This is a genomic window from Patescibacteria group bacterium, assembly GCA_041649475.1.
GTDB lineage: Bacteria > Patescibacteriota > Patescibacteriia > Magasanikbacterales > GWA2-37-8 > JBAZNA01.
In genome coordinates, this window is the sequence record JBAZNA010000001.1 from 461,373 (window position 1) to 519,043 (window position 57,671).

At 44.4% G+C, this 57,671-nt stretch carries 55 protein-coding genes, 1 tRNA gene and 1 other RNA gene (2 of these 57 cut by a window edge); 39 read left to right on the top strand and 18 right to left on the bottom strand.

Going from position 1 to position 57,671, the window contains the following annotated elements; all coding sequences use genetic code 11:
* From ppsA to WC526_02255, 3 genes are all read left to right on the top strand, one after another.
* A protein-coding gene (gene ppsA / locus WC526_02245; GenBank protein MFA5061940.1) for a phosphoenolpyruvate synthase crosses the window boundary here: on the top strand, positions 1-1,210 show its final stretch. It extends 1,727 nt beyond the left edge of the window; only the last 1,210 of its 2,937 coding nucleotides appear in the window; the start codon falls outside the window, past its left edge; it ends in the stop codon at positions 1,208-1,210.
* Positions 1,211-1,276: 66 nt separating this feature from the next.
* Positions 1,277-1,549, top strand: coding sequence for a hypothetical protein (locus tag WC526_02250; GenBank protein MFA5061941.1), 273 nt, complete (start codon positions 1,277-1,279; stop codon positions 1,547-1,549).
* A 76-nt stretch (positions 1,550-1,625) separates the two neighbouring features.
* Positions 1,626-1,700: transfer RNA gene (locus WC526_02255), tRNA-Asp, on the top strand.
* Between the two features lie 1,630 nt (positions 1,701-3,330).
* Here WC526_02255 and WC526_02260 read toward each other — a convergent pair.
* The 6 genes from WC526_02260 to WC526_02285 all read right to left on the bottom strand — a co-directional run bounded on the left by WC526_02260 (position 3,331) and on the right by WC526_02285 (position 8,795).
* Positions 3,331-3,720, bottom strand: a complete 390-nt coding sequence (locus tag WC526_02260) for a hypothetical protein (protein MFA5061942.1) — start codon at positions 3,718-3,720, stop codon at positions 3,331-3,333.
* Positions 3,721-3,851: 131 nt separating this feature from the next.
* Positions 3,852-4,022: a hypothetical protein gene (locus WC526_02265; protein MFA5061943.1), complete on the bottom strand. Its 171-nt coding sequence runs from the start codon at positions 4,020-4,022 to the stop codon at positions 3,852-3,854.
* Positions 4,023-4,133: 111 nt separating this feature from the next.
* Entirely contained in the window at positions 4,134-5,540 is a 1,407-nt protein-coding gene (locus WC526_02270) for a phage/plasmid primase, P4 family (protein MFA5061944.1), read from the bottom strand.
* Positions 5,541-5,987: 447 nt separating this feature from the next.
* Positions 5,988-6,872: a hypothetical protein gene (locus WC526_02275; GenBank protein MFA5061945.1), complete on the bottom strand. Its 885-nt coding sequence runs from the start codon at positions 6,870-6,872 to the stop codon at positions 5,988-5,990.
* 153 nt (positions 6,873-7,025) lie between these two features.
* A complete protein-coding gene (locus WC526_02280; protein MFA5061946.1) occupies positions 7,026-7,697 on the bottom strand; it encodes a hypothetical protein in 672 nt (223 codons plus the stop codon).
* Positions 7,698-7,928: 231 nt separating this feature from the next.
* Complete coding sequence (locus WC526_02285; GenBank protein ID MFA5061947.1) at positions 7,929-8,795, bottom strand: hypothetical protein; 867 nt, start codon at positions 8,793-8,795, stop codon at positions 7,929-7,931.
* Between the two features lie 355 nt (positions 8,796-9,150).
* Between WC526_02285 and WC526_02290 the strand changes: the two genes are divergently transcribed.
* The 16 genes from WC526_02290 to WC526_02365 all read left to right on the top strand — a co-directional run bounded on the left by WC526_02290 (position 9,151) and on the right by WC526_02365 (position 26,754).
* On the top strand, positions 9,151-9,441 hold the full coding sequence (locus WC526_02290) for a hypothetical protein (protein MFA5061948.1): 291 nt from the start codon (positions 9,151-9,153) through the stop codon (positions 9,439-9,441).
* Positions 9,442-9,673: 232 nt separating this feature from the next.
* Entirely contained in the window at positions 9,674-9,955 is a 282-nt protein-coding gene (locus WC526_02295; protein MFA5061949.1) for a hypothetical protein, read from the top strand.
* Entirely contained in the window at positions 9,906-10,655 is a 750-nt protein-coding gene (locus tag WC526_02300; protein MFA5061950.1) for a hypothetical protein, read from the top strand. Before WC526_02295 ends, WC526_02300 begins: the two co-directional genes overlap by 50 nt.
* Before the next feature lie 63 nt (positions 10,656-10,718).
* Positions 10,719-11,072: a hypothetical protein gene (locus WC526_02305; GenBank protein ID MFA5061951.1), complete on the top strand. Its 354-nt coding sequence runs from the start codon at positions 10,719-10,721 to the stop codon at positions 11,070-11,072.
* Between the two features lie 451 nt (positions 11,073-11,523).
* Entirely contained in the window at positions 11,524-12,771 is a 1,248-nt protein-coding gene (locus WC526_02310) for a hypothetical protein (GenBank protein MFA5061952.1), read from the top strand.
* Between the two features lie 14 nt (positions 12,772-12,785).
* Positions 12,786-13,016: a DUF4190 domain-containing protein gene (locus WC526_02315; protein ID MFA5061953.1), complete on the top strand. Its 231-nt coding sequence runs from the start codon at positions 12,786-12,788 to the stop codon at positions 13,014-13,016.
* Positions 13,017-13,026: 10 nt separating this feature from the next.
* The gene (locus tag WC526_02320) at positions 13,027-14,010 is read left to right on the top strand and encodes a hypothetical protein (protein MFA5061954.1); all 984 of its coding nucleotides are present in this window, start codon (positions 13,027-13,029) and stop codon (positions 14,008-14,010) included.
* Between the two features lie 10 nt (positions 14,011-14,020).
* Complete coding sequence (locus tag WC526_02325; GenBank protein ID MFA5061955.1) at positions 14,021-14,944, top strand: hypothetical protein; 924 nt, start codon at positions 14,021-14,023, stop codon at positions 14,942-14,944.
* Between the two features lie 238 nt (positions 14,945-15,182).
* Entirely contained in the window at positions 15,183-19,952 is a 4,770-nt protein-coding gene (locus tag WC526_02330) for an AAA domain-containing protein (GenBank protein MFA5061956.1), read from the top strand.
* A gap of 149 nt (positions 19,953-20,101) precedes the next feature.
* A complete protein-coding gene (locus WC526_02335; protein MFA5061957.1) occupies positions 20,102-20,644 on the top strand; it encodes a WYL domain-containing protein in 543 nt (180 codons plus the stop codon).
* A 46-nt stretch (positions 20,645-20,690) separates the two neighbouring features.
* On the top strand, positions 20,691-23,999 hold the full coding sequence (locus tag WC526_02340) for an ATP-dependent DNA helicase (protein ID MFA5061958.1): 3,309 nt from the start codon (positions 20,691-20,693) through the stop codon (positions 23,997-23,999).
* A 17-nt stretch (positions 24,000-24,016) separates the two neighbouring features.
* Positions 24,017-24,472: a DUF559 domain-containing protein gene (locus WC526_02345; protein MFA5061959.1), complete on the top strand. Its 456-nt coding sequence runs from the start codon at positions 24,017-24,019 to the stop codon at positions 24,470-24,472.
* The gene (locus WC526_02350) at positions 24,459-25,040 is read left to right on the top strand and encodes a hypothetical protein (protein MFA5061960.1); all 582 of its coding nucleotides are present in this window, start codon (positions 24,459-24,461) and stop codon (positions 25,038-25,040) included. Before WC526_02345 ends, WC526_02350 begins: the two co-directional genes overlap by 14 nt.
* Before the next feature lie 29 nt (positions 25,041-25,069).
* Entirely contained in the window at positions 25,070-25,570 is a 501-nt protein-coding gene (locus tag WC526_02355; protein MFA5061961.1) for a macro domain-containing protein, read from the top strand.
* A 2-nt stretch (positions 25,571-25,572) separates the two neighbouring features.
* Positions 25,573-25,983 carry a DUF5317 family protein gene (locus WC526_02360; GenBank protein ID MFA5061962.1) on the top strand — a complete coding sequence of 137 codons (411 nt, stop codon included), beginning with the start codon at positions 25,573-25,575 and terminating at the stop codon, positions 25,981-25,983.
* A gap of 15 nt (positions 25,984-25,998) precedes the next feature.
* A complete protein-coding gene (locus WC526_02365; GenBank protein MFA5061963.1) occupies positions 25,999-26,754 on the top strand; it encodes a hypothetical protein in 756 nt (251 codons plus the stop codon).
* A 279-nt stretch (positions 26,755-27,033) separates the two neighbouring features.
* Here WC526_02365 and WC526_02370 read toward each other — a convergent pair whose 3' ends face one another.
* Both WC526_02370 and WC526_02375 read right to left on the bottom strand, forming a co-directional pair.
* Positions 27,034-27,492 carry a hypothetical protein gene (locus WC526_02370; GenBank protein MFA5061964.1) on the bottom strand — a complete coding sequence of 153 codons (459 nt, stop codon included), beginning with the start codon at positions 27,490-27,492 and terminating at the stop codon, positions 27,034-27,036.
* A 156-nt stretch (positions 27,493-27,648) separates the two neighbouring features.
* Positions 27,649-28,458, bottom strand: a complete 810-nt coding sequence (locus WC526_02375) for a hypothetical protein (GenBank protein MFA5061965.1) — start codon at positions 28,456-28,458, stop codon at positions 27,649-27,651.
* 200 nt (positions 28,459-28,658) lie between these two features.
* On the opposite strand from WC526_02375, the gene WC526_02380 reads away from it, so the two are divergent.
* Positions 28,659-29,255 (top strand): hypothetical protein, encoded by a 597-nt coding sequence (locus tag WC526_02380; protein ID MFA5061966.1) that lies wholly within the window; start codon positions 28,659-28,661, stop codon positions 29,253-29,255.
* A gap of 81 nt (positions 29,256-29,336) precedes the next feature.
* On the opposite strand, the gene WC526_02385 is transcribed toward WC526_02380, so the two are convergent.
* Positions 29,337-29,729 carry a hypothetical protein gene (locus WC526_02385; GenBank protein MFA5061967.1) on the bottom strand — a complete coding sequence of 131 codons (393 nt, stop codon included), beginning with the start codon at positions 29,727-29,729 and terminating at the stop codon, positions 29,337-29,339.
* A 175-nt stretch (positions 29,730-29,904) separates the two neighbouring features.
* Here WC526_02385 and WC526_02390 point away from each other — a divergent pair, with 175 nt between their 5' ends.
* Entirely contained in the window at positions 29,905-30,453 is a 549-nt protein-coding gene (locus tag WC526_02390; protein MFA5061968.1) for a hypothetical protein, read from the top strand.
* 85 nt (positions 30,454-30,538) lie between these two features.
* Here the strand turns inward: WC526_02390 and WC526_02395 are convergent, their stop codons facing one another.
* Entirely contained in the window at positions 30,539-30,775 is a 237-nt protein-coding gene (locus WC526_02395; GenBank protein MFA5061969.1) for a thioredoxin family protein, read from the bottom strand.
* A gap of 91 nt (positions 30,776-30,866) precedes the next feature.
* Between WC526_02395 and WC526_02400 the strand changes: the two genes are divergently transcribed.
* Both WC526_02400 and WC526_02405 read left to right on the top strand, forming a co-directional pair.
* The gene (locus tag WC526_02400) at positions 30,867-31,265 is read left to right on the top strand and encodes a hypothetical protein (protein MFA5061970.1); all 399 of its coding nucleotides are present in this window, start codon (positions 30,867-30,869) and stop codon (positions 31,263-31,265) included.
* Between the two features lie 10 nt (positions 31,266-31,275).
* On the top strand, positions 31,276-31,815 hold the full coding sequence (locus tag WC526_02405; protein ID MFA5061971.1) for a hypothetical protein: 540 nt from the start codon (positions 31,276-31,278) through the stop codon (positions 31,813-31,815).
* A gap of 254 nt (positions 31,816-32,069) precedes the next feature.
* Here the strand turns inward: WC526_02405 and rplT are convergent, their stop codons facing one another.
* From rplT to smpB, 5 genes are all read right to left on the bottom strand, one after another.
* Positions 32,070-32,414, bottom strand: a complete 345-nt coding sequence (gene rplT, locus WC526_02410) for a 50S ribosomal protein L20 (protein ID MFA5061972.1) — start codon at positions 32,412-32,414, stop codon at positions 32,070-32,072.
* A 31-nt stretch (positions 32,415-32,445) separates the two neighbouring features.
* Positions 32,446-32,640 carry a 50S ribosomal protein L35 gene (rpmI, locus tag WC526_02415; protein ID MFA5061973.1) on the bottom strand — a complete coding sequence of 65 codons (195 nt, stop codon included), beginning with the start codon at positions 32,638-32,640 and terminating at the stop codon, positions 32,446-32,448.
* A gap of 1 nt (position 32,641) precedes the next feature.
* Positions 32,642-33,187, bottom strand: coding sequence for a translation initiation factor IF-3 (gene infC / locus WC526_02420; GenBank protein MFA5061974.1), 546 nt, complete (start codon positions 33,185-33,187; stop codon positions 32,642-32,644).
* 4 nt (positions 33,188-33,191) lie between these two features.
* Positions 33,192-33,586, bottom strand: a transfer-messenger RNA (tmRNA) gene (gene ssrA / locus WC526_02425).
* Positions 33,569-34,021: an SsrA-binding protein SmpB gene (gene smpB, locus WC526_02430; GenBank protein MFA5061975.1), complete on the bottom strand. Its 453-nt coding sequence runs from the start codon at positions 34,019-34,021 to the stop codon at positions 33,569-33,571. The genes ssrA and smpB overlap by 18 nt, the downstream gene beginning before the upstream one ends.
* Before the next feature lie 76 nt (positions 34,022-34,097).
* Here smpB and WC526_02435 point away from each other — a divergent pair, with 76 nt between their 5' ends.
* From WC526_02435 to WC526_02495, 13 genes are all read left to right on the top strand, one after another.
* Positions 34,098-34,889 (top strand): hypothetical protein, encoded by a 792-nt coding sequence (locus tag WC526_02435; protein MFA5061976.1) that lies wholly within the window; start codon positions 34,098-34,100, stop codon positions 34,887-34,889.
* A gap of 3 nt (positions 34,890-34,892) precedes the next feature.
* Positions 34,893-35,939, top strand: coding sequence for a hypothetical protein (locus WC526_02440; protein MFA5061977.1), 1,047 nt, complete (start codon positions 34,893-34,895; stop codon positions 35,937-35,939).
* Positions 35,940-35,947: 8 nt separating this feature from the next.
* Positions 35,948-36,556, top strand: coding sequence for a Wzz/FepE/Etk N-terminal domain-containing protein (locus WC526_02445; protein MFA5061978.1), 609 nt, complete (start codon positions 35,948-35,950; stop codon positions 36,554-36,556).
* A 9-nt stretch (positions 36,557-36,565) separates the two neighbouring features.
* Positions 36,566-36,892: a hypothetical protein gene (locus WC526_02450; GenBank protein MFA5061979.1), complete on the top strand. Its 327-nt coding sequence runs from the start codon at positions 36,566-36,568 to the stop codon at positions 36,890-36,892.
* 4 nt (positions 36,893-36,896) lie between these two features.
* Positions 36,897-37,076 (top strand): hypothetical protein, encoded by a 180-nt coding sequence (locus WC526_02455; protein ID MFA5061980.1) that lies wholly within the window; start codon positions 36,897-36,899, stop codon positions 37,074-37,076.
* A 6-nt stretch (positions 37,077-37,082) separates the two neighbouring features.
* Positions 37,083-40,868 (top strand): hypothetical protein, encoded by a 3,786-nt coding sequence (locus tag WC526_02460; GenBank protein ID MFA5061981.1) that lies wholly within the window; start codon positions 37,083-37,085, stop codon positions 40,866-40,868.
* A 593-nt stretch (positions 40,869-41,461) separates the two neighbouring features.
* Positions 41,462-42,079, top strand: a complete 618-nt coding sequence (locus tag WC526_02465; protein MFA5061982.1) for a hypothetical protein — start codon at positions 41,462-41,464, stop codon at positions 42,077-42,079.
* A gap of 249 nt (positions 42,080-42,328) precedes the next feature.
* A complete protein-coding gene (locus tag WC526_02470) occupies positions 42,329-43,087 on the top strand; it encodes a hypothetical protein (protein ID MFA5061983.1) in 759 nt (252 codons plus the stop codon).
* Between the two features lie 220 nt (positions 43,088-43,307).
* Positions 43,308-44,459, top strand: coding sequence for a hypothetical protein (locus WC526_02475; GenBank protein ID MFA5061984.1), 1,152 nt, complete (start codon positions 43,308-43,310; stop codon positions 44,457-44,459).
* A gap of 444 nt (positions 44,460-44,903) precedes the next feature.
* The gene (locus WC526_02480; GenBank protein ID MFA5061985.1) at positions 44,904-45,968 is read left to right on the top strand and encodes a hypothetical protein; all 1,065 of its coding nucleotides are present in this window, start codon (positions 44,904-44,906) and stop codon (positions 45,966-45,968) included.
* A gap of 170 nt (positions 45,969-46,138) precedes the next feature.
* Entirely contained in the window at positions 46,139-47,383 is a 1,245-nt protein-coding gene (locus WC526_02485; GenBank protein MFA5061986.1) for a hypothetical protein, read from the top strand.
* A gap of 334 nt (positions 47,384-47,717) precedes the next feature.
* Positions 47,718-50,669 carry a hypothetical protein gene (locus tag WC526_02490; protein MFA5061987.1) on the top strand — a complete coding sequence of 984 codons (2,952 nt, stop codon included), beginning with the start codon at positions 47,718-47,720 and terminating at the stop codon, positions 50,667-50,669.
* A gap of 203 nt (positions 50,670-50,872) precedes the next feature.
* Positions 50,873-51,484, top strand: a complete 612-nt coding sequence (locus WC526_02495; GenBank protein MFA5061988.1) for a hypothetical protein — start codon at positions 50,873-50,875, stop codon at positions 51,482-51,484.
* Between the two features lie 210 nt (positions 51,485-51,694).
* Here WC526_02495 and WC526_02500 read toward each other — a convergent pair whose 3' ends face one another.
* The gene (locus tag WC526_02500) at positions 51,695-53,062 is read right to left on the bottom strand and encodes an O-antigen ligase family protein (GenBank protein ID MFA5061989.1); all 1,368 of its coding nucleotides are present in this window, start codon (positions 53,060-53,062) and stop codon (positions 51,695-51,697) included.
* 68 nt (positions 53,063-53,130) lie between these two features.
* Here WC526_02500 and WC526_02505 point away from each other — a divergent pair, with 68 nt between their 5' ends.
* Both WC526_02505 and WC526_02510 read left to right on the top strand, forming a co-directional pair.
* Positions 53,131-54,201 carry a radical SAM protein gene (locus WC526_02505; protein MFA5061990.1) on the top strand — a complete coding sequence of 357 codons (1,071 nt, stop codon included), beginning with the start codon at positions 53,131-53,133 and terminating at the stop codon, positions 54,199-54,201.
* Positions 54,177-56,192, top strand: coding sequence for a putative glycoside hydrolase (locus WC526_02510; GenBank protein ID MFA5061991.1), 2,016 nt, complete (start codon positions 54,177-54,179; stop codon positions 56,190-56,192). Before WC526_02505 ends, WC526_02510 begins: the two co-directional genes overlap by 25 nt.
* Here the strand turns inward: WC526_02510 and WC526_02515 are convergent, their stop codons facing one another.
* Positions 56,193-57,083 carry a PLP-dependent lyase/thiolase gene (locus WC526_02515; GenBank protein ID MFA5061992.1) on the bottom strand — a complete coding sequence of 297 codons (891 nt, stop codon included), beginning with the start codon at positions 57,081-57,083 and terminating at the stop codon, positions 56,193-56,195.
* A 73-nt stretch (positions 57,084-57,156) separates the two neighbouring features.
* Here WC526_02515 and WC526_02520 point away from each other — a divergent pair, with 73 nt between their 5' ends.
* Complete coding sequence (locus WC526_02520) at positions 57,157-57,324, top strand: hypothetical protein (protein MFA5061993.1); 168 nt, start codon at positions 57,157-57,159, stop codon at positions 57,322-57,324.
* Here the strand turns inward: WC526_02520 and WC526_02525 are convergent.
* Positions 57,293-57,671 carry the 3' end of a Mur ligase family protein gene (locus tag WC526_02525; GenBank protein MFA5061994.1) on the bottom strand. 1,031 nt of this gene lie beyond the right edge of the window, so 379 of the gene's 1,410 nt are visible here — the last part of the coding sequence; its start codon lies off the right edge, out of view — the gene reads right to left on this strand; it ends in the stop codon at positions 57,293-57,295. The two genes, WC526_02520 and WC526_02525, sit on opposite strands and share 32 nt — an antisense overlap.

A 57,671-nucleotide genomic window follows, 5' to 3' on the forward strand; every position in this document is an offset into this window, starting at 1 on the left:
TAAAACCAATGAGTATGCGTCTTTAATCGGTGGCACTGATTATGAACCGAAGGAAGAAAATCCGATGATTGGCTGGCGTGGCGCTTCGCGGTATTATGATCCAAAATATAAACCCGGGTTTAAACTGGAATGCGAGGCCATTAAAAAAATTCGTGAAGAGTGGGGGATGAAAAATGTGATTGTGATGGTGCCTTTCTGCCGGACAGTTAAGGAAGGCAAACAGGTTTTAAAAACAATGAAAGAGTTCGGGTTGGAGCGCGGCAAAAATGGTTTGAAGGTCTATGTGATGTGCGAGATCCCATCCAATGTAATTTTAGCCAAAGAATATTGTGAAATTTTTGACGGGTTTAGCATCGGCTCCAATGATTTGACCCAGCTGACTTTGGGCGTGGACAGGGACTCGGCCCTGGTGAGCCATGTCTATGATGAAAAAAATGCGGCCGTGAAGAAATTGATCAGAGATGTCATTCAAACCGCGCATTTATATAAACGAAAAGTGGGAATTTGCGGTCAGGCGCCGAGTGATTATCCGGAGTTTGCCGAATTTTTGGTGCAAGAGGGGATTGATAGTATTTCTTTAAATCCGGATACGGTTTTAAAAACCCGTGAACGCATCGCGTCCATGGAGCGTAAAGTGCCGGTCAAGGCGCCGAGTTTTAGGGTTGCGATGGCCACAAAACTGCTTTTGATTTTTGGTGTGGCCGGGTTGATGACAATTTTGGGCGGTTATACCTGTCAGAACATAAATAGCGGTATGTATGAAAATCCAAGTTATACAAGCAACGAACTTGATGCGGCCCGAGCCAAAGCCAAGCAGGAGGCATTAAAGCAGGCGCAGGAAGCGCAGGCGCAGAAGAAAATTGTTTATAAAGAAGATAGTTTTGTAAAATTCAGTTTGTCTTATCCGGCCAATTGGCTGATCAGTCACGGAGCGGATTCAATAAAATTTTATTCGCCGGACCAAAAAAATTGGTTTACTATTGCGCAAGGCACGGCCGCAAATATTGCCGATGACAAAGTGGTAAAATTGGATTGGCAAAATTATCCGGCAAAATCTTACACTCTTTCAGCCGATGTTACGCCCGTTTATAAATTTATGGAAGTTTATCCAAAAAGCTACGGAAATACGAATATTATTGTGTTGAAAGGGAACGGTGAAAGCTTTGACGACATTTTGGCAGGATTTGATAATTTCTTTATCCAGAATTGATCTAGGTAGGAGTATAATATTTTGACCCGTAAAGGTCGAGGTATTTATCTCCTAAGCTTTTTGTTTATGCAAGAAGTTATTAAAAAACTTAACGAGCATGATAAGCGGTTTGATGAGCATGATGACCAGCTTGATTTTATAGCCCGAACAGTAGCAGATCACACGGTGCGACTTGAGCGGATTGAAAAGAGATTGGATACAATTGAAAAGGATGTGTCTGCCATCAAGGCAGATATTCGAGAACTTTCAATTAGATTTGATGAACTTTCACTCAAGTTTGATAAAATTTTGGCGTTGTTTACAAAGAGAGGTCCGGAGTTTGCCGGTTCTTGGGTATGATTGAAAAGCAAAATTGAATTGTTGACATTTTGTCAGATTTACTATATAATTTTCTTACGTTTCAACAATTTAATTTGGGTCGGTAGATCAACTTGGTTAGATCGCTTCCCTGTCACGGAAGAGGTTGCGGGTTCGAGTCCCGTCCGACCCGCATAACGGAACAAACAGCGTCAGCATACGCTGTTTTTGTTTTGCCTAGCGAAGAATTGGCGGTTGTAGTGAGAGTAATTTCGTTTTTTAGGTCAATAATGAATTGGTACCGTTTTTTGTCTGTGTTAAGCACTAATTTCTGTTTTAACACCGGGTTGTAGTAGAAAAATTGGAATACCTCGCGTTTCTTCTGTGGGGACAATGCGGGGTACTTAGTTTGTAGGTTACAAGTAAAATTAAAATACTCAACACACTTGTTGTGCCATTGGAGTTTCCCTTGTTCTGTATCGGCTCGCTTCTGCTGTAATAATTTACGTTCAGCCAGTAGTTCTTTTTGTTTTTTGGCATAAGCTTCGTCGTTCATCAATGACCCATCCGCATTTGTTGGGGATATCTTGAGTTTTAATAAATTATCCAGCTGTATGTCACAGTTTTGAAGTGTCCGGTCTTGCTGTAGCCGTACAGCGTCGTATAACCCTGTTTCCTGAACGTTTGCCTTATTAAGCTCTTCGATAGTTAAGCGTAAAAAATCTTCATCAATAGCCAGTTTACCAATCTCTGACAGTATTTGTTTTTCTATAACATCCTCGCGCGTATACCCTATGCCTTTACAACGAACACAGCGGTAATAACTGGATCCTTTCGCAGTCATACCTGATATTATGCCTTGGCACAAATCACAACGTATAAAATTGCTATATGGGTAAAAAGTTGCAGCGCCTACTGGATGGCTGAAACTACCCAGTACTTCTTGATTACGTCGGAATAGTTCGCGGCTGATAATCGGACTGTGACGGAATTCATCCGGTAACTCCTCGGGATCTAGAATAACTCCCATCCAACGGATAGCGCCGTAATAAAAAGGATTTTTTAGGATACGTTCCATTGTGGCCTTACTCAGCATGGTTTTAGAACGAGTGCCGTGTAAACCCCATCCAAAAGAAGTTTTACACAGATTAACCAGTGTATATTGTCCTGTAGCATTTAGTTCATAAAGTTTGGATATCATGGGCGCTAAAATAGGATCTGGCTCTATTCGTTTAAGGTGTTGTGTGGATTTTTCTAGTAGCCCCTGTTTTTCGAGGATATATTGTTTTCCCGCGATCTTCCCATCTTTGTCAATATTTAAGTAACCTATGGGTGCAAAATCTGGATATTCACCTTTGCGGAGCTTGGCTTGGATATCGCGTAGCACAAAATCACTTGTATCATCTGAACTTTTTTTAGCCATCGCAAAATGTATTTGCATCATGAATTTATCATCGGTGGTGTTGGTCCATAATTTTTCTGGCGTTCTGATTGCTTTAATGATTCCATGATCCATTAAATAGACGATCTTGCCGCCATCTAAGCTATTACGAGCTAGGCGAGTTAAGTGGTATGTAAGGATGCTATTAGCCTTTCCAGTTTCAATAAGGGCAATCATCTTGTTAAATTCTTCACGGCCAACTGTATAGGCGCTTTTAGACTCAAAAAGAACAGGGGAGGGTACACTCAGATGTTCGCGATCAACAATATCACCCAATGCTTTTTTCTGGGAATCAATTGATAACATTTGCCTGTCTTCGGCTTCTGAAGATTTCCGGCAATATGGTATGAAAGTTAAATTATTTTGTGACATATATTTTATTTTACCGCTGATCACCGTAATATGCAATCTTGACGATATTGATTAGATTAAAGAAGGCATCAAACGCTTCTTGGCGCTCCAACCGTTGTCCATATTTATTTTCATATAGCGCAATAAATTTTTTAAGTCCTTCTTCGGAAATGGTGTTATTATTATGGGGATCAGCGACTACTTTGGGTGGTTGTGGTGGTTTTGTTTTTGTTAATGCTTCATCGCTGTCACTGTCCCCGTCATCATCTCCGCTCTTTGTATCCTTTTTTTGCGGCTGCGCATCAGTTTTATTTTTTCTGTTACCGGTTAAGCATGTCCTTGGTTTTTGCACGGTGATTTTCTTCTTACTCAATTTATTTTTCTTAAATGAGTCTAATATTTCTTTTGGAATTTGTCCCATATCATTTTTTTAATAAGTAAATTTATATCTATCTCCGCCATACCCCCGTGTTATGCGCCTACAAAACCATCAATATAGAACAGTTTGGTAGGCGCAATTGAATCCAATATCTGAATTACAATTAATTCAGTCTAAGTTTCTATGATGATAGTATGGCATCCATCGCAAACAGCAGTCTGACCTTCCCTAATACTGTCCTCGGTTACAGGTTCCCTTTCCCCGTTGTGTTTTTCTGCACAGTCTAGGCAATACATTAGGCCGTGTATTACGAAGGCAATAATTTCTTCATTATCAAATATCATATTATAAAATTAGTAAATTAACTTGAACCAACAATTATAATTGTTAAGGAGGGTGTATGAAGAACAAGAAATGTAATTTTTTCATAACTTATAAATTTATTCGGAATTTTTTTATCTTACATCCGGAAAATAATCACCACACCAGCGCATCTCAGTTTCCCCTTTCATATCTAGATGCCGACCTTTTACAGTTGTTTTACCACCATTCTCTTTATTGTCTCGTCCGGTAAAACTTTTAATTTTTAAATGACTCAATTCATCAATGAAGGTGTTCTTTCCAAAAGGTTTTTTACCACTGCGTTTACACCATATGGTATACAATTGGAATAATCTATTAAGCGAGATAAATTCAGCATCAGGATCATTGGCATGTTCAAAATTTTCTTCTATAAACATAGCTACGGATGATACGTTATTCTGGTAATCAATCATTGACTCTTCAGTGGCCCGGCACGGAGAAAATGTATAGTCTTTATTGATTAGCCGTCGGGCGCCCTCCATTGCCCAGCTGATAATAGCCGGCAGCTCTGGGAAAAACTTAGAATCGCGAAAATCCAAGGTTTTAAGTGTTTTATCGGTTTCGTGCGGAAGAAACTTACGTTTAAATGGTATGATTTTTATCCTTCTCTTGAGCCCATAATCAATTGAATCGAAAGATGGAATGCGATTAGTTGCAAAGATGTGTTTGGTTTTTGGCTTGAAGGAAATTGGATCGACAAATTTTATGTCTGCATGTATTCTTGTACCTTCAACCATCGCTTTAAAATTATCCGAGCGTAAGTATTTTGATTGTTCTTCCGAACAGACGTTTAAACGCCTGAAGCGCAACTCCGATTTAGCAAACGGCGTGGTTGTCAAATTTTCGATTGAATTACTCATGATAAATTCCTCTCCGCCGGCCAACTGCTCCAATACAAAGAGCAGTGTACTTTTGCCGTTGGCTCCATCACCGACCAGGAAAAACGCTGTGGGTGGTTCGATTATATCTATTAGATAATAGCCGAACATTTCTTGCACTAAATTTATGATTTCCGGATCAGGACTGAATTTGCCATCTTCACTTTCCTGCACCAAAATTTGATTAAGGAATTGTTTAAAAATTGGGCAATTTTCTTTTGGTTGCGGCGCGTGGCAGTTTATGTAGTAGAAAATGAAATCTTCGGGTTTGTAGTCTGCGATTTCAAGAGTCCTCACATTGAGAACTTTTTTATCGCTGAACATTATTTGTGATGAATTGAACTCATTTATTAATGGGCACTTGTTTTTTAACCACAAAACTGCATTTTCAAAGGTTGATCTAGTTATTGATGAATTACTGATAAGATATTCCATCTCCAGTTCACCAGCCAAAAAGTGGTAAATATCTTCTTTGGTTTTGAATGCCGACGTAAAGTACTCATATTTCGGATGGCGAAGGTAAAAGGCACTATATTCTTTTACGTAGACAAGCTTGTCTTTATGTTTATTAGCGAATCTGGTCATAACTTGTTGTATTGGGGCCGCTTTTACGAAGGTCATAAATTTTAGATTAAATATTAATTTGTTACTCCCCCCTTCAAACTTTCTTGCCTTGGCGCTTGTTTTAACCATCCCAACACAACACTATTGGAGAAAAAATTCTTTTTATATAGGTAACAGATTGCATAATAAATATAGTAATTTCCTTTTGAATTAGCGCAAATTCGGTTGTTTTGTTGGCAGTAATAGCAGTAACATTTTGGTGATCGTGAGGATGGATCAGAAAATGCCGAAACTCACTGGCCTAAATAACAAAACCCACTATTCCGCGAAACAGGTGCGCATATCAACTCGACCTGTAACTGGAAAAGTGGGTTGTGTTTGATATGCGCTTTTGTCCCCCTCTATAAGTAAGGCTGACATGTCGTTGAGCACTGTTGCGTTGGCTTTATTAAGCAAAAAAATACCCACTGACATATCAGTGGGTATTTTCGTCGTTTATTTTACTCAATCATTTAGGTCGTCTTCATTATTTTCACTTGGATCACCATCTGTTTGACTTTTATCATCATTAGCCATATTTTCATTGAATATTTTGTTGTTTTTATATTTATCTGGATCCTTTTCTTGTAATAATGAATCTTCAGGAAGTAGTTTAAATTTTACTTTGTATATCTTGCCGGCTACCGTATAGTCTACCAAGGGTTCTTCATCTGTCCCAAACACTTCTTTAAGTTTTTTAACCAAACGTGTCCGTGTTTGGTCTATAGAATCGTTTGTGGTGTCATAATAAGTTTTCCTTAAGCGCTGGAGAAGTGTTTCTCTATTAGGTTGTTGATTTTGGAGCATGCTCAATGTTTGCAAAAATAACCACTCTCGTGTGGGCTCTGGTGATGATTTTCTACCAGTAACAAAACCAAGTTGTGTGTATGTCAATTCACGATTTCCCGCACCTTTAGTAGATACTTTAATTTTGGTGCTGTTCAAGAATTTTATCTGTACATCTTTCCAATCAGTTATTGTAAAAAAATGGTATGGAGATACCCATAGTTTAATATCTTTTCCAGTTTTAGATATTTGTCTCTGTCTATATTCGTCGTATTCCTTTATCTTCGCAAAATCTATTGCAGCTGCAAAAATCATGTCGGCCTGATTCTCATCTGGGTATTCATTATAAATTTCATCATTTTCATCAAGCGGGCGCAAATTTTCTATATAACCTTCGCTTTGTATTTTCTCAAGATGTATATATAAGATTTCTCGAGTTATCTTTAGAAATTCGATATCTTCTTTGGTGAATATAATAAAATCTATATTTAGACCCCCTGCTCCTTTGGCCTTATATATTAATAAACCCATTATTTCAATGGCTTTAAGATCAAAATCCGACATATATCATATAATATTTAATATTTTTATCTCCACGGACGTAGTCACCACCCTTTTTTCACAATATACCACTATATTACACCATTGGCCAAAAAATCAAAAATCCTCCCGCGCACGAACGGGTTCAGGGCTAAAATAAATATTATGGGAATAATATTAACTATTAATTAATTCTTTATTTGCTTCAACAAGATTCTGCCATTTGCAATATCGCCGGGCAAATGCCTGAAAGCGCCTAGTCACATTATTGCCATAGGCTCGATGTCTGATACTTTCTTCACGCTTTATCAGCTTGTTTAGCCAAATGCTTAAAAATGTAACTTTGCCATGCTTTGTATTTTTATTTATCCCGTTGAGTTCGTAGTTGAGCCCCAAACAGTGGCGGCATACGAAGCTGTACTGCTTCTGGGGGTGTAGAAACAAAACAGAACACCTATACCCGCAAGAGCAAATGAAAAATGGCCGTGCGCCAAACCCCGCGCTTTGCACACCTAATTCCAAATTTTGGCTTAGCCATAAGCCTCTGTATTGGCACCTTATATCAATATACGCCTCCAGATGTTCTTCTTTGATATTGTAAAACACCTGTGCCCTGCTAATGGGCCCGTGCTGAATAAAAAATGTTTTTTCCTGCTCTGGTCTATCGGCGTTCGCACGATTGAGGATATGGCGACCAAAGTGGCCGATCTCCAGCTTTAAGCAGTCTTCAATATGGTATTGGTCTATTCTATGCAGGCGCGGCTTCTTTGGCTGTGTTGTGATGCTGTAATTAATTGGTTGATTATCACCATCAACGAAGTCGGGTTCTAAAGGGAAATTATATGTCATAAGAAAAGTTTATATTTATATAATATCATAAGTACTTGGCAAAATAGGGTCCAAAACTCGAAATTTTTGGCGCGGATTTTTTGCAACCGATAAATTTTAACTTGAAATTATTACCTGACAACCCCTGTTTACAAAAAAAAGAGGCCGTGTTTCCACAGCCGTCGCCCTTCGTAGGACCGAAGGACTTCCCCGCCATCTGACAGACGGGACGTTTGGAAGGAGCGTGAGGAGCTACAGGAAGAAGGTGACGCCGAAGTTTCTGGCCTCGTTGCGTTTGCGAGGAATCAGGTGAGTGCCACCGATCCAGACGCCCGGGCTACTGAATATGAAGGTGGTGCCGCCCCCGCTGAGGCTCAAGGCTCCCCGCATTGCTCCCTTAACATGGTAGTCCAGGTCCGGAGCGATCGCCTCGGGGAAGTAGTGGACGATGCTGGGATTGAGCCCGGCAAGAGTAGCCCACCGAGGATGAAGGGCGGCGATTAGCGGGAGCTCCTGTCCCACACCCATCAGACCCTTCTGATCCAGATCGGCGCGAGCTTCGGGGATCGGGCGTCCTCTGTACCTGAATCCCAGATTCACCACGGCCCACCGGAATCCGGCGGGGCGAGGTCTCGCGCCCTTGCGCACACTCACGACGGGTTTTGGTCCGTTGCGCTCGGTATCCGAGAAGGTCCTGGCCAGATCCTTCTTCCATCGGTCCTTGCCGAAGACATACTTGCAGGCTGCGATGTTGCGGGCGAGCGTTTTGAGGGGGTTGCCGGTCTCGTAGAGCAGGCAGAGGCAGAACGTCTCGGGAATGCCCTCTCGCTCAGGAGGGGGGGGCGGATCACCAACGGCGCGGATCACCTGTTCGGTGATGCACTTGTCCTTCCACACCTTATCGTTGATCTCCAGGATGGTTCTGATCTGGTGATTGGGCGGTGCAAACGGCAGGCGATTGTAGACCTGCATGGCGATGTCTCCGCGGAGCAGCTCGTCGTCGCGGACACGCATCCAATCACCCAGGTCGATACCAAAGGCTTTGAATTCCCTATGGAGTGCCACGACCAGCTCAACGGCCTTGGAGAGATCCCTCTCATCGTATGCTTTCTTCTTCATGGCTTATCCTCGCTTTCAGGTATCGTAGCTAGTTTCCCAGCCTTCTTTTGAATCTGTGTGGCAGAGCCAAAAGAAAACTGAGATAATTGTGAAAAAGAACAATTTACATTAGCACAAAACGAGGTATTTGTCAACAGCTAAGGCAAAAAGTGAAATTTTATAAAAAGGCCCAGCTCGGGTCTTTACCTCAATGTATCCCCACATTTTAGGAGTCCCAGGAAAGACAACCCCCGGGTACCATTCTGCCTGCCGCCAAGTTACGCTGTTAGCCGCTGGCGCATAGCCTCTGCCGCTACTTGTTCTTGGATATTAGCGTCTGCCACCAGGCGCTTGTTTTATTATTAACAACATACTTATGCAACAAGCAAAAGCAAAGTACAAAGGCTCGGCGCAAACCTTTGCCCTGGTCAAAGAACAAATCCTTGAGCGCTTTGGTCAGGAAGCGGCGGATAGTTACCGGCCCACGGAAAATTGTTTCACACTCCGTGATTGGAATTCCCGTGGTTTCCGGGTGCGGAAAAGCGAGAAAGCAATCAGGTCGTTCACAATCGTGGAAGAAGAGAATGAGCAGGAAGAAAAACGACGCTGGCGCAAGCCGGTGTTTTTGTTCTGGCGCGGTCAGGTCGAAGAAATTAAATCACCTTAATTTTATATTATGAGGAAAAATATAAGGAAAATAACTTACCGCAGTTGTGATAGCCGTGGTGAGCCCATACCGTGCTTGCCAGTGGAGGGTAAATTCATGAATGGAATAAACTTTCCAATCGGATCACAGGTCGATATCCGGTATAGTAATGGTTTTATCCATATCAGCCGTATCTTAAACAGCGGCCGATACAGCGGTCTGGCAAACGCTGTGCAAGTCAGGCAATAACATTATGGTGAAAGATAAAATCTTAAATCAATACGCGCGGCACAATATCAGCGTCCTTGATCCGATTACCGTATCACTGCTTAAAAGTGGTGACTGGCGGGATACGCCAAGCGGGTTATTGCGCTGCGTGAAGTGCGGCCGACATGGTGTAAGTACTCCAATCATAGTATTTTTTAATTATCAAGGCGAAAAAATATTATGTTATGGCTGCCAGAAAATAATAAATAATAAATTATATGAACAATCAATTAACAGCAGTAGCAGAAAAACCAGCGTTAGTAATTAATCGCAACCTGCCGGCGCCGGAGGGGGATCCAGTAAAAGTTTTAGAATTCGCACATCGCGCCGCTAAAGCGTTAACTGAAGTTGTTAATTCCAAAGCAAAGAAAATTATAATAAACGGAGAACAATTCCTGACATTCGAGGACTGGCAGACAATCGCCAGATTCTATAATACATCAGTCGGCGTGGAATGGGTGAAACCAATTACCAAAAAAGACAATGTGTTTGGTTTTGAATCCAGGGCAGTTGCTTACAAAGATGGAAAAATTGTGTCATCAGCCGAGGCATCGTGCACCAGAGAAGAAAAAAGCTGGACCGATAAACCCGCTTTTCAAATAAAATCCATGAGTCAAACCCGGGCAATGGCTAAGTGTCTCAGAAATATCTTTGCCTTTGTGGCAGTGCTGTCTAACTATCAGCCAACACCAGCAGAAGAAGTGATGTTTGATAATCCTGCTCCGATAACCAAAGCACCAGCTGTTGATATGGTTGAAGATGAATCCGAATACAACGCCAGCAAGAATTATCGTGCCTTTGAAGAAAGCAGTATCACAGAGAAACAGATTATTTTACTTACGCAATTACTTACAGAGAAAGTTTTAGATGAGGAGGAACGACAAGAGCGGATAAATAGCATAACCGAATTATCTAAGTCGGAGGCATCGGCGGAGATATCTCGACTGATAAATAATTGTGACTTCTAAATCATATTGGCTGGGGCAGTGTCTGTGCGACCTGCCCTCGGCCATCTCTAACCTGAAATCATTATGGTTTTATTCTTAATTGTTTGCGTCATCTTCCTTCTGCTCATCAAAATATTTGTTAGTGAAAAGCACGAGAATTTTGAACCAAACAGAAAAGAAATAGTCGAAATCAAGTTCAATCTTCCGCGAGAAGTTATTGCTGATATTCAACCAGAAGCCATACCCATTTGGGAAAGGGAAAAGAGAAGAAGAAAATTGCTCAACGAAGTTTTTCTCATTGGCGTTTCAAGCCGTGCACGTCTTGAGCAAAAGCAAGTTGAAGATAGAGCGTTAAGTAATAGATCGTATTATTATTATTCACATGATAAATCAAAAATTATATGCAATCCGGACAAAACAAAACAGGAGATAAAATAGAGATTTTAGTTGTTAACTTCTGCCACATAGTCCTTATGCCGGCGATTATGATTGGTTTCATAATTTCCGTTGTCTTCCCTGGCGCAAGAATTACCGTATCCGACATTCTGATGAAAGGGTTTTTCATGTTTGTGGGGCTTGCAGTGGTATATTTCACTGCTGCACATTACAAAAGTAAGAGATAAACTAAGAAGAGGCCGGTGTAGACATACTACACTGGTCTTTTTTTTACCAAACTCAGCAGTTATTGATTATTTAACAGAAAAGGTGTAAATTAATACTGCTAGTCCATAAACAAAAATCCCTACGCACACAGGCGGTTTCTTGCTGCCTCATTCTTGCTCATAGTGGCCAGGAATGGGCCGCGGAAGCCGTTATGGGCATCTCGTTCGTAGGGATGTACCAGATGGACTAGCAAAACCGCGGTCCATTTTTTAATTTATTCAAATCTATGTCATTATCTGATATTTTAAGTGGTAAAATAGCTAAAATAAATATGCTGAGGGAGAATGTGAGCAGTCCATATCAGGCAAGGGTCACAAATAATATTTTAGTGAAACCAAAAAATGAGAGAATTTTTGAGGAGGAACTCTGCTTTGCTGCTGTAGGGTTTAGCGACAAGATGACTTGTTATGTTTTTCATCCTAAACTTGATATATTCAAGAATCAAATAAGCAGTTTGAATGAGCATAATCTCAACGTACTTTATCAACAATTTACGCTTTGGTTTTTTTATCTCACTTTAAAACTAGGTAATAGAGAGATAATTAACTATGCCCAACTAGTCGGATTACTGTACACAATTTTTGATATAAATGAATCTCGATATGAGGATTTTGAAAAGAGCATGAGCAGCTCAACAAATGATTTCTTTGAGTGGTGGAGATCTCTTTGTAATATCATTGGCGCGGATCCTAGTAGCAAATTTACGGAATTTTCAGCAATAGCAACAAACGCGTATAAAGAAGTATTATCAATGTGCAAAGAGTTGCAAACTTTTTTAGAAACAGAGAAAAATATTAGCACAGCAGTTGAGGAAACGAGGAGTGCACAGATTATTGATGTCAAAGATATCGAAAAAAGCGTATGTTCATCCCTGAATGATGCGGAGAAAGCTAAAGGTTTCATTTTCAAATTACCGCATAATAGTGGTATGTTGCTTAAGTATTCACTTATTGGACCGGATAATTGGGAAATAAGGTGTGTTAATGCTGACGACGGTAGAGAGGGTGTGTTGGGACAAAATTATAATTCGCAACAGACGATAGCTACGTTGTACTTTCTTGTTGAGCAGGACATGCTTAAGCAGGAAGGTGCAACCGATGATGACGTAAAATGGTGGAGCAGCTTAAGCGACGATGTAAAACAAAAATTAATAAAAGATGATAATACATTCAGATGGGAGCACTTCACTATATGTGTACAAAAATTGCACTTATCAGCCGAGGACGCATTAAGAAAGACGTGGCTAGATTTTCCTGTTTATGGTAAATATCCTCTAACGCAGGAGATATTGGAGGAAATGAATGGGTTAGGTTTTACAGAAGATGATAAACCTCTACCATACGAACTCCATAATAGAGTGGATAGATTTATGGCTAAATCCATGTTTAAGATGAAAGAAATTCAGGAAGAAAAAGGGCATTTTTCTACCATGAACGCCTTCTTTCGTTCAAAAATTAGAAGTGGGGATTTATAGATAATTTAATAAATATGACAAATCAAACAGATCAGACAATAAAAAATGATAAAATTGCGGTAGCTAGTTTTGTATTAGGAATTATTTCCATATTTCTTTGGGAATTAAGTATTTTCCCGTTGTTGGCTCTTATACTTGGCATAGTGGGAATTGTGCGCACAAATAAAAGTGGAGCCGGTATGTGGATGGCTATAACTGGTACTGTTCTGGGCATTCTTTTTTTGATCGTTAGATTAAATCATTAAATTTTGGAATATGGAGGTTGCGACAAATAAGTCTTTTGCTAATCGTAAAAGCATTTCATACATACTCGGAGGAGTTACATTCGTTTTAATATTATTGAGGATGAAATCGGTGACATTACCTTATTTTATTGGTTCTTTGGTTGGTTGGGTTTTGGCAGTAGTCACACTACAGGTGATTTTGCATTTTTTAATTAAGAAATTTAGCAAAGACAAAAATGTTTCACATATTGTGGCATTAAATATCGCTTTAGTAATTTATATTATAATTTTTATTTTTTCCGGATTGGTTCAAAATCATTCGAACAGCGATTTCAATCCTGTTAGCAATGTTATACCAATCAATGAGGCGCCATCTGCGATAAGCACAAATTCTTCGGGTCCTCTAGATGGACAAACAACAACAGCCGCACAGCAAGAATTACAAAGTATCATTGAGAAAGTTGGGCAACTTGTGTCTTTACCAAATGGAGAAGTTCCGGTATTGGCAACGGTTAATGACGCGATTAAATTAGTTCTAACCCAGCCGTTTTATAAAGACGCACAAAATGGCGATGTAGTTTTAGTATATTCTCAGGCCAAACAAGCCTTTTTGTATGATCCAAATAAAAATATTATTGTAAACGTCGGACCGCTTATTACTAATACAGCAAATATAGACTCTCCCGGTCTGTGCCCATCTGGATTTGTATGGTTAGGTACATTCGATAATAATGGAAAACCAAATTGCGGATGCGAAGATGGATATGTGGTTGTGCCTAGGGGGCCTATAGGAGATGTTAAATACATATGCACCCAAATCAAAACAGAATGTGATTCGGACGCTTGTTTGTATGATGGCAAATGTTATGCTAAACCTGTTCACGGTCATTGTGTCACGAATAACCTGAATCATAATTGGACATGTGATGCAGGGTATGTACAAGAATACGAGGATTGTGTAGGCTGGTTAACCAAAGTTAAAGATGATGCTAAACGATTGATAAACTCAAATTAATATTTTATATATGTCGCCTGAAACCATCCCATCTCTTTTTAAAAAACAAACCATCTACTCTCTCGCCGCCGGCGCCCTCATGCTCGCTTATAGTATATACTTCACACTGACTTTGAAGTTTATAAATATATCCGATCTGCTCGTTTTTGCTGCCGTATTTTATATACCCGGTAATGTCTTGTTGTTATTTTCCATCCGGAAGCAAATAAAAACTAACGGCGATGTGACAGCCCTAAGCGTTTTGTTTAAGATCGTGGCTTACATATCCATCGGTTTAGTCGTGGCTGTTGGCTTTTACGAGATAACCGCGGCGGAGGAATCATTTTTTGATTTAACACTTCTGGCTTTGTTTAGCATGTTAGAGGTTGCTTTGTTATATTTAACTGTAAAATTTGAGCAGCCAGAGGTTAAAAAAGATGTGGCAGTTATTAAAATTAAATATCCCATAGGCGTTGCGGTAGCGCTGGCTTTAATGTTTTTGTATTTTGGTTACATTATAATTACCAGTTACAGCACGTCGGAAACAAATCCGCCGGCCTTAACTGAACCATCCTCTTTAAGTTATGATATGGTTGCAAGAGATCAAAGCGACCAATATATAGGCAAGACCGTACAATGGCAAGGAACAATTGCAACCGATCTATCGCAAATTTCAGGTATTAAATTTTATATTACAGGTCAAAATGACACCTCAAATTCAAAACAGTGGTATTGGGCCATACCGCAAGATGAACCGTCAGCTAATGAAGTAAATGGGAAATGGGTGACGTTTATGCTGGGGAAGTATGGCAACATAAAGCCGGAGGATATAAACCCGGCCACAGATGTGTATTTGGTGACAGGGAAGCTTGTGGAGAGTGATTGTGATATCCAGCCAAATATTTGCATTCCAAATATTATAATTAGCTCTATAAAGAAGATTGGAACAAATTAAGATTGTGTTATATTGTACTTAACATGTAAGTTATAAAGTTGTGTTATTTACACCTTTGCTGGTGTAATTTAGTTAACTTGTCAAGAATAGTCTTTGAGCGTAAAATATAGTCAGTTGGTGTTGTTAGGGGTGTGTTATTTTTTGTATCAAAAGATAATACTTAATGAAGTATCCCTTAATTTTATAAATAAGTTTGTAAAATTCCTCTAAGTCAAGAAATACTGTATGATAAATAATTATGAATAAGAATATATCCAGGATACAAATTGTTGAATCCATACCCCGCTTCATAAAGGCGGTTGGTAATTATTTTATGGATTTTCTCGAGACGGACTTTCATAAAAGAAAATTACCACGTAGGAATATTGAACTTCATAATGAAAAAGGTTTACTTACTGGTGTTAATCTGAACAAGTATCCGAGTTTTTATAAAGTGGCTTATAAACTCGTAAATAACTGTTTCAATAGTGATGTTTTGAATTCAGTTCAAAAAGGCGTATACAAGGCAGATATACCTAAATCACTGCTTGACTTAATAAAAAAGCAGGTGAATAAAGTTTCTAATGCTGAAATTTTAAATCTAACGAAGGAAATTGATGAGGCGGTTCATCAGTCCGCCCTCAAATACAAGGATGATTACTTGCAGGCGTTTAATTCGGTTATGGAAGACGCAGACAGGGTCTTCAAACGACGTATTGTGTTGGACTTGGTGAAAAGTATTGAAAAATCACTGCAGAATACTAAGCTTGCCGACGAGAATGCAATATTCCAAATAGAGGAAGAACTTACGGATATTTTAAAAAATAAAATTAAAGATGTTGTTTCAGAGGGGCTTAAACAGTTATTGAGCGGAGAGAAAACAAGTATAAAAAATCTTCTCAAGGATGTACTTGATCTTGAAGAAGTTCGTACTAGTTTAACCAAGTTTTTTGACATGTTTAAAGTTTCTGATTTATTTAATGATTTACATGAGTTATATCAGAATTATAAGATTGAAGACAAGAAAGAATTTTATTTTTATTTTTATGACATTAGTTATCAAAAAAACAAGTATCCAATTTTTTATATACCTTTTTCGATCGAACGAAAAAGTGATGAATTTTCTATAGTATTCGATTCACAAATATATATAAACAAGAAAGCACTCGCTTACATTGTACAGGAATATAATCGTGAACGTGATAGGAAAGGTTCTCTTCAGACGATAGATGATAGAATAATTTATCTTGCTGATCATACAGATGACCTTAATCTTATTTTGCAACAAACAATTACGGAAATAACCAATTTTTTTGGCCTCGAAGAGAATATTTTTGTAGCAAAGCCAGATATACAGACCAGCAAGAATTTATATATATCTTTAAGTACAAATGTGTATGTGGCTCTTTTCGATAAATCTGATGAGGCTTTACTAAATGATTATGAGGACATATTAAATGCACCTGAAGGTAGCCCTTTAATGAATGGTTTTAAAATACTGATAGAAGATTTTATTAATAAGAATCCCGTGTCTATTCAGATACCTATTGCAGACGAGTGGGATGGAAAAAGCGTGGGTGAACGTCTGGTTTGTAAAAGTCCTATTCCTCTTAATAGTGAACAACAACAGATTCTCTCAGCCATCAATAATAATCAGTCTAAATACGTGCTTGTCGAGGGTCCCCCAGGAACAGGTAAAAGCCATACTATAACAGCAATTGTGTTTGATACAATTCTTAAAGGAAACTCCGTCTTAGTTCTTTCTGACAAAAAAGAAGCTCTAGACGTTGTGGAGAAAAATATTATTAATACCCTCAACAAAGTGCGGGTTGATGAAAAATTTCAGAACCCTCTTTTAAGATTGGGAAAAACTGGTAATACATATAACCAATTACTTACGCAGTCTTCAATTGATGGAATAACAGAACAGTTCCGCGTGGTAAAGAGTAAATATCCAAATCTCAATGAGCAGATTGATATTGCGATTACTGCTTTAAGAAACGGAGTAGAAAAACAAATTGGGGCTTACAAGAAGATATCCCTTGCAGATGTAAATGAGTTAGTCTCATTAAAACAACATTTTGATGAAAACGGATTTTGTATTGATATTGATGAAGCTATTAATAACCCTGATTCAGTAGTTGAACTCACAAAAATTCGGAGCATTCTCCTAAATTTAAAAAAGCAAATTAATACAAATAAGAAAATATCATTTAATTTTAACTTCAAAAAAGAGCTTAATGAAGAAAGTTCAACGAACTTAGAATCAATTATTTCCGCACTTGAGGATATAAGAGAACTTGTTACTGATAATCCACAGTTTCTAGAAGTTAAGCTTCTGATTTCTTATCAAAAAATTGTACAAGAGAACAAACCTAATGTAGAAAAATTGATTGGGGGTCTTGAAGATGTTTTTGAAATAGTTGATATCCTCACGAAAAATAAGAAATACACAGATCTTATTGGCATTCAAAAAAATAAATTTAATAGTTTGGCTGTTTTAAAAGATGTAACACAGTATACCTTGAAATTGAAAGAAATGTTGGTCAAAGTTAAGTACTTTGCAAAAGACACTTTACCACTTTTAAATTTTTTTAAGCAATCATCCGAGTTGGATGCCGTAGATTTGGAACAGTATATTGATTCAGCCAAACAGTTAAAAAGAGGTTTATTTGGCTATTTAGGAAAAGGTAAAGAGGTTCATGAGTTAAATCAGAATTTCCGAAAAAAATTTCCTTTATCAAAATTTGAAGATCCACATAAAAATTTAAAGGACCTTGAATCGATCCTGGCTATTTATAAATATATATTAGAATTGAAAAAGGAAGTTCCTACTTGTGAGTATGATGACTGTGTGGATATTATAGTATCTCTTTTAAAGAAAGAAGATCTATTTTTTTCAGATGAGCAATTAGATCGTCTGCATAAATTAGTTGAGAGTTTATCGAAGGTAGAAAAAAATATTGAAGATTTAAAAAGCGACATAAAGGATGCAACTCTTCAAGAATTAAAAAATATTGCGACCATTTTTGAAATAAACTCATTATATGAAGAGTTGGGTGAACTGATGGCTTCAGAAAAGGAATTGTTGGACCTAAATATTGACCTGGAAAAGAATAAAAACCTTGAAGTTCTTATCCAAAAAAGTAATCTTGATAGACTTATAATTGAGATAAAGACGTGCAAAGAATATGTAGATACTCTTTTGGAGATTAATGATGATATGGCATATATTAAGGGATCGTCTGATACTCATGAAAAAACTTTCTTTCTTGCTGGAATCAAAAATACTTCTTTCAATTCTTTGTATGAAAATAAGCTTACTGAGATATCGGACCTTGAATTCGAGAAATTACTTCGTTTAATAACTCTTCACCAGGGACTAACATATGATTTTGATATCATTAAGGATTTGAATTACAGGGATGCAACAAAACAAATTGAAAATATCGTAACAATGCAAATGACTTATTTAATGGATGGAAGATTTGTGGATTTCACTAGCAATAACAAAGCTGATGCACAATCACTTAGGCGAGTGATTAAAAATAAGATGCAATTTCCTAAGGAACAATTTTCCAAATTAAAAAATGCTTTTCCTTGTATTTTGGCCGGCATTCGTGATTATGCCGAATACATACCGTTAGTACCGGAAATATTTGATTTGGTTATAATTGATGAAGCATCACAGGTGAGTATAGCCCAAGCCTTCCCGGCTCTCTTAAGAGCAAAAAAAATTGTAGTGCTTGGCGACAATCTTCAATTTAGTAACGTAAAATCAGCGTTGGCACGAGGAGATATAAACCAACAACATCTTGCAGGTTTGAAAGACGTATTTTTAAAAACCATTTCCAATGAAACAGACAAGGTAGTCCGTTTGGAAAAATTTAATATTAAAGTTTCAATACTCGATTTTTTAGGTTTTATTAATAACTACCGCACCAGTCTTAAAAAACATTTCCGTGGATATAGAGAACTTATTTCCTATTCAAATAAATTCTTCTACAAAAATAGTCTACAGGTCATGAAAGTTCGTGGCGTACCGATTAGTTCTGTAATCAAATTTTCACAAGTTGAACATGACGGGTTAGAAGAAGCTATCAAGAATACAAATGTACCTGAAATTAATTTTATTATTTCCGAACTGAAAACACTTAAGGAACAGGGAAAAAGTTGTTCGGTGGGTATTATTACACCCCACACTAACCAGCAAGGGTTATTATATGAAAAGATAAGCAGCTTGCCGGAAGCAGATTATTTTTTTGATGTATTAAAACTCAAAATAATGACCTTTGATACATGTCAGGGAGAAGAAATGGACATTGTTTTATATTCGATGGTAGCTACCAAGGCAGATGATAAATTGAATTATGTCTTTTCCACTAACCTTGAAAATATCGATCTGGACGATGATGAGGGTAAAATTAAGGCTCAGCGTCTTAATGTCGGTTTAAGTCGTGCTAAGGAGTGTATGCACTTCGTCCTCAGTAAACCTATAGATCAGTACACAGGAACGGTGAAAGAATTTCTCCAGCATTACAAAAATACTTTGGTTGAAGGTCAAAAAGAGTTTGATTCAAGTGCAGTAGATAATAATTCTGAAATGGAACCCCTCGTGCTTAATTGGTTTTATCAAACAAAATTTTGGGAAGAAAACAAAGGAACCGCTGAAATAATTCCACAGTTTGAGTTGGGCAAATATTTGAAACAACTTGATAATAGTTATAAACATCCAAATTATAGAGTTGATTTTTTATTAGTGTATAACGATAATGATGGATTTCAACACAAGATTATTATTGAGTATGATGGTTTCCTTGAACATTTTGGACGTTCAATGGAAGTGGTTAATGGGGGAAATTATCAAGAATATTATTCGCCTGAAGATGTGTATCGGCAACATGTTCTTGAGGGTTACGGTTATAAATTTATAAGGATAAACAAATTTAATCTGGGTGAAGATCCTATAACAACTCTTGATTCAAGAATACAAAATATAGTAAAAAAAAAACTTCAAACCACGAGATAATAAATAATATACAGAATACGATTCTTGACTTGCACAGTGGTGCCGCTAAAGAATGTCCTCAGTGTGGAGAAGTAAAGCCCATATCGGATTTTAAAGATAAATCGCTTGTCACAGGCATCGGTAGATTTTGTTTGAAGTGTAAAACACATATGTCACGACGTGAGTATGTGCCGACATTCAATTGGAAAGGGGTGGAATTAAAGAGTGAATCGCCAAAAAGTGATATTAATAAACTTTTAAATTTTTCAGAGCACCCAGAGAAATACGCTACAGGGACCGATAGTGCGAATGAAAAACTAAGTTATTTGGAGAGCATTAAACATAAATTTAATGAAGAACAATTAACGACCTACACTGCGGCACGTAAAAGATTTGATCTGGCACTTGCCTTAAAAAAGGAAGCTATGGTCCAAAAGGTTGATCATAGTGCTATGTTAGTGGAGGCATTTAAAAACCACAGGTCGATAAAAATTCGCTATAAGGGTTCGTGGAGAATGATTGACCCCTATTCTCTCAATAATACTTATGTTGTAGCTTACTGTCACCTTGCACGTGATATTCGTACCTTTAGAGTGGATAGAATTCAAGATGTGGAACTTTTAGAGAGTTTTAATTTTAATAAATTTTTACAGACGACAGCAGAATCTAAACTTGTGGAAGCCCCTAAATATAAAGGATACCAGAGGTACTGAAGTTTACCTGCTTAATTACAAGTACAAAAATACTTTATTTCTCAATATGTCATTTGAATCGCGTTATAAAGATCTAAACAAAGAACAAAGACTTGCTGTTGATACTATCGATGGTCCTGTTTTAGTTATTGCTGGTCCAGGATCTGGTAAAACAGAGCTTTTAAGTTTACGTGTAGCAAACATCTTAAAAAATAGCGATGTATATCCCACAAATATTTTATGCCTTACGTTTACCGATTCAGCAGCAAAAAACATGATGGAACGTTTATCTGGACTTATAGGTATTAATGCACATAAAGTAGCAATTTACACTTTCCACAGTTTTGCACTTAGTATAATGCACAGATTCCGAGAAGATTTTTATAACTATCAACAAATGAACTCTGCGGATGAAATAATTCAGATCGAAACTCTATCTGATATTTTAGAGACAATACCACTTTCAGATGCCTTTAGTACAAAAGGACCCGATGGTACTTACTTGTACATCAAAAGTATAAGAGATAGAATTGACAAATTAAAAAAAGCCGGTATTACTCCTGAAGAGTATGCAAAAATATTAAAAATAAATGAAATTAGTTATACAACAATTGAAAAAATTATAATTCCTTTTTTTGAAGAGCGCATGTCGAAAAGCGTGCGAGAGAAAATTCCAGATTTATTAACAGAAATAAATTCAATTGTTTTACAACCTGGTGATATTCAGCACACAAGTTTTCTTGATTATAAAGAATTGATAATTTCATCTCTTACGTCGGCTTATGAAAAAGCAGTTGAAGAAAATTGTACAAAACCTTTAACCGTATGGAAAGAAGAATGGCTTAAGAGAGATTCGGATTCAAAAGAGTTGCACCTTAAGGATACACACCAACTAAAAAGAAACCAGACACTTGCACAAATATACAATAAATATCAATCAGCCTTGGCCACCGCGGGTTATATTGATTTTAATGACATGATTATTGATGTTATTAATGTACTGAAAAAGAAAAAAGGTATTCTCGCACAACTTCAAGAACAGTATCAATATATTTTGGTTGATGAATTTCAAGATACAAATGATGCTCAAATGAGCATTATTCATCTTTTAGTTGATAATCCGGTTAATGAAGGCAGGCCCAATATTATGGTCGTGGGTGATGATGATCAGTCTGTTTATAAATTTCAAGGTGCGGATATAAATAACATTTTGCAATTCAAAAAAAGATATCCGGATACCAAATTAATTACTCTGGTTAAGAACTATCGGTCAACTCCTGCAATTGTTGATTTTGCACAATTGGTTATATCACAAGGGGAGGATAGACTATCTACGCGCTTTAAAGAAATAGAAAAGAAATTAGAAGCGGTTAATCCAAATATTCCTGATGGGGAAATTATTGCCCACACGTTCGATACTGCGTTACATGAATATGCATATGTAGCACATGAAATTCAGGAAAAAATTGAACATGGAGTCAATCCAAACGATATAGCTGTGATTGCAAGGAACCATAAGCACCTAGAAATAATTGCACGTTACCTTCAATCAAAGGTGATCCCAATAAGATATGAAAGGCAGCGGAACGTTTTAGAAGAATCGCACATTCAACAACTTATTTTATTGGCGCGATTAATCCAGTCAATTGCTACTAAAAATATTAACTATCAAGATGACTTGTTACCGAGAGTTTTATCGTTTCCATTTTTTGATTTGGAACGTCAAACATTATGGGAATTATCAATTGAGGCACACAAGAATCAGAAAAATTGGATTAGTACGATGCTAGAAAATCATAACGTTAAGCTTCAGTCTGTAGCTAAATGGCTTATTGATTTAGCAACCCAGGCAGATACAAGCTCGATGGATTCATTGATTGATATAATGATAGGTCCACCAGAAAATAAAGATTTTTTTTCATCACCATTTAGACAGTTTTATTTTAGTAAAGAGAGATTTGAAACTGATCCGCGCAAATATCTACAATTCCTATCAAGCCTAAATACTTTTATAAACACCGTCCGTTCTTACTGTGCCAAGAGCAAAGCACCACGTATATCAGATTTACTAGACTGTGTAGATGTATATCAAAAAAATTGTCTTCCTATTACAGATACAAGCCCTTATTTAAGTGGAACAGAAGCTGTTACGCTTTTGGTGGCACATAAAGCAAAAGGGCTTGAATTTGATACTGTCTTTGTGATTAACTGCCAAAATAATATATGGGCAAAGTCACAAGGGGCAGACTTGATTGCATTTCCTAAAAATTTACCAATTGATTCATCTGGTGACACTTTTGATGATTATTTACGTATATTTTTTGTTGCGCTTACACGCGCTAAACACCATTTATATGTTACTAGTTACACTAGAGAGGAAAACGGAAAGGATGCCTTACAAGTTCCGTTCTTAGAACCAAATCTTTTTAAAGATTTTAAACACAATATTCTTGCACATCATCAAGAAACTACTCTATCGGATACGATTGCAACATTAGAAAACAATGTATTTCCAACGCTTGGGCCAATCGCGACAGATGAAAGGCCTGTTTTACAACCTCTGATAGATGAATATGCAATGAGTGTAACTCATTTAAATAACTTTCTCGATGTAACCAAGGGAGGGCCTTACTATTTTTTTGAACAAAATTTTCTTCATTTTCCGCAAGCAAAAAGCGCTTCCATGGCATATGGAACAGCAATGCATAAAACTACGGAGTCTATATATGCGTACTTGAAAGAAAAAAATTTCTTACCCACACTTCAGGAGGTTGATTTAATGTTAAGTGAAAAAATGGAAAAAGAAGCGATGAGCGAATTAGATTTAACCAAATATTTAGAAAAGGGGAAAGATGCTTGGAAAGTATACTTTGATGTTGCTATAAAACATTTTGATGTTTCTCATTGGATAGAAACTGACTTCAAATTACAGCACGTTATGATAGATAAAGCCCAAATTACCGGAAAAATAGATAAAATAATACCTAATGAAGAAGAAAAGTTACTAGAAGTTTACGATTTTAAAACAGGAAAATATCACCGAGACTGGGATGGAAAGGATATATATAAAAAAATTCAATTATACAGTTATAAAAGACAGTTGATGTTTTATAAATTATTGATAGAAGGCTCACGTGATTATTCAAAGTATACAGTACATAGGGGGTGTCTGGAATTTCTAACGCCAACAATGGATAATGAAATAGTGGTTCTACCATACGATATCACGGATGAAGATGTTGAAAGATTGAAAAAAATAATTATTGCGGTGTATAAAAAGATACAGCGTTTAGATTTTCCAGATGTAAGCAAATATGAACAATCGCTCGAGGGTATAGTTATGTTTGAAAACGATCTAATTGCCGGAAATATTTAAAATTTAATAAATATTGTATGGTTCAAGTTTGGCCGTTATTAAAAGCATTCTTTCCGCTAATTGAGTTCGTCTTGATATTGTTGGTATTAAAAATAGTAGTGGAAGAAATATATTATAGATTTTTTTATAAAGATGAGTCTGTTTCAAAATTACGTCATCAGCCTACCCTAGAGGCTAAAAAATTAAATGAGGAACTTACAAAACTTGGTTATAATTCTGAATTAGAAAAATGGGACGGGCACAAACATATTGATATTGCTGTTGTGCCTGCTAAAACTAACATAGAAATTGATGGGTCATATCATAATTACAGAGCTAGTTCTGCTTTGAGGGATTTGGAACGAACATTTTATTCACTTGAAAAAGGTTATATCACGTTAAGGATACCAAACTCGTTAGTTAGATATAAACTGGCAGAAACTGTAAAATATGTAGACAAAATTTTAAAGATAAGGACAAATGTCAATATCTGAGCAAACAATCCAGGATTTTAAAAAGCTGTACGCTGAAAAATATCACAAGGAGATTTCTAGTGGAGAAGCGGAAATGGCGATAGGTAATCTTGTAGGGCTTGTTGAAGTGCTGTTAAAAATAGACGAAGAAGAAGTAGAGAGAAAAAGGCGACTGAAGTATGAACCAAAGGGATTTCATTTGAATGATGGGACTTATAATTGCGGAATTTGTGGAACAAGTGTTTCTGGAGATTCGTGCTGGTATGACAAATTTGGAATTAAATGTATGATCTGTCAACGCGCTATTAATAAACATATAATTCCCGGTTCGCTCTGTTATAAAGATACCTGGTACAAAATATGGGAATTAGAACATTATTATGATCTGGATTCTTCTGCAGTAAGACAATTGCTCCGGGAAGGTAAGCTCAAAGCACGGATTATCCCTAGAGAAAACGGACGCCCATATTTTTATCTCTTTATAATAAGAGAAAACCAAGGCGTGCTTCATAAGAAACCAAAGTTAATCCTTAGACATGAAGAAAATGGATATGTCTCAGTTAAATATCCTAAATTAACGCTTGGCTAAACAATAAAAGTAAAAAAGTAAACTTTGGTATGGTAGATATTAAAATAATTGAAGGTGATATTACAACACTAAGTGTGGATGCAATAATTAACGCTGCCAATGAGACACTTTTGGGAGGTGGTGGTGTTGATGGGGTAATTCATTACGTTGCTGGTCCGGAGTTAAAAGAAGAATGTGAGACTTTGGGAGGATGCAAAAAAGGTGAGGCAAAAATTACTAAGGGCTATAATTTACCTGCCAAATACGTGATCCATACTGTTGGTCCAGCGTATGGTTTTGAGGGTGGTCTGGAAAAGAAAATCTTGCAGGATTGCTACATTAACAGTTTAGAAGTTGCGAAGAAAAATAATTTACGGACCGTGGCTTTCCCAGCTATCTCTACAGGCGCATTTCGGTATCCAAAGGATATGGCAGCAAAAATTGCAATGGAATGTGTTTCCGATTATACTAGCCAATACCCTGATTCATTTGATCAGATAATATTTGTAATGTTCAGTGAATTTGATTACCTTGTGTATAAAAGTTTATAAATATGAGTATTTTAGCCACTTTGGAACAAAAACAATTAATTTCAAAGGAGACCGTAGAATTATTCACCGTATCCGTGATTATATTTTTCTTGTCATTGATTTTGTTTAGACTTCATTTTTATTTGGCGGCATTGGGTTTATTGCTTATGGTACTGGGTGGATTGGCAAACTTATATGTAATTGATTACAACAAGCTTCGTATGCCTGTTTTGAATCTAAGTCGGCGGCAACTGGCTGAGGCAAAGAGGAGGCAGCCATCACGCAGATTTTGTAAATTGGACAGAAGCACAAAATTAGCCTGGCTGGCAGACAGGTTTCAGGTTGGTAAGGGTGTTTATAGCTTGGGTGATTTTATTATGTATTTTGGTGTGGTTGTTGTAGTCCCTGAGGTCGTGTTTAGATTTTTACCTTAGTTACGAGACGGTCATATGTTTTTTAAGGCAAACATGCAAGATAAACTTTCCGTAAAACTTTTTACGGATGTTGGCATGGGCGAAATATTTATGGCCCGCTTAATTCACCTCCACGACCATGTACTTAAGGATTTTGGTATGAGGAAGACCGATATTGATTGGCGGAATGTTGGAAAAGACCTCTTCGCTGTCATATTTGATGGATTAGTGCCAGCATTCAGCGATCTACGGACATTGCGCACAGAATGGAACGACCTCAAGGTGCCGGAACTCAAAAAAATAAAGACCGTAAAAAATGTATTTGGTAATCTAATTATAGCCTTCAAGGATCGTTTTCAGGGTGTAGTTTTGAAAATGGGATATCCAATCGGATTCTTGTTCAAAGACGACTCAAAATTTAAAAACGGACTTACGAATTTCGTTATTAGTTACCCGAGCATACACTCTGACTTTATTAATGTGTTTCGAGAAGATCGCATTTGGCTAAAAAGGATGACTGACGTTAGGAATGTTCTTATTGAACATACATCAGGAAAACCCGAGGCTAAAATCGAGGAGTTGAATCCCTACTTAACTCCCGACAACGCTGCGGTACTGTTTGATAATTGCTGGCGCACTATGGAGGACTATCTTTTGGTGTTCACAAAGGATTTGATAGATCCAAAATACGGCATGGAACTTCTAGAGTTGCAGGAATATCGGCAAGACAAGAATTATCCCCAGCGGGTTGGGTGGTTTATCAAACCCGAAAGACTCATTAAGTCTGAATAGTTTTCCAGTGGCTGCCGAAGAGAAGCGGACACCAGAGCGATGTCGAGCGACGCAGGCGGGCGAGACCACGATACGCATGGTGGAACAGCAAAACACTCGCAGTTCTGTCAAAAGCAACTCATAAGATGGGTTGTTTTTGTTTACACTAAAAATAAGCAGGGGATTAAGCCAATTTAGGTATATAAACCCCGCACATTTCGCTAAAAAAAGTTATAATAGCGTCCCGTTGGTTCCGCAAAATAATTAAAAAACCCGCCGAACGTACGAAGACATGGCGGGCTATTCCACGAGTGGCACAACCTGCAGCCGGATGATTTCATCTAGTTTTGCGATATTACTGAACCATGGCAGTTTCAGGTCGGCGACCACTCGGAGCGCTTCAACGTCGTATTGCCTTGGGGATGTTTGGATCTGCCCCAATTTGTGAATATGGAGCAAGTCCGGAAACAATTCCCGCAAAGCTTTCAGACCGACAAGGAGTCGGACACCATCCAGGATACGACGTGGCTGTGCAAGTTCACACAAGACATCCACGTAGCCCCGCTCGCTGTATTTGGCGAGAAACGCCGGTCCGATTGTGAGACGTTGCGCTCGGTTTGAAGGGTTGATACCCAGGCAGTGAGCCAGAGCATCGCCGATGTTGTGACTCGCATACCCTTCGAGATGTGAAATGAGCAGCTTTGCAACTTCGGATTTTCCAGAACCGGAAGGTCCGGTCAAGATGATCAGTTTGTTCATCTTTCCCCTCCTGCTTGAAAAGATCTTATAGAGTATCACTTAGTAAAAGTAATGTCAAAGATTGAGTGACAAAAGTTCCCACTTCGTCCCATGCACCCCGCAAGGTATTAAAGTCCTTCATTTGAGGAGCCCTGATCATGAAATGATCGGGCTCTTTTAAGCACCATGACATTTTTTAAATTTTTTTGGTTTGCCATCATTTTTTTTCGCACCACACCAACAAGGATCATTGCGACCAATCTTTTTTTTGGAACCAGATTTTGTAGAAGGTTCCGATGGCTTTTTGCCTAGCCATATTGGACCAATAACACCGATAACTCCAGCCGGTATTTGCATTTTTAGTGAGGGATAATTAGGGATCAAAGTTTTTAACACCTCGTGGGTTATTTGCCGTATGGCTGCTAAATCGGCATCACCTACTGGAGACCGCGGATTCTGATTATCGTAAGATGTCCACCCTAATGAATTTTCATGCGCCAACTTCGCATACGCTTCATCTAATAGAGGATCTACATGAGCACCACCACCTTGGTCAGCAACAAAGAGAATCAAGTCTTTTCTCGTAAATTCTTTACTGTAGCCATCCTTTATTACAATTTGATTCCACCATTCTGAGAAGGGTACTAACCTTCTAGAGTCATTAGGATTCTGATCTAACCAGGGAACATATGAAGGATTCGCCCCTCCAGCCGGCACACCATAAAGACTGCAAAAAGGGCTAATCAACACTTTATCTGGAGGACTATAACTCGTATCAAAAAAATTGGTATCTTTCTTGCCAATTTGACCCAAAACTGAATAGGAAAACTTGCTATCATGCAATAAAATGCGTAGGTCGAGTGCAAGATAACGTGCATAGTCCCGTTCGCCCTGGTCGTATTTATTGCAGTGTCCCTGCATTGACTTTAATTTTTGCTCAAAAATTTTTAAAATGTCATCAGATTTTTGTGCTATTCTTGTTACCATAATTATTCTTTTGTTAATTCTCGTAAATATATGAGTAAAGTATACATCGACTTATTACCTAGTCAAGGATGTACACTTACTTAACCGCCAAGTTCCCACTTCGTCCCATGCACCCCGCAAATTAAGGTAACCCGCAAGGGCTACCTTAATTTATATGGTTGCGGTATACTATAATCAGTTAATTTTAATTTCCAATATATATGAAAAAAGGATATTGGTTTTGGCTTTTAATTTTAATCATATTAGGAACATTGGTTTTTTATCTTTACAAAAGTTCTAACCCATCAGGCGAGCCGAGATCACCGGGAGAAGTTGCGCTAACAATAAAACGTACCGACGGCTTTCAGAATTGGACGAGCTTCCCGACAGCTCTGACCAATATAGAACTCTTTGGTTTCACTTTTAATGCCACTTCAACTTTTAACGCAACATCCACCGTTGATGTGCTTATAAAAACCATCTCATTTAATACTTTTTCCAGCTCTACCCCACTAACAATTAATAATATCCGCAATATTCGTTTAATGTCAGACGGGGTTGTTTTGGGAAGTAAATCAACCATAACATCTTCTTTTGCTTTTAATGTTGACCTAACGATCCCCAAAGGTCAATATAAAAGTCTACAGTTGCGCGCCGATGCCGCACCTACAATCACTCCGGGTATTTTGCAATTTAAAATTTTTGATGTTGTGGCTCTTGACGGTCTTTTGGGGGGAAGAATTTCGGTGTTAAGATTACCTGATTTGGCTCCACTTTCTCCCGCAAATTCTTTAGATTCAACTTCTTTTTACTTCTAAAATCTATAAAAATTTTAGCTTGATTTTCTTTTAAAAAAAGCCCCGCCTGACGACAGACGGGAACATGGGGAAGGTGCGAGGTCAGCACTTGTAGATCACAACCGGGATGTCATACCACATCAGCGGAGTGCGCTGGTCAATCTGCCGCAAGTGGCGTTTGGCCAAAAGGATGGCCTTCTCCCAGTTGTCAATCCCCAGTTGGGGATAGGGATGGAACATGCAGAACTCCCCGCGATGTCCGCATCCTCTCGGGTACCCTTCGGCCATGTGTTCGTGCCTTTCAGCATAGGATTCCTCGTAACCGGGGCCCATGTTGTACTGCGCCAGGGCCGTGTTGAAGTAGAAGAAGAACTCCAGTCCGAGGCTCCGCGCGACCAACACCCCTTGGGTGATCTCCCGCACCTCCTCCAGGTGCTGCATGTGCATGGCACGGAAGTGGTTCTTCACTTCCTCAAGAATCTCTTGGGTTGTCATCACTGCCTCCTTTGTAGAGATTTAAACCGGATTATTTATCCCATTTTTTTGATTTTTTGTCAATCTCGCTGTAACTTCTTGACTACCGCCCGGTTATATGTTATCTTGTGAAGTTACCAAGGTTGGCAACCAACCGCGGCATGTTCGCGGTTTGCAACTTTAAGGAGGTATTGCGATGATCGAGAAGACGGACGGAATGAAGAGGGTTGATCTGACCTTTGCGCGTAATTGCCACCTCTGTGGCAAGCGGAGCGTTACCCGTTGGTGCCCGAATTGCACCAACAAGGCCATTTCGGCCGTTGCCACCGGTCAGATCGGAACGACCCAGCCGGGCGAGGAAATCAAACGCCTCCTGTCGCCCCCGCTGGAGATGCCGCTCAACGTTCTGATCCCGCGGCTCAACCAGCTGATCGGCAGGCCGGTTGATCTCGAGCAGATGTTGTCCATGGAGGCCTCCTTTGAGCGCTTCGTGGACCAGCCGATGTTCAGTATGGGAGAGACGGGGCCGACGGTAACACAAGATACCCACTCCTTCGTCGCTGACGACGGCGGGGTACCCGAAACCGTGCCGCCCGAAGTTCCTTCTGATGGCACGCGACGCTACGGCTCCAACTCCCAGCCGTTTCCGGTTGGGGTGAGCGGACCGCTCACCGCGGTTCACGTGGATGATGCGGCTGACGGCGGTGCTGTCATCACCACCATCATCCCGGGAGACAGCAGGTAGTTCGTTTCGTTGCCCTTTTTCCGAGTGCGCCCGCAGAGACCGTTTTTACAGGTCTCCTGGGCGCTTCTTTTTTTAATTAAAATTTTTATTTTGCGTTGGACAATATTTTTTTAATTCCTTCCCAGAGCATGTTGCCATAGCCGACGATGCGGTCGTTTACCACCAGTGCCGGAACTCCGCGCACGTTGTAGTACATAATCTCGCTGATCTTTGAGACCTTTTCAACAGGAACGTCTTTGTTAAGCTGTCTAAGCGCGTATTTAACATTGTCTTCCAGCTTCTGATAATCCGGATGGCCGAAACCTAGAATTTTTATGGTCATAGTTTGCAGTTAAATGTAGTTAAATATTATACCATTTTAGTAGGAGTTTATATAATCATTATAACATTGACTTTTAAAAAAGCAAGTGGTAATGTTCTATGTTGCGAAAACAACAACCGATCCGTCGGCAAAAAGCCGCGGATCAAGCCACTTTTACGAGGAGGCAAGGGTCATGAGAGACAATTACAATCGTAGTGTGACAGTCGGGCTTCTCCCACAGTCGGAGGAAGATGCAGATCAGTTGGAGCTGACGGCGATGAAGTTCCTCAAGCAGATCCACATCATCATGTCGCCCGAGGAGCTCATCGCTATGATGGACAAGCACCTGGGCGTGAAGATCTCGTTTCCGCTGGCTTGGAACGCCTTCGTCCTGTTCCGCAAGCGGCAGGAGGAGGAGAAGAAGAAGGAGGACGCCGTTCCGACGGCCAGCATGCGCGAGATCACCCTGAAGTTCGGGAAGTGGCCGAGGGACAAGCAGGACAAGCAGTAGGAGGCCAGCCATGGCGCCAGGCATGGATTTCGCTTTCGCCCGCAGATGCCATATCTGCGGTGGCGGCAAGGGCAGACAGTTCATCCTCCGCTGGTGCCCCAGCTGCATAGAGACCTATGGTGAAGGTCGCCGGCCGGTCTTTGAGATGACCGAGACGGAAAGAAATCAGGAGTTGGCATTGCTCCTGTCTCCGCCCTACGAGATCCCGTTCGCTTACATCATCCGCAGAGTCATGGAACTCAAGGGTGAGACGATGGACTTCGCTGATGTCTGTCTGTTGGAAGGTCAGCTGGAGTCCGGGCACGACCGGCCCATGTTCGTCTGGCCGCCCAATACGGCCAGGACCAAGGTCGTGGTGGAGCAGGAGGAAATCGTTGAACTCACGGGCGGTCATCGCCAGCAAGTGGAAACGCTTCGGGGCGTGCCCCATGTGCCGATTCTGAAGGAACCGCCTTCAGACGGGGAAGATGCTGTGCCGACATCCGCTGGTCCGTACGACATAACCATGCCGCACGGGCCGTGGCCGAGGGACAAGAAGCCGGCCAGGTAAGCCGGCCAGGTAAAAAAGAAGTAGGAGGCCAGTCATGGCGCCGAGGGATTGAGCTTGCTCTCCCCGGCGCCCATTTTTTTAAACAATTTTTTTAACAAAAAAAGATCCCGACAATGTTTGGTAAAAGGAAGGAAGCGAAGGAGGGTACGTTTCCTCCAGATACCAAACATTCTCGGGACCTTATCTGGAATTTATCAATTTTATATGCCTATTATACCTTTTTTTCAGAATTTGTCAAGAGCAACCGCTGTGGACTATTTGGCCGCTTCGGCAATTTTAGCGAAAATAGCCGGATGATCAGCCGCCAGTATGGACAACACCTTTCTGTCTATAACAATACCTTTTTTCTTTAAGTTGCCGATAAACTTGCTGTAGCTCAAGCCGTATTCGCGTATAGCGGCGTTGATGCGCAGTTGCCACAAACCGCGGTTAATGCGCTTTTTTAATTTGCGGTCGGTAAAAGCATATTGACCGGCTTTGTATTTGGCCACCTTGGCTAATTTGATTTTTGATTTTCTGCCCCAGCGAAAGCCCTTGGTATGTTTGAGGATTCCGCGTCTGCGTTTGGCGTGGAGCATGCCACCCTTAATTCTTGTCATATAACAGTCGCGCTTATATAAATAAAATAATTTAGTTTGGTAAATTTATTTCCATGACTTTGTTCCATGATTTGCTCATCACTAAATCCCGTTTTTTGTTTCTGCCGGCCTTGCCGGTGTCTCTGGAATTAAAATGATTTTGTCCGGCCCGGCGTTTTAAAATTTTTCCGGTCTTGGTGATTTGGAATCTTTTTGACAGGGCCTTGTGTGTTTTTAATTTTGGCATATTATTTTTTCGCGATAATCGCGGTTACTTTATTAAATTGCACCTCAATTTCCTGGTCTAAGCGCACAGGGAGCGTGCTGTTTACGTCTTTTATAAAATTATCAACAACTGTTCGGGCCATGGGCTTTTGTTGCATTTCCCGGCCGCGCAGAATTATTTCAATCTTCACTTTGTCGCCTTCATTTAAAAATTTGATGGATTGATTTTTGCGGATTTCTAAATCGTGCGCGCCGATGCGCAGTGACAACCTCACACCTTTAACTTCGGTGACATGGGCGTGGGCCACCTTTAGCCGTTCTTCTTTTTCCTGTTGATATCTGAATTGGCCGAAATCAATTAATCTGGCAACCGGCGGTTCGGTTTTGGGATTTATTAAAACCAGGTCAAGTTCTTGTTCTCTGGCAATGCGTACGGCTTCGGCGGTTTTCATTACGCCTAAATTTCCGCCGGCGTTATCCAAAACCAAAACTTCCGGAGCAGAGATGCCCTCGTTATGAAAAAAAATCTTTTTCGGTTCTGGTTTGTGTTTTTTGTGCGAAATGCGCATAGCTTGGTGGAGGTGGCGAGAGTTGAACTCGCGTCTAGATAACCTTGACTAAACCTTCTACATACTTAGTGTCCCTTGTTGTTTCGCCAGCGCGATAGAAGGGAACTAAAATTGCGCTGACTATCCGTGCTTTATTTCGCTTGGCCCCAGGCGGAGAAAGAGCCAAACTACTCCCGGTGAGTGACACCGCTTTCAGTTACCGGGTGTAGCTGGAGCGATGGGCTAAAGCAATTAAGCTAAAGCCGGAGCTAAATTGAAGGCACCAAACATGTTGGCGACAGCAACCTTAGCTTTTGATAATAAGTTGGCACTTATTAGTTTTGCTCCACTATTTACGAGGCCGGAGCCGCCTCGGTATGCCAGTTTAGCCGTAAGCTTCTATCAAAGCCCGGCACCCCCCTTTTTGGCTTTTTCTATTTCTCGTTTAAGATATTTTTTCTTGATAGCTTCGCGTTTGTCGTATTTGTGTTTGCCGCGCGCTACTGCTATCTCAATCTTCACGAGACGGCCTTTAATATACACCGAAAGTGGCACTATTGTCAAGCCCTTTTCTAAAGATTTTTCTTGTAAATAAGCGATTTCTTTTTTTCGCAGTAATAATTTGCGGCTGCGAGTCGGGTCATATTCAAGCAGGGGACCGGCCGGTTTGTATCTGGCAATATGCATATTTGTGACATAGGCCTCGTTACCGTGAAACGTCACATACGTTCCTTTTAAGTTGATTTGGCCGTCTTTGGCTGATTTTGTTTCCTGTCCGGACAACACTAAACCGGCCTGATATTTTTCCAGGATTTCATAATCAAACAATGCTTTTTTGTTTTCAGCTAAAGACATATTGTTAAAATTTTACCATAAAAACTCATGAATTGCAATTTGGCGCTTTTTGTGATATAATCATATAAAATATTCTATGCGTAAAACTATTTCACTTCATCCCAAACTGGTGGCCGTGGTTGATGGAATAATCAACATTGGCATGTTGTGGTGGCTATCGCTGGTTACTTCCTGGTGGATGGTAGGAATCTGGATTTTGGTTCTCCTGCTGATTTGGGGACTGCTCATGTATCTAATGTATTATCCGCCTGAATTCAGCAAAGTGCGGCATTTGTTGTCTTTGGTTTTTTTTAGTTTGGGCATGGCGTCTTTTCTTCTCTTTATAGAATGGCAACTGGCTTGGCTGCTCGTCGGGGCATGTTTTTTAATATTTAACTATTTCAGTTTCTGGCTCATACCGGCTTCCAACGTGGCCATCTCTCCGTTTATGAAACCCAACACGCGCTGGCGTTTTATAATGTCGGTTCTGGGGCTGGCCGGAATTTTTGTGGGCATGGAAGCAGTCATCGCTTTTCAGCTGATATATATTACAACCAATTGGCTTTGGATTTTTCTCGTATCCGTGGCCGCGACTTTTATGGCCGGCTGGTGGTGGAATGAATACGGTTTTCCTTTTGATAAAAAATTCTGGCTTAATATCTTGCTGTGGTTTGTGCTGATGATGGAATTGCTTTGGATCGTCCAATTATTACCCATGGGATACCTGGTGAGCGGTTTGGTTTTAATTTGGTGCTGGTATATTTTGTGGCTTTTGGTCAGGTTCAATATGTCGCCGGAAGGGATAGATTGGAAAAAACAGCTTTGGTTTTTGGGAGTCAACGCGGTTTTATTTATTAGTTTTTTAATTTTTGCCGTTAAATGGCGTTAAATTATGTTTCCTCCTCATTTGCCGCCAAAATCATCCAGCATTTCCAGCCATAAACGCTGGCAGAGAATAAAAATGTTATTGGGCATGGTCGCGCTTTGTGTTTTTGTCGGCTTGTGCGGAGCGGCCATCATGGTCGGCTGGATCTGGCCCAATTACGGCGCCGGCGATATTTGGATTTCTTCTTACACCCGTCCGGCCATATCAAGCATTCAGCTTGATACCAGAATACGCGATGAGATTTCTTTGCGTATTGTGGCTGTGTATAAATCCGAAGCCAGTTTAAGCGGTATCAATTATTTAAGACAGCCGCTCGGTTCGGCGGTGATGGTAGGTTCAGACGGCTGGGCAGCCATGTATTTGCCGGATTATGACGGAAATTTTAAAGGCATGTCCGTGTTGACGCAGAACGGGCAGGTCTATCAATTTGAAAATGGCCTGCTGGATAAATATTCCGGTGTTGTTTATTTAAAAATAAAAGGCGGCCAGTTTGAGGTGGTTAATTTCAGCAGTTCAATTTCCGCGAATGACGAAGTTTTCGCGTTTAACAACAATAACTGGAACCCCGCTTATGTCAAATATGGAATAACCGGCGATTATGGTTTGCCTCATTTAGACAGCGCCCCTTATTTAACCTATCTGCTGGATACCAATTTTCAAGCCGGCAGTATTATTATAGACGCTCAAGGCCGGGTAGCCGGATTTATCAGAAAAGACAGTACCTTACTGCCAAGCAGTTACATAACCAGGGTGCTGGCAAGAGTTTTAAGCCAGCAATTGGTTTCCTATCCGTCTCTCGGGGTTGAGGGTTGGTACAGTGACGAACAGCCGATCGTGGTGGGATCCGCCAGCGTGAAAGGATTTGGCGTCACCAGAGTTTTATCCGCGGAGAGCGTTTTGAAGAAAGGCGATATCATTTTAACAATCAACGGCCGCGTTGCTGACCCGGCCAATTTGTGGTATACTGTCAGCAACAATTCAACTGCTCGCCTGCAAGTTTCGCGCGCCGGAAAAACAATTAACCTTGAAACAAAAATTTTTGAAATTAAGTAATTAATTTTATGTGGCATCTTCTTCTCAAGCACTATAAACTCATAATCGTGTGGGGGGTTGTTATCGCCGTGGCGTCTGCCGGCGTTAGTTTTTTATTCCCCAGGCAGTATAGCGCCAACAGCCAGGTTCTGATAATTTCTAAAAATCGCACCGGCGTGGATCCGTATACCCAGGCCAAATCAGCCGAAACCATCGGCACCAATTTGGTGCAGGTTTTAAAAACCACTGATTTTTATAACAAGGTAATGCAGTATCCGGGCATTTCTTTTGACAAAGGCCGCTGGTTAAATTTAACGGATCGCAAACAGCGCAAGCAATGGTCAAAAGACGTGGTGGCCACGATGGTCTACGGCACCGGGTTGATGAATATCACGGCCTACAGCAACAGCCAAAACGACGCTGTTAATTTATCCAGCGCCGTCACCCAGGTGATGTCCAGCGAGGGTTGGCAGTATGTCGGCGGCGATGTTGATATCAAAGCCGTGAGCACGCCTCTGGCTTCAGTTCTGCCGGCCCGTCCCAATTTTATTTTAAACTTCGTGCTTGGATTTTTAGTCGGCGCTTTGATTTCCAGCTTGTGGGTGATGAGATATAAAAAACATTTGTTTGGGAATTAATAGATTTCTATGGACTTAGACCAAATAAAAGAAGAAGCCCAAAAAAAAGGCGAGAAGCTTGGGTTTTTGATTGCTTCTCTTAATCTTCCTAACGAAGCCAGAGAGTCACTCTTAACAGTTTTGCCGGAAATGTCCGAAGAACAAATTGACAGATTGATGGTAATTTTGGAAGCCGCTTATTTGAATCAAAAAACCGGAAATTTAGATCAGGATTTGTCGGCCAAGCTAACAACCATAGAAGCTGGTTTTAATAAAGATATGCAAAAAGCGGACAAAGACGCCCTGAAAGAATTGAGCCAGTTGGAAAAGGACTTGGACGCAAAAAAACCAGAATAAATTTATGCAGGAGGATACACAAATTGAGGATGATTTGGACAGATTATCAAAAAAGCACACCCGGCTTTTATTTGAGTTAGAAAAAATAATCAAAGAAGGCAATGGCTTGCGCCTGGAAATGCAGAAATTGATTGATAAGAAAAAAAGGGAAATGGTTTCAAAAAAAATTGATACATTTAATTAATTAAATATGGCCAAGAGGGGAGAACAGGCAAAAGAAAATAAGGAAAAAAGCCAGAAACAGGTTGAACGGATGATTGGGGGTATTGGAGAGCGTTTGCAAGAATTGGAAGCCAAGAACAAGGATGTCACAAAGCTAAAAGAGCAGTTGACTGCGATTCTTTTGGAATTTAAAAATTTAAACATTGATAAGCGCAGCTATCAAAAACAAATTGATAAATTGTTTGATAGAGCGGTCGATCTGGCGGTTGAGATTGATAATTTAAAAAGAGAGGATGAAACGGTCAAGAGAACTATCGCTAAAAAAGAGGGCAAGATTGTTGAGGGCGGTTATACAAAAAAAGATTCAGTCAGGAGAAAAGTGGCTGAAGAAAGAATTGCGGAGGGGACTGCGCCTGAAAAAGAGATCACGGAAAAAGAACAAGTGGAGCCGGAAGAACCTAAACCGGCGGAGCCGGTTGAAGTGTCTCCTCAAAAAAGAAAATCATTGCGGGAGATAATTTTAGATTTGGAAAATAAGGCCGAAGAGTTGAACGCAAAATCAGAAGGTAATACGGGTGAAAGTTTGTTGAAGAGAATAGAAACGATGAAAGAACTTATAGAGCAGATACATGATCAAACAGGTGCAGAAAAAAAACAAACAATGAGATTATTTGTTGCACAAAAGGAGGAATGTCTCGGCTTAATAAAGCTTCTCTCCAGCAAAGATCAAAGACGCGGCGAATTTTTGAGCGTGCTTAACGCCCGGCCGGAAAAGGTTGTTGATAGACAGAAAGAAATCCTGATGGATAAAATAAAGGGCATTAAAGATGATTTAGCTTGGCTGAAAACGGGATTTGAAAATTTAAGCGGCAGGGCAAAAGAATTTTATGATGCTCAATTATCGAATTTAGTGCTGGATAATATAGAGTGGGTTGAAAAAGAGTTGGAAAAGATTGAACAGGGTAAGATTGCAAAGCAAAAAATTGATGAAGTTTTGAAAAACATCAAAAAGGAAGTTGCGTCCTTAGTTACGTATCTTGATAAATTACAAAAATATACAAATCCGCTGACTGAAGAACCAATAGTACAAACTGAACCAGTCGAGACAGTCCCAGCTCCAGAACCAGAACCAACGCCGGCACCCGCGCCGGAGCCGACACCGGCTCCAACACCAGCAGAACCGCCGGAAGAAGAACGCATCGGCGATGAATGGGCAGAACAACCGGAACCGCCGATGGAAGTTGAAGACATTGAAGAAGTTCCTGAACGCAAAAAAGGGTTTTTGGGGTGGATCAAAGAAAAATTAGGCCGCACCAAAGAAGTGGCTAAAGATTATGGTCCTGAAGTGGCAAATGCCGCGTATAAAGTCATTAGTAAAGTGTTGGGTGTTAAATTTTATACTGATGCTCTTTTGGCACTGCGAAAAAAAGGCGATCTGTATGAACATATAAAAGGAGCTGAAGGGACAAAAGAAGAAAAACGAGCGATAAAAAGTGTGTTGGAAGAAATAATTGCTAAAATTGAAGCGGAAAGAGCTGCGGCTCCAGCCAATCAGCCGGAAGCAGAACCAGCCCAACCGGAGGAAAGTCCCGAACTGGTTGCCAAGGTTAGAGAGCTTGAAGAAAAGATAAACAGTGCCGAATATATTTCCGGCGGAGAAAAAAGGGATTTGCACAGACGCCTGCTTGAGATTGCCAGAAAGAGAGAAGACGCCACTGAAGTGGCAAAAGTCAAACGAGAAAAAAAGATTCAAGAAGTTTTGGCGGCTTATGTTGTAAACAAAGTATCCGGCTGGAAAATCGCCAGTGATGCTTTGGATTTGGCCATTACGCCGATTGCCTTTTTGAGGGCCGGGGTTTATGCCGGTTTGGCCGTGGCAGAGAGAATGCAGAAAGCCAGACGGAAATTTAAAAAGGAAAAAGATTTCAGCGAGAAAGGGGAGGGTAGATTTATTGCCAAAGATCTAATTGTAAATGCCACCAGAGAAACTCTTAGGGGTTTAGCGGGCATGGGAATAGAAAAGAAAGAAAATATAACCGGCAAAGAAAGGGTGCAGGGAGTTTTGAAAGCTTTGGGAACCTTGGCCAGGGGCTTTGGTATTTTTGGCGTTGCTTTTACCGCCGGAGATGGCGTGCAAAAGTCAATTGATCATTTATTGGATAATATTTCCAAACAAGGCCTGGCTGCCGGCTGGAGTAATGGTATGGTTGAAAATGCCGAGCGTATGATTCAAGTTTATGCGCATCCGGTAGATACGGCGCATAAGGCCTTTGATAACACGGCCGGACGAGGGTTGCGGGCTTTGGGAATAAACACCGGTGCGCCGACAACAGGCGAGGCCTTGAACTTTAAATTAAAAAATCCGATTATTGAAGGTGGAGCTAAAGCCGCACTCGTGGCCGGACCGGAACTCATAGAAACGGAAGCCGTGGAAGTTACAGCCAAAGGACCGTCACAAGCGGCGCATAAGCTGGAAGATTTTTTCAAGTCGCAGAAGGTAAAATGGGGGCATACGGAAATAGTAAACGAAATGAAACGGCATGGTTATGTTTTTCACAAAGATGGTTCAGTGAGTCATCCGGTGATGTTTCATAAGGGCGGAGGCAAGCTGGTGCCATGGATAGATGAAGAAGGGAAAGGGCATTTTGAGATTGAGGGGGCCAAGAAGCAGTATTGGCATGAAGAAACATATAAACCCAAAGCTGAATTGGCGCATGAAGAGTCCTCTGTCAAAACGGAAAGTGTTAAGGTGGAATCCGGGCTTCTCACCGGCAAACAACAATCCATGCTTACCAATTACAGCGATGTACAGAGGGGGATTATAAAAAATCAAACTGATTTGGCGGTCCGATTAAAACATATTGAACCATATTATGACCGACTGGCCGAGTTGGGAAAAGAAGGTCTTGGCAAAAGCGCCGAAGCCCAACAACTAAAAAATGTGATTATTGGTTTAAGTAAAGACACATATAATAAAGTTTCTTTTGAACAATATATAAATTGGCCGGAGGGCGTGGCTTATCATCAGACCGGTGCGGCCAAGGCGGCGGTTGGTGAGATAAATTTAAGACCCAGAGCAGCTGCACAGGTACTTGAACCGGATTGGAACACAAAACCAACTATGAGAACTAGCGGGAAGGTCGGCGGAGACAAAGCCACAGAAATACGCGAACCGGATTGGGGGTTGAAGGGTAAACAGGTTGCTACCGGCGGTAAGGTTAGGGGCGGGGGAGTACATCCAATTGAAGTGACAAAGAAATCAATTGCACCTGTGCCGGAAACAAAGCCGGAGGCCAAACTCAAAGTGACAGAGATGCCAATAGCGCCGGAATCAGAAATTGTGACAAATAATGTCCGGCATTTGCATACGGAGTGGGACAAGGTATTTATTGATTTTTATCAGGATGATAAAGCCGGAATAATGGATGGTTTATTACATAAACTGGAAAATTCAATGTGGGCGCATCCGGAGATGCAAGGAGAGATAAATAGCGTGTTGCAAAATAAAAGTTTAAATTCAATGCAACGTATAAGCGAAGTTGTAGATTTAATCACCAATGGCGGAGAAGGTCTGACAGTTGAAGAAAAGTTACTTTTGGGTGGGGATTACACAGAAGATAATGATTTCATGCGAATCACCGGGCATAACTTTGATGTTGTTTTCTCTAAAGATCACTCAAAAGCCGCGGCTTTGATATTTAAAGATCAGGCGCTTATAGATGTTTATGGGGAGTATAAGTTTTTATCAAGCAAGAACGTGATAGATCCAAAAGAATTTATTAAAAATTGGGAGAAGGTAGCGACGGAGACCTAGGATAATTTAAAGACAAAAAACAGACCTCCTGTATAAGGGGGTTTTGTTGTATATTAGCCAAAATAATCCATAATGACGGTTCAGCTCTTGACAAAACCTACGACTTGTGCTATACTAATCAGTTAAACTTTTAAAAGGCGAATAAAGCGCCCGCGAAGTACTTTACAAAACAACGCCATCAAGGGCTGATATCCGAGAGAGTATCACCCTTAAACGCAATGTTTGTTAGTTAAAAGACCTTCAATTATGTAGCATCTCTCACCCAAGAGTAGTTTTGTTGTATTGTTATCTTGAGCGTAACGAAGAATATTGGTTAGTTCTACGTTTCGCCCAGGATAACACATAAGTGTTGTCCATCGACGCACATTACAAGTGAGATGTAGAAGTTTTTCAACCCGCCCCTGTGGGCCTTCCGCTCTAAGGGGTTCAACGGTTCCACGAAGAAGGAGGTTCTGATGCCCGGTACCGCGCAGCCCGGCGACGCTCCCGCGTCCGCCACTCCCGATTCCGCGACGACCCCCCCGGCCGCCGCTCCCGACGCTGGCGCTTCCGCGTCTGCCGCCGCCCCGCCCGCCGCCCCGCAGGGCCTCCCCATGTGGGGCAAGGTCCTCGGGGGGCTCGTGCTCCTCGCCGCCATCATCGCCATCCTCCTCTACGCCAAGTCCTGCACCGACGACATCTCGTCCAAGCTGGGCAAGGTGGCGACGAAGGACGACGTGGACAAGGCCGCCGCCGGCACCAACGGCAAGATCGATCAGGGGCTCGGTTCGGTCGCGGATGCCCTGAAGGGTCAGGCCGAGGCCACGACCGGTCTCATCGGCGCCACCAAGGGTCTGACGGAGGCCATCAAGGATCATCCGACCAAGGAGGACCTGCAAGGCATGCTCGACAAGGCCGAGGGTCGCGTGAAGCGTGCGATCTGGGGGCTGAAGAAGCAGCAGGTGGTGATCGCACCGCCCGCCGCGACTCCGCTTCCGGAGCCGCCCCTGCCGATCCCGCCCGCCCCGATCATCGTGACCCCGCCCTCCCCGCCGGACTACCTGCCCTTCCTGGAGGGGATGAACAAGACCCTGAACCAGAACCACACCATGCTGGGTGAGCTCAAGCGGAGCGTGGCCGGACTCAAGTCCAGTCACACCAGGGTGCTCGTGCCCGTCCCCTCGGGGAAGCACAGCACCAAGATGCTCGTCAGGGTTCGGCCCACCAACTAGATCTACATCCCGCCATTCATCTACTCGTCCTTCGGGACGACAAGATGCTGGTCTATCGGGCTGTCGCAGACATCTGCGCAGCCCTCCTATCATCTTCATTTCTATGAAGTGGCGATGAAAGGACTATTAACCGCAAGGTTGATGGCCAAAGCTGTACCTTACAACAAACGGTGAAAATGAGGGTGCGAATTGTTCGCCCCCTTTGGCAAGCTGACGACGTCGGCGCGCTTGGCGTGCCGGCTAACAGACATGGAGGATGTCATGAAGGCGACCGGTATCGTTCTCGTCCTGACCGTGCTCTGCGCGGTCTCCACCGCTTACGGCCAGTCGGCCGTGTGCGATCCGACCGATGTCCCGCAGACCGATGGCTGTCACTTCAGCAAGAAGTGCAACCAGCGGTACTGCTGGGTGGAGGAGGGGAAGGTCTTCGACGCCAACCTCAACGACCTCGACACGCTCGTGGTGGAGGTGGACGTCAAGAAGCCCACCACCACTCTGGTTCCTGGTCTGACCCCGCCCGTTCCGGTTGCTCCCGCCCCCCGCATCAAGGGTTTCAGGCACTTCCGTGCAGGCCTCTACATCAGTGGTTTTCAGACCGCTGGTGACTGGTCCTTCGGCGGAGGCCCGCAGCTGGAGTGGCACGAGCGGCTCGGTGGCAACGGCCACTCCTGGTTCGTCCAGGCGCGAGGCGTCATCGGCACGGCCGGTGACAAGACCAATGCCAACTTCGGCATTGGTGCCTCCCTCGGCCCGGGCATCCAGCTCAAGTGGGGTCTGCGCCTCGGTGTGCGGGGTGTGCTCCTGTACTACCCCGAAACCGATAAGCTGATCAAAGAGCGCGGAAACGAGCGCTGGATCGGCGCTGAGGCAGTCGCTGGCTGGCTCTTCGGGAAGGGTTTCTTCGGAGAGGTCAGTGGCGGCTACGGCGCAAGGTGGATCGAGAAGCCGGGCATCGTCTGGCACGGTCGCGCCTCCGTCGCCTTCGTCTCCGTCGGTTGGATGCGTTAGCCACCGACATCACCGTTTCATCGGGCCGCGCGTGTTGATAACACGACGCGCGCGGCCCACCTATTTTTCATCTTCATTTCTATGAAGTGGCGATGAAAGAGCCATTAACCGCAAGGTTGATGGCTGCACATTACAATTGAGAGCTACAACAAGTTACGACAATAGGGGTGCGAATGGTTCGCGGCCCCTTTGGCAAGCTGACGACGTCGGCGCGCTTGACGTGCCGGCTCAACAACTGGAGGATCACATGACCCGTTTCGCGCTGATCTGTTCGCTGTTCTCCGTCCTGGCCCTCGGCAACCTCGGTTGCATGGAGGGTCTCACCGCCGAGGAGATCGCTGCCTGCTCCAACGAGGGGCAGGAGTTCTGCCCCGACGCCACGGGCGCGCTGGTCTGCGTGGATACGCTGACCGACGACCACAATTGCGGCGCGTGCGGATTCCTCTGCACCAACGGCGCGCAGTGCGTGGCCGGTGTCTGCGACTGCAGCGGCAACGAGACCCTCTCGGCCGGCTGCCCCGTGCCCGGCAAGATCGACGCCGTGATGTGCGTCGACCTCAAGGACGATCCGCTCAACTGCGGCGCCTGCGGCAACATCTGCCCCAGTGGCCTCTGCGCGGACTACGTCTGCATCCCCGTCAGCAGCACCTGCACCGACGGCATCAAGGATGGCGCCGAGTCCGATGTGGACTGCGGGGACGGATGCGCCAAGTGCATCAACGGCAAGATGTGCCGGCTGAACAGCGACTGCGTGAGTGGTTACTGCAACGCCAGCGGCATCTGTGCCGACGCTCCGGTCGGCGCCTGCTTCGGCAAGGCCAGCGGCACCCTGTGCCGCGCGGCCGTGTCGGATTGCGACGTCGCGGAGTACTGCGACGGCGTGCACGCCGACTGCCCGGCCGATGGCTTTCAGGCCTTCCGCACCGCCTGCCACGTCAGTGGCGACGGCAACGGGACCTGCAGCGGCAACGACGCCGTCTGTCGGCCCCCCACGGGTCTCTGCTCCAACGTGACGTGCGGCACCGGTCTGGTCTGTGACCCGACCGACGGCATCTGCAAGGTGCCGGATCAGGTCACTTGCTTCGGACTGGGTCTCTCGGACCCGGGCCCGGATGCGGTGAACTGCATCTGGTGGGCGCGTGGCATCAACAACGCCATCTCCGCCTTCACCCCGCACGACAACGTCTCGGTCGCCGCTCCGCCGCTGGCCTGTGCACTGACCTGCTACAAGGCCGACGGCTCCGACGCCACCCCCACGCTGTGCTCCGGCCAGTGGCAGAACGGGATGGTGCAGAACTGGAGCGCTTCCGGCGGCCACCTGTTGGCCGGCGGACACGGCTGCGCCTGGGACAACAAGTACCAGTCGCAGTAGGAAGTATAAAGTAGCTCTCTCCTCGGGCTGGGGACATGCAGTACGCATGTACCCCAGCCCCGTTTTTCACATGAGTCTATCGCGTTCATCTCTCACCCCATTCTCCTTTATATTAAAGGAAAGGGCCCTGGGGCCGAATGTGATGGGCTCAATTGGTAGCATAAAAACCGCTTAAAAGGCGGTTTTTATGTTTTTGCCCGATTCCTCTTGACAACTTTCTCTTGTTGTGCTAATGTACGGTGTTATATTCAATGGTGTTGAGAGAGATACCACGAATAAAAACATAGCTTATTTAAGCCCTAAATCTCTCTCCAAGGGATTTTTATTATTGTAACTGGTGGATAGTGAAAAGTGTATAAAATAGTTAGCGGTTCTTTACAACTATCTTGGCATGAAGAAAGGGAAAAATGCCCTTTTCTTTGTGCCAAGATATGGAGGTTTGCCATGATGTTCGCTCGGAAGTTTGTTCTCGTCATCGCGGCGACCATCGTGGTCGCCACCCTCTCCGCACCGGCGCACGCCCAGTGGTTCAAGGACCGCGAGGCGCGCAAGGGTGCGAGGGAAGCCAAGTCGCTCTACGAAGCACAGCGGGAGCGCATCCAGAAGTTGGAGGCGCAGAGGGAGAACATCAACAAGCTGGAAGCTGAAGTGGCCCAGTGCTTGGCCGAGGCCAAAAAGCCAAAGCCCGCACCCGCACCGCCGACGCCCGTGTCGTGCGACCAGTCTGATCTCTACAAGAAGCTGAACAAGCTGAAGAAGTTCCAGAAGGATCAGCTTGACAGCTTGCAGGATCAGATGACCAAGCTGGCCAGAGGCAGCAAGAAGGAGATCGGCGAGTTGCGCCAGCTCCTGGAGAGCATCAGTCGTGTTCTCCCCAACATCAGGAGCATTGAGTCCGCCATCACCCAGCTCAAGATGGACATGAGCATCACGTCCAACAACGTCAACGAGATCTTGAACGAGATGGCGGGAGCTCTCACCAATCTCAAGAAGACCGACAAGCGTCTGGAGAAGGTGGAGAGTGACCTCTCCGGCCTGCACAAGCGGGTGGAGAAGGTGGAGAAGGTTCTGCTCACCAAGCAGGACAAGCTCTTCGTTGACATCAGCGTCGGCAGCCGCGTCAGCTGGTTCAAGGGCGATTCCGTGGAGCCGTATGTCGAGCTCCGGCTGGACTTTGAGGTTCCCTCGGACGGGCTCTGCTCGTTCGTGCCGGGTTTCAGTCTGGCTTTCGCAACCAGCAAGGACAAGGCGCCTGCCAATGCCGTACGCCTCATGGGCAAGTGCGGCCGCCGGACTTTCAGATTCCTGTTCGGCGTGGAAGAACTGATGGTGGCCAAGACCGAGACCGGTCCGGGCCAGTTCACCTGGTACGTCAACCCCATCATCGGCATCGCCATCGGCGGCCGGTGGGCGGAGTTCACACTACTGGGTTCACCAAGCATCCGGTTCCGTGAGGCCAATGCCGCCTTCGGTGTGCAAGGTTTCGCGGGTCTGGTGATCCGTTTCTAACAACCAACAAGGGGGAAACAAAGGGGAGGGTCGCAGCTTTCGCGAGCGCGACTCTCCTCATCCTATATCTGTTCATAAAATTATAAAAAGTTTTTGTGGATACATATAGGAGGAGCAAGACAACAAGCGCTCCTTACAATTTTAACGCATGAACACGATGGAGGCGAATCATGAGCGAGAAGAACGGAAGGGCCGAAGGGTCCTCGTTTGACGAGGACACTGCGGCAGAGGGGGAGCCGACGCTTCCGGGCAGCCACAGGCCGACGCTTCAAGGCATCGCGCCAGTGACGCTGCAAGGCATCGCGCCGATGACACTGCCGGATGATCCGGCACGCGAGTTTGACGCGGCGCCCGACACCGTCATCCCGCCGCCGGTCCCGTTCGGCGGTCCGCCGGAGCCCGGCGAGGAGGAAGGGGCGTCTGCTCCTGCCTCCACCAACTCCGCTGATGATCAGCAAGAGATGGTGACGGCAGCGCTGGCCCAGGAAGTTCTGGGGACGCTGACGCACAAGCCGCCCACCCCGATTCTCTCCGACACTGATGCGCCGCGAGAGTTGGCAGGGATGGAGGACGAGTTCCAGCAGACGGCGTCGACCGCCCAGGGGCAGTTGCCTTTGGGCATCAGGGAGGCGATGCCTGCCCGGCCGATGGAGGACAACGAGCAGTCCGGTCCGATTCCTGCGAACCAGAACGACCTGTTCGGTCCGCCCTCGGGCATCATGGACTTCGCCGCTCCCACGGTAGACCTGGCGCATGCTAACACCGCGGTCGTGGACACCTCTGGTGTGCCGACTGTGGACCAGGCGTTCGCACCGACCAAGCCGATGGGGGCTGTGGCCGTCCAGAACGGCGATGCGCCCAAGAAGGGTCCGCCGCCCATGCCGCCCATTTCGCTGGCCAAGTTGGCCAGCGAGGTCAAAGCGGCAGATCTGGCAGCGAATCCCGCGCCGACGTCCTCCCCAAGGGCCACCCTTCCGGGTGTGGCTCCGGCGGAGCCCGTGCCCGTCGTGGTCGCGCCTGCGGCTACGGAGGACAAGAGCACCCGCACTTTGGTGCGGGAAGAGCTCGCGTCCGAGCCCGAGCCCAAGATCGTCATGCCCGAGCCCGACCCCGTCGTCGCGCCTGTCGAGCCCGACCCGCCCGCTGACGACAGTGAGTCCTACGAGCCCATCCGTCCGCCGAAGCGTAAGCGAGGTGGCGGGAACTTCCCGTGGGGCATCACGATCGGGTCCGGCCTGATCCTGATCATGTTCGCGATCGTCATCGCTTTCAGCCAGTCCGGCCGCGAAGATTACCAAGAGGACATCGCCTCCTGCGTCAACACCTTGACGAAGGAGGAGAAAGTGCCCACGGCCAAGGCCACCGAGATCTGCAAGCGGGTTGATGCTGACATGTTCAGCAAGACCAAGAAGTAGGTTCATGCACACTGTACGGCGTTACGCTTCTTTAACGAAGTAAACGCTGTCTGATATACGCTGTGAGCTGTTGCGAGTGAAATCGCGATGACTCACAGCCTCCTACCAATTTATATTTTTATCTGTTATGCTATGTTGACAGCGAAAAGTATAAGCTGGTAGGAGGATGTCCTTTACAATCTAGGTTAGAGTAAAAAAGTAAGTTTAGAAAGTAAGAAAAATCCCGACCAAAGGGAAACTTTTGTGTCGGCGGAAATATAGAAGTAGAAGTCCTGTCCACGTTCCGCTTTCGCGAGTGCGAGAGGGGACACTCAACGAGGTAAGGGAGGTAGCCATGAAGCGACTGTCCGTGTTGTGTCTCTGTACCTTGGGGGTTCTCTGCAGCTTCGGCTGCATGAGCCCCCTCCCGAGCAGCACCGATAACGGGCTGCACAACCAGGCGAACGGCGCCGGTTGCGGCGACGACGCGCAGTGCATCTCCGGCTTCTGCCGGAACGGCGTCTGCTGCAGCACGGACTGCGGCGACGTGTGCGAGGCCTGCAACCTCGTGCCCGGCACCTGCCAGCCCAAGCCGGCCGGCGCGCCCGACAAGGCGTGCCCGAGCGACGGCACCAATTGCGGCGGCAGCTGCAACGGCGCGCGGGTCTGCCAGTACCCGCAGGCGGGAACGTCGTGCACCAGCACGATCAACCCGCTCGCGATCCAGTGCGACGGCCTTGGTGCCTGCATCCAGCCGCCGTACTACCCGAACGGCCATCCGTGCGACGAGACGGCGCCCGGCCAGTGCGCCAGCGGCAAGTGCGTCGATGGCACCTGTTGCGACAGCGACTGCACCCAGACCTGCTTCTCCTGCAATAACCCCGAGGGTCACTGCAAGCCGCTTCCGGCCCAGGACAACTCGGATGGCGACTGCGTCACCGACGGCAGCCTCTGCGGCGGTTCCTGCAACGGCTGGAACGCCTGCATGTACCCGCCGTCGGGTACCGTGTGCGACCTGCCCAACAGCTGGGCCAGCTCGTGCAACGGCGCCGGCGTCTGCGTGCCCAACACCCTGTTCCCCGACGGCACGGCTTGCACCGCGGATGCGCAGTGCCTCCACGGCAATTGCAAGGACGGCGTCTGCTGCAACACGGCTTGTGGTGGCGTGTGCGAGGCCTGCGACCAGATCGGTTCCGTGGGCACTTGCACGCCTTATCTGCCGAACACCGACCCCGAGAACGAGTGCACACCGGCTGGCCAGACCTGCAGCGGCACCAGCGCGTGCAGCTCCAACCCCCAGCCCCTGATCGACGGGGCAACCTGCTTCAGGAACGGCCCGTGGCCGGAGGGGGACTGCAAGTCCGGCTTCTGCGTGGAGGGCGTGTGCTGCGACGACGGCTGCAACGGCGCCTGCTTCACCTGCAAGCGTGCCGGCTACGTCGGCCACTGCATGCTCGCTCCGGAGGGAACCAACCCCAAGGGCGCGAGCGACGGTTGCATCGGCACCGATCCCAACAACTGCGGCGGCCTGTGCAACGCCGTCGGCGCCTGCCAGTACCCGGCGGCTACCACGCCGTGCACCCTTCCCACCACTCCGCTCGCGGCGTGCAATGGCGAGGGTCTCTGCGTGGACCAGCGCCAGGCCGACGGCTCGGCCTGTACCGGCGACATCCAGTGCATCTCCGGCCACTGCGTGGAGGGCATGTGCTGTGATTCGGTCTGTGGCGGGCTCTGCGTGGCCTGCACCAACGCCAAGACCGGAGCCGCCGACGGCACCTGTTGGCCGGTTCCTCAGAACACCGACCCGGACAGCGAGTGCGCCGGTACGGATCCCACCTGTGGTGGAACCTGCGATGGGGCTGGCTCCTGCCAGTTCCCGGCGCAGGGAGAGGCGTGTACCTCTCCGGTGGGGGAGATCTGCGACGGCGCGGGCAACTGCGTGGTCAACCCAGGTCTGCTCCTCGGCAGCTTCTGCAACCTGCCGTCCGGCAGCGAGTGCGCGTCCGGCCACTGTGTGGACGGCGTGTGCTGCGACACGGCCTGCGACGGCGTGTGCGTGGCCTGCGACGTGCCGGGTCACCTCGGCATCTGTAGCAACGTACCGGCCGGCGAGGACGACCTCACCTGTCAGCCGCCCGATTCCTGCGACGGCGCCGGCGTCTGCAAGCCCCCCGTGGTCCTCAAGACCAACGGTGCTGTCTGCGGGCTCCCCAGCGAGTGCGCTTCCCAGCACTGCGTCGACGGTGTGTGCTGTGACACGGCCTGCGACGGCGTGTGCGTGGCCTGCATCGCGGTCATGACCGGTGGTACCACCGGCACCTGTGCCAGCATCACCGGCGGAACGGATCCGGACCTCGAGTGTGACGGTTCCAGCACCGCCGACGGCTGCGACGGCTCCTGCAGTGGGGCTGGCTCCTGCCAGTATCCGCTCCAGGCAACGTCGTGCGGCACCAACCTGATCTGCAACGGATCGGGTGACTGCATCGCCGTGCCCCCCGAGGGCAACGGCGAGCCGTGCGGTTCGGCACTTCCGCCCTGCGCGTCCGGCCACTGTGTGGACGGCGTGTGCTGCGACACCGACTGCCTCGGTCTCTGCATGGCATGCAACGTGCCAGGCAGGCTCGGCACCTGCTACGCGATTCCGGCCGGCACGGATCCTGCCAACGAGTGCACGGATCCGCTCGCCGACTTCTGCGATGGTGTGGGTGCCTGCGTCGGCATGACGCCGCCGCAGTCCGACGCCGGAGTGCCGCCGCAGTCCGACGCGGCACCCCAGTCCGATGCCGCACCGCCCCAGAGCGACGCGGCACCCCAGTCCGATGCGGGCGTTCCCCAGTCCGATGCCGCACCGAGCGGTTGTATGAACGACACCCAGTGCGACGATAGCAACGCAACCACGGCGGACATGTGCAACTGCCCGGGGCCTCGCTCCGGTGGAATCTGCACAGCACCGGGTGTCTGCGTGCACACCACCAACGGCTGCTGGCCCTTCGGGGTCAAGTTGCCGGCCGGTACTCCGGTCACCGTGGTGTCGTTCTGGCCGAAGACCGCTCCCTGGATCTCGCGCAACGTGACCATCACGTCCAACGCGTTGGCCCAGGAGATCCTGTCCGCGGCCGGCGAGTGCTCGCACACTGAGGACTACCCCACGCTCTTTGCGACCTGCGAGGCCGACACGTTCCCAGTCGGCGCGCCGACGGGCACCACGCGGATCTCCTACTTCGGAGACAACCGCGAGGTGAACTTCTGCACGCAGAACCTCGCCAACTGCGCCTGGGGTGGCGCACACGACGGCGTCTGCCACTAGTTGGCAGAACGCTTACTCTAACCTCGACGGACGCTTCGGCGACCGTCGTCACAATCAGTAACAGCAATTAATAGTGCACCTTATTCAACAACCTCTCCGATTCCGGAGAGGTAAGGAGGAAACAGGGGAGCTGCTTCGGCCGCTCCCCACTCTCATTCTGTTTAGAACTTTAAAATTATAAATAGAATGAGAGGAGGATTACGATGAACAAGTTCATGTGGGTCGCGCTTTGCGCGGCTTTGACCGGCTGTACCTTTGACAAGAGCGCCCTTGGCCCTTGGGCACAGGACGCTTTCCCTGACGCAGATTCCGCGCCAGACGTGTCTGTGCCCGACGGCGGTGTCCATGACACCCTGGGTCACGACACCGGTCGCGACACCATCGCGACCGACACCCTGCAGAGTGACACACTCCAGAGCGATGTGCTCCAGCAGGACACCCTGGTTCAACAGGACGTTCTGCCCCAGACCGACGCTCCGCCGTATGCCCAATGCACCGGTATGGAGATGGAGTTCTCCACCCAAAAACTGGCGCAGATCAGCGACTGTGAACAGTTCAAGGTGGATGGCCAGCACCCGGAGTTCACCCCGGTCACGGAAGTGATCATCATTCCGGGCGGTGTCTGTACAGTCATCTGTCACGACAAGGCCGGCGGCGGAAGAACCGTCCTGCCCGACAAGTGCCGGGGGTTGTGGAGCGCTCCATACACCTACGCTCCGTGGACCCAGACCGGTTGCAGGCAGTTGCCTGCCAACGTGGGTCAGACACCCGATCAGTCGGGTTGTGACTGGCTCCCGGATTGCACGGTCTTTTGACCCAGCCCACCAAGTTCAGCCCTCCCCGGGGGAAGAGGCGGCGAGTATTCTAGCCGTTCCAGCCGCCGCCTCTTCCTTTTTCCATTTTTGCTCGTCAATATCTGATGACTAAAAATGGCAGAGAAATTTGCCAACAAAAAATCCACCCTAATTGCCCGGCTTAACAATTCGTTGTTTCGCTAGGTAACTCTCTCTGGGTGGTTTTTTGTTTTAGACCTTTTTATACTCGCAAGCCCACACACCCCAAACCGCCCACATCCACCAAATCACCGGCGTGTGATGCAACATGTTGTCCGACAAACTCAAGACCAGATAAACGATTATACTGGTAATAAAAACAATATTTTTCCAATTATTTTTTATTCCGAATTTAACTTGTTCCCAAAGCAAGGCGGCAAAAATTAACAGATACAATCCAATGCCGATCAACCCGCCTTCAAAGGCAATTTTTAAAAAATCATTATGCGCTTCGGAAGTATTATCCCACAAATTTTGTATGCCTTTATTATTATCCCAAACCGTGGCAAAAGATCCGTAGCCATAACCAAGCACCAGCCGGTCTTTGATAAGCGGTAAGACCTTAGTGGCCACATCAATGCGCCAGGAGACCGAATCAGATTCTTCGTTTCTGGCCGTGAGTCGGGAAATAATGCCGTATGACTGCATGTTGTAGTTAAAATTATTTATCAAGAATGCGTTAAGCGGATAAAAAATCAGATAAAACAAACCCGCGCCAATAATCAAATACAATACCAATTTTTTAAAATAGATTATGCCGACTACCAAAAGAAGCACGGCCGTGCCGATCCAGGCGATGCGGGTGTAAGTGAGAGCGATAATTAATAACAAAAATATACCAATCGCGTTTTCTAAAGACAATTTATTTTTAAAAATATTATGCTTTTCCGGGTATTCGTGCAGAAGAACTGTGAGGAGCAGTAGAGCAAAAGTTGCCATTATATTCGGGTGGGCAAAGGTGCCGTAAATTCTGTTTCTGATGTCATCTATATTCATGCCGGTCTGGGAGATAAATTGGTAAACGCCCACGGCCAGGGGGATGATGGCGGCACAAATTAAACTTTTTATAAAATCTTTTTTAAATTTGACTCCATTTTTGCTGTATAAAATATAGGAAATGCCGAACAGGGCGAACAAGTTGGCCGCTTTCATGGTTTCGGTGATGGTGGCGGCGACATCATAACTGTAAACAAGCGTGATGGCGCACCAGGCCAAAAACAAAATCCAGGGAATAATCGCCGGAATTTGCTTGAGGTATGACCGGTGTTTCCAAAAGAAATAAGCGGACCAGATTAAAAGCAGGGTAGAGAGCGCGGCATTGATGTTGAAATTAAAACTTTGATATGAAAACAGAGTGAAATCCCGCCAAATATCAATCGCCGGCCGGACTATCAAAAGCATCAGGATAAAATATTCGCCCAGTATTTTTTGAAAGATTATAAAGATTATTACCAAAAAAACCAGGATGTCCAAACTGGTATAGGGATTAAAGATCGCGAAGACGGCTAAAATAACAACTAGTAATGCTGAAAAAGAGAAACGCTTGAGATAGGAAAGCATAAGTGGATGGTTTTATTGAGTATAGCACAATTTTGGAGTATAATAAAGTCAAATAACAATAAACCCATATGGTCAAACTCCCAATTGATTGTGTTTTAGCTGTAACCTATAACTGCAACTCCAGATGTATCATGTGCGATATCTGGAAAATTCACGGCTTTCCCGAGTTGCCGCCGTCGGAATTTAAAAAACTACCCTCCAGCTTGCGGGACATAAACATCTCCGGCGGGGAGCCGTTTTTGCGTCCGGATTTGCCGGAAATAATCACCAATGTGGCCAAGGCCTGTCCCCAAGCCAGAATTATTATTTCCACCAATGCTTTTGCCACTGATTTGGTCGTCAGCCAAATGAAAAAGATTTTGCCGATTAAACCGGATATTGGCGTGGCCATTTCCGTTGACGGCATCGGAGAGATGCACAACCAAATGCGCGGCATTCCGGACGGCTTTAATAAGGTCATGAAAACTTTAACCGAAATTAAAAAATTGGGCGTTAAAAATTTGCGGCTGGGTTTTACCATCACCGAAAAAAACGTCGCCCATCTGAAAAAAGTTTATGATTTGACCCGCGAACTGGGCGTGGAGTTCACCCATAGTTTTGCCCAGAGCTCCGAGTTTTATTTTGGCGGTAAGCAAAACACGGATTTTAAAGAAATCGGCGAGGAGTCCTTAACCGAAAATATGGCCTTGGGCACCGAAGACGAACATCACTTATCAAAAAATCTTAGAGATTTATTAGATGAAGAATATAAATATCTGATAAAGTCAGAACTCAAGAGTTGGAATCTTAAGCGCTGGGCCCGGGCCTATTTTGCCAGTGGCATGTTCAAATTCATAACCAGTCATAATCCGATTTTGTCCAACGCTCCGGGCCGGGATTTTTTCTTTATGGATCCCAATGGAATTATTTATCCGTCGGTGGTGCATAACTTCAGAATGGGGGACTTAAGACAAATTGAAAATTTCGCGGAGTTTTGGGGTTCGGAGGCGGCCGAAAATGTCAGACAGCAAGTTACTGACAGCAAGATACCGGTTTGGATGATCTGCACAGCCAGAACGGCAATCAAAAAACATCCGTTTAAAGCGGCGTGGTGGTTGGTTGAAAATAAGTTTTTATGGCGCGCAAACGCAAACCAATAGGTAAGATAATATTTTACAGAGCCACAGTATCAGTATTTTTTGCCATCTTTATTGTGGTTTTTTTAGTTTGGCAAAAAGCGCACAGTTCGGCTCCGCTTCTGGCCAATTATTATCTGGGCACTTTGCCGACCGATGCTGACAGTATAAAGAAATTATCAAAAAATGATTTGCTTATTTTGAGTCCGGAGCAGGCCATTGTCCGCAAAAACGTCATCAGCCAAATAAAAAAAGATAATCCGAATATCATTTTGTTGGCCTATGTGCCCAGCCAGAGCTACAACATGGCTTGGCAGCAATATCCGGCCAACACTTTGTTTGGCGATTTTCAGGTAAAAAATAATTGGTGGCTGCGGGACGACGAGGGCAATGTCGTTTCCAATTGGCCGGGACTCAAAAATACCAACATGAGTTTGGAGTGGACTGATTATCTGGTCAATTTTGTCAAAACAAAGATTCTATCCGCCGGGGTCTGGGACGGAATTTTTTGGGATATGGTCAATGACGGCATTTCCGGAACCAACAAAGGTGATATTGATTTAAACGGCGACGGACAAAAAGACACTGCCCGTCTGGCCGATGTAGAGTGGGTAAACAGAATTGATTATTTGCTAGAGCGCAGTCAGGAGCTTAATGTTAAATACATTATCATGAACGGCAGTTCCATACCCTCAATGCAGGAGTATGTAAATGGTCGGATGTATGAAAATTTTCCCACCCCATGGGAAAAGGGCGGATCCTGGAGCGGAATTATGAACGGCCTGGAAGTAAACCAGCAAAGTAATAAACAGCCGCTTATTTATGTGATCAACGCCAACACCGGCAACACCGGCAAAAGCGACAACTATCGGAGAATGCGTTTTGGGTTGGCCAGCAGTTTAATGGTCAATAATGTTTATTTCAGCTTTGATCACGGCGACGAAAATCACGCGCAAATCTGGTGGTATGATGAGTATGACGTGAATTTGGGCGAGCCGATTGGCGAGGCGCAATCCGTGAGCGGCAGCGCCAATTTTACGGAAGATGTCTGGCGCCGCGACTACACTAACGGCGTGGCCATAGTTAATGTCACCACCAAATCCCAAACAGTTGATCTGGGTGGGGAGTATGAAAAAATCACCGGCAAACAGGATCCGGCCGTCAACGACGGATCAATCACTAACGCCGTTACATTGGGCGCCAAAGATGGTTTGGTGATGCTTAAAACCTTTCAGACCTTACAGGGCGTGACTTATCCCAACGGTTACTTTTTGAGTTTTTATGACATAAATGGCAATCGTGTCAGAAACGGCTTCTTTTCTTATGACGAGGAAGCGCAGGGCGCCGCCAAAATATTTGCCGGGGACTTAGACGGACAGGGCCGGGTGGAAAAAATCACCGCCGAAGGATTTAAGTTAAAAATTAATGACAGCAACGGCGGTATTTGGTATGAGGACTTTCCTTTTGGAGGAAACTATAAAGGCGCTTTGGATTTCGCGCCGGGCAAATTAAACGGCGCCACTGAAAATTCGCTGGTGGTTTCCGGTAACTCGGGCGGCAAGGTGCAGTTATACACTTATTACGGCGCGAACCTGATTGATAACGTTTATCCTTTGGGAAAAAAATATCAGGGCGGATTTTCGGCGGCAATCGGAAATGTTGACGGCACCGGCAAAGGAAACATCGTTTTGGGCACGGGCACCGGCGTTCAGGCGCAAATTTTAATTTACGACAGCAACTTAAAGAAAGTTAAAAAAAGTTTCTATATTGAAAATAAAAATTATAAAAAAGGGATAAAAATAGCCGTTGGCGATATCAACGGCGACGGCAAAGATGAAGTGGTAGCGGTTTTAAGTTCTGCCAGCGGCTCGCTGGTGCGAACCTTTAATTTTACCGGTAAAAAATTATCTGAATTTAAAATTGCGCAGGGATTCGCGGGCGCGCAGGTGTCTGTTGGAGCTTTGGATGTAAATTTTGATGGCCGCGCCGAAGTTATTTTGATGAACGGGCAATAATTATCTGCCGGTAATTAGACAAACTACTGGTCCGTCAAATTTCCAATTATCACTAAGTGCTTGTGTTAATCCGACAACCGACAGTGCGCTATTAGGAGAAACAGAAATATTTTCTGTTTTTTTAATTAGTTTGATGGCGGTTTTTAGATCATTGTCGCCGGCCACCCAGCCGCTTCCGTGTGATTCATTGACCGCTTTATCCACTTCGGCTTTGCGGAAGGCAATTTTATCCACAATCGCCGAGGCCAGGGAAGTGTTTATTGTCGCGGGTGTGTGAGTGCCTTTAACTTCGTCCACAATCGGATGGCAATGCGCGGTTTGCACGATATGAATTTGCGGTGAGATTTTTATTTTTTTAAATCCGTCATACAACCCCTGGGCAGTGGTGCCGCTCGAAGTGGGAATAAAGACCGCGTACAAGTTTTTTATTTTTCCAAGTTCTTCGGCCAGTTTTTCATAACCCGTTAAAGCGCTGTCGTCAGTGGACTGGCGCAAATTCTTGGCCAGATCTTTTTTATCCAGCTGAAAAGACGATTGTTTCGGATTTTGCACCTGTGTAACGGTTATCGTTTTTGTTTTGCCGGCTGTTTTTTTAATTAAATTTAATTTACGGGCGTCTATATGTTCGCCGACAAAAATTTTCAGCGTAAAATCATCGGCATTTTTTTTATTTAATTTTTTTATGGCGTATATGGCGGCCAAAGCGGCATTGCCGGATGAGGAAATACAAAAATTTCTCCAGCCCTCTTTTCGGTATTTATCCACCATCAGAGGTATGGATCTGCCCTTGTGCGAGCCGTAGGGGTGCAGGTCTTCGCGTTTTAAAAATAACTCGGTTTTGAGGCCGAGGGCCCTGGCCAGTTTCTTTGCTTTTAGTTGTGGAGTAATCATAGAAATTAAATCTTGCGTCCCAAACCGGAATATTGTATAATGTATTTTGCCTTAACTATTAACTTATTTATTTATGTCTAAACTTCTTTGTCCGGAGTGTAAAAATGAGGTTGATTTATCCAAATATCCGAATTTGGCTGTTGATAGCGTGGTTGAATGCAATGTCTGCGGCATTACTCTGCTCGTTACTGAAAAGAACGGAGAACAGATTACAGCTGAAGTTGTGGATGAGGGCAAGTAACCAGTTTGTCAATCATGCCTCTAAAGCCGTGCGAACCCAGGAAGACGACCACGTCTTCTTTTTTGGTATTTTTTAAAATATAGTCAATCAACTCGGTGTCGTCCGGTATGTGAATTGTTTGCCGGTGGGTTTTGGAAATAATTTGTGCCAATTCTTCGCCTTCAAACGGCAGTTCGGTTTCGCTTGAGTCAACTTTTAATTTGGTCAGAGTTGGTATGATTACCTCGTCGGCCGGTGTAAACGCATTATCATAACCCGGAGCGGATTGCGGTCGGCGATGGCCGGTGTTCGGTTCAAAAATAGCGATAATTTTACTTTCCGGATAAATTGTTCGCAAGGTTTTTAAA

Excerpts from the sequence above, each read along its gene's own strand:
- WC526_02470 (MFA5061983.1), top strand. The coding sequence starts at position 42,329 with ATGGAGGATGTCATGAAGGCGACCGGTATCGTTCTCGTCCTGACCGTG.
- WC526_02280 (MFA5061946.1), bottom strand. The coding sequence starts at position 7,697 with ATGACATATAATTTCCCTTTAGAACCCGACTTCGTTGATGGTGATAAT.
- WC526_02380 (MFA5061966.1), top strand. The coding sequence starts at position 28,659 with ATGAAAAAAGGATATTGGTTTTGGCTTTTAATTTTAATCATATTAGGA.
- WC526_02450 (MFA5061979.1), top strand. The coding sequence starts at position 36,566 with ATGGACTTAGACCAAATAAAAGAAGAAGCCCAAAAAAAAGGCGAGAAG.
- WC526_02275 (MFA5061945.1), bottom strand. The coding sequence starts at position 6,872 with ATGTCGGATTTTGATCTTAAAGCCATTGAAATAATGGGTTTATTAATA.
- WC526_02490 (MFA5061987.1), top strand. The coding sequence starts at position 47,718 with ATGAAGCGACTGTCCGTGTTGTGTCTCTGTACCTTGGGGGTTCTCTGC.
- WC526_02440 (MFA5061977.1), top strand. The coding sequence starts at position 34,893 with ATGTTTCCTCCTCATTTGCCGCCAAAATCATCCAGCATTTCCAGCCAT.
- WC526_02485 (MFA5061986.1), top strand. The coding sequence starts at position 46,139 with ATGAGCGAGAAGAACGGAAGGGCCGAAGGGTCCTCGTTTGACGAGGAC.
- WC526_02285 (MFA5061947.1), bottom strand. The coding sequence starts at position 8,795 with ATGAAGAAGAAAGCATACGATGAGAGGGATCTCTCCAAGGCCGTTGAG.
- WC526_02480 (MFA5061985.1), top strand. The coding sequence starts at position 44,904 with ATGATGTTCGCTCGGAAGTTTGTTCTCGTCATCGCGGCGACCATCGTG.
- WC526_02515 (MFA5061992.1), bottom strand. The coding sequence starts at position 57,083 with ATGATTACTCCACAACTAAAAGCAAAGAAACTGGCCAGGGCCCTCGGC.
- WC526_02295 (MFA5061949.1), top strand. The coding sequence starts at position 9,674 with ATGGTGAAAGATAAAATCTTAAATCAATACGCGCGGCACAATATCAGC.
- WC526_02390 (MFA5061968.1), top strand. The coding sequence starts at position 29,905 with ATGATCGAGAAGACGGACGGAATGAAGAGGGTTGATCTGACCTTTGCG.
- WC526_02355 (MFA5061961.1), top strand. The coding sequence starts at position 25,070 with ATGGTAGATATTAAAATAATTGAAGGTGATATTACAACACTAAGTGTG.
- WC526_02305 (MFA5061951.1), top strand. The coding sequence starts at position 10,719 with ATGGTTTTATTCTTAATTGTTTGCGTCATCTTCCTTCTGCTCATCAAA.
- WC526_02310 (MFA5061952.1), top strand. The coding sequence starts at position 11,524 with ATGTCATTATCTGATATTTTAAGTGGTAAAATAGCTAAAATAAATATG.
- WC526_02500 (MFA5061989.1), bottom strand. The coding sequence starts at position 53,062 with ATGCTTTCCTATCTCAAGCGTTTCTCTTTTTCAGCATTACTAGTTGTT.
- WC526_02455 (MFA5061980.1), top strand. The coding sequence starts at position 36,897 with ATGCAGGAGGATACACAAATTGAGGATGATTTGGACAGATTATCAAAA.
- WC526_02315 (MFA5061953.1), top strand. The coding sequence starts at position 12,786 with ATGACAAATCAAACAGATCAGACAATAAAAAATGATAAAATTGCGGTA.
- WC526_02265 (MFA5061943.1), bottom strand. The coding sequence starts at position 4,022 with ATGATATTTGATAATGAAGAAATTATTGCCTTCGTAATACACGGCCTA.
- WC526_02260 (MFA5061942.1), bottom strand. The coding sequence starts at position 3,720 with ATGGGACAAATTCCAAAAGAAATATTAGACTCATTTAAGAAAAATAAA.
- WC526_02510 (MFA5061991.1), top strand. The coding sequence starts at position 54,177 with ATGGCGCGCAAACGCAAACCAATAGGTAAGATAATATTTTACAGAGCC.
- WC526_02405 (MFA5061971.1), top strand. The coding sequence starts at position 31,276 with ATGGCGCCAGGCATGGATTTCGCTTTCGCCCGCAGATGCCATATCTGC.
- infC (MFA5061974.1), bottom strand. The coding sequence starts at position 33,187 with ATGCGCATTTCGCACAAAAAACACAAACCAGAACCGAAAAAGATTTTT.
- WC526_02520 (MFA5061993.1), top strand. The coding sequence starts at position 57,157 with ATGTCTAAACTTCTTTGTCCGGAGTGTAAAAATGAGGTTGATTTATCC.
- WC526_02505 (MFA5061990.1), top strand. The coding sequence starts at position 53,131 with ATGGTCAAACTCCCAATTGATTGTGTTTTAGCTGTAACCTATAACTGC.
- WC526_02445 (MFA5061978.1), top strand. The coding sequence starts at position 35,948 with ATGTGGCATCTTCTTCTCAAGCACTATAAACTCATAATCGTGTGGGGG.
- WC526_02370 (MFA5061964.1), bottom strand. The coding sequence starts at position 27,492 with ATGAACAAACTGATCATCTTGACCGGACCTTCCGGTTCTGGAAAATCC.
- WC526_02465 (MFA5061982.1), top strand. The coding sequence starts at position 41,462 with ATGTGGGGCAAGGTCCTCGGGGGGCTCGTGCTCCTCGCCGCCATCATC.
- WC526_02250 (MFA5061941.1), top strand. The coding sequence starts at position 1,277 with ATGCAAGAAGTTATTAAAAAACTTAACGAGCATGATAAGCGGTTTGAT.
- WC526_02300 (MFA5061950.1), top strand. The coding sequence starts at position 9,906 with ATGAACAATCAATTAACAGCAGTAGCAGAAAAACCAGCGTTAGTAATT.
- WC526_02400 (MFA5061970.1), top strand. The coding sequence starts at position 30,867 with ATGTTCTATGTTGCGAAAACAACAACCGATCCGTCGGCAAAAAGCCGC.
- WC526_02385 (MFA5061967.1), bottom strand. The coding sequence starts at position 29,729 with ATGACAACCCAAGAGATTCTTGAGGAAGTGAAGAACCACTTCCGTGCC.
- smpB (MFA5061975.1), bottom strand. The coding sequence starts at position 34,021 with ATGTCTTTAGCTGAAAACAAAAAAGCATTGTTTGATTATGAAATCCTG.
- WC526_02495 (MFA5061988.1), top strand. The coding sequence starts at position 50,873 with ATGAACAAGTTCATGTGGGTCGCGCTTTGCGCGGCTTTGACCGGCTGT.
- WC526_02290 (MFA5061948.1), top strand. The coding sequence starts at position 9,151 with ATGCAACAAGCAAAAGCAAAGTACAAAGGCTCGGCGCAAACCTTTGCC.
- rpmI (MFA5061973.1), bottom strand. The coding sequence starts at position 32,640 with ATGCCAAAATTAAAAACACACAAGGCCCTGTCAAAAAGATTCCAAATC.
- WC526_02365 (MFA5061963.1), top strand. The coding sequence starts at position 25,999 with ATGTTTTTTAAGGCAAACATGCAAGATAAACTTTCCGTAAAACTTTTT.
- WC526_02340 (MFA5061958.1), top strand. The coding sequence starts at position 20,691 with ATGTCATTTGAATCGCGTTATAAAGATCTAAACAAAGAACAAAGACTT.
- WC526_02320 (MFA5061954.1), top strand. The coding sequence starts at position 13,027 with ATGGAGGTTGCGACAAATAAGTCTTTTGCTAATCGTAAAAGCATTTCA.
- WC526_02330 (MFA5061956.1), top strand. The coding sequence starts at position 15,183 with ATGAATAAGAATATATCCAGGATACAAATTGTTGAATCCATACCCCGC.
- WC526_02360 (MFA5061962.1), top strand. The coding sequence starts at position 25,573 with ATGAGTATTTTAGCCACTTTGGAACAAAAACAATTAATTTCAAAGGAG.
- WC526_02270 (MFA5061944.1), bottom strand. The coding sequence starts at position 5,540 with ATGACCTTCGTAAAAGCGGCCCCAATACAACAAGTTATGACCAGATTC.
- rplT (MFA5061972.1), bottom strand. The coding sequence starts at position 32,414 with ATGACAAGAATTAAGGGTGGCATGCTCCACGCCAAACGCAGACGCGGA.
- WC526_02460 (MFA5061981.1), top strand. The coding sequence starts at position 37,083 with ATGGCCAAGAGGGGAGAACAGGCAAAAGAAAATAAGGAAAAAAGCCAG.
- WC526_02435 (MFA5061976.1), top strand. The coding sequence starts at position 34,098 with ATGCGTAAAACTATTTCACTTCATCCCAAACTGGTGGCCGTGGTTGAT.
- WC526_02345 (MFA5061959.1), top strand. The coding sequence starts at position 24,017 with ATGGTTCAAGTTTGGCCGTTATTAAAAGCATTCTTTCCGCTAATTGAG.
- WC526_02350 (MFA5061960.1), top strand. The coding sequence starts at position 24,459 with ATGTCAATATCTGAGCAAACAATCCAGGATTTTAAAAAGCTGTACGCT.
- WC526_02325 (MFA5061955.1), top strand. The coding sequence starts at position 14,021 with ATGTCGCCTGAAACCATCCCATCTCTTTTTAAAAAACAAACCATCTAC.
- WC526_02395 (MFA5061969.1), bottom strand. The coding sequence starts at position 30,775 with ATGACCATAAAAATTCTAGGTTTCGGCCATCCGGATTATCAGAAGCTG.
- WC526_02375 (MFA5061965.1), bottom strand. The coding sequence starts at position 28,458 with ATGGTAACAAGAATAGCACAAAAATCTGATGACATTTTAAAAATTTTT.
- WC526_02335 (MFA5061957.1), top strand. The coding sequence starts at position 20,102 with ATGTCACGACGTGAGTATGTGCCGACATTCAATTGGAAAGGGGTGGAA.